Raw genomic sequence first — 57,671 nt, 5'->3', positions numbered from 1 at the left:
ACTCGGGTATGGAACAAGCAGGTATTAACTTTCAGGACATGTTGAGCAGTGTCGTACCAAAGAAAAAGAAAAAAAGGAAACTAACCGTTAAAGAAGCTAGAAAGGTCCTAACTCAAAATGCCGCCTTAAAGCTTATAGATATGGATGAAGTAACACAAGAGGCGGTTTCTAGAGCCGAGGAAACGGGCATCATTTTTATCGACGAAATAGATAAAATTACCGGGAAAGGGCAAAATTCAGGTGAAGTTTCTAGAGAAGGTGTTCAGAGAGACATTCTTCCTATCGTTGAAGGTTCGACTGTGATGACGAAATATGGCGCTGTTAAGACGGATTATATTTTATTTATTGCAGCGGGAGCTTTTCATCTATCTAAACCATCTGATCTGATTCCAGAACTTCAGGGACGGTTCCCAATACGTGTTGAATTATCGAGCTTGTCTGTTGATGATTTTGTCAATATTTTAGTTGAACCAAATAATGCATTATTAAAACAATATCAAGCATTATTAAAAACTGAAGGTATGAATATTAAATTTTCTGACGAAGCTATTTATAAGCTTGCTTCGATTGCTTATGAAGTGAATCAAGAGACGGAAAACATTGGTGCAAGACGGTTACATACTATTTTAGAAAAGTTGCTTGAGGATTTATCTTTTGAAGCACCTGAAATAACTTTAGAGGAAATAACCATTACACCAGAGTATGTCGAAGAAAAACTATCTAGTATTGTAAAAAACAGGGATTTAAGTCAATACATTTTATAATTCCATTTTTTAATATTCATTAAAGCCTTCAATTCTTATGTGTTTTATCGTTCAAAGCTATCCTTTTGAACGGTGTTAATCTTAGTTGATTTTTAGAATTGTCAATGTTTAATAATCAAATATCAGGAGGAAGTATTTATGTCATTATTAGAAAAAACAAGAAAGATCAATAGTATGCTTCAAGGAGCAAAAACACCAGTTAATTTTAATGAAATGGCCGAAACTTTAAGAGACATTATTGAAACAAATACATTTGTCGTCAGTCGCCGTGGTAAACTTTTAGGTCTATCTCTAAAACTCGAAATTGAAAATGATCGTGTAAAAAACATGTTTGAAAGCAAACAATTTCCGGAGGAGTATACACAAAGCTTATTTACGATAAGAGAAACTTCTTCAAACCTTGATGTAAATAGTCCATTTACTGCTTTTCCTACAGAAAATAAAGAATTATTCTCTAATGGTTTGACGACTATAGTCCCAATTGTTGGTGGTGGAGAACGCCTTGGTACATTAGTACTTTCACGAATTTCTAAAGAGTTCACAGATGAAGATTTAATTCTAGCTGAATATGGAGCAACAGTCGTTGGTATGGAAATTCTTCGAGAAAAAACCGAAGAAATTGAAGAAGAAGCTCGTGAAAAAGCGATTGTCCAAATGGCCATTAGCTCATTATCTTATAGTGAATTAGAGGCAATCGAGCATATTTTTGAAGAATTAGATGGCAAAGAAGGTTTACTTGTTGCAAGTAAAATAGCTGACCGAGTAGGTATTACTCGTTCGGTTATCGTTAATGCATTGAGAAAACTTGAAAGTGCGGGTGTCATTGAATCTCGATCTCTTGGAATGAAAGGAACATATATTAAAGTTTTAAATGACAAATTTTTATTTGAATTAAATCGTATAAAAGGTGAATAAGTCAAACTAAACTTTCTAAAGGGTCTATCCGTTAGTAACGGATAGACCCTTTTTTTGCTCTTTAAGAAAGTATAAAGGTGTCTGCGTCTTATAGACCCCGCAATCGGCAAGTTTTCTTTATTGTAAAAAAAGATAATTAGGAGGTCATATTTTCATTTAGCAATGTCACATGTTTGTAAAAAAAATGTCGTAATAGAGGGGAGGAATGTCTATTGACAATATAGAAATAAATATGATATACAAATAGTTCTATATACCTAAATCAATAGAATTTTATTATGAACAAAATGTAGAATTTGGTTGAAATACGTAGACAAAGCACGAATTATTGTTAAAATAATGTTATAGATTTGTAGTATTAGGAGGTTCGTAATGGATATTTTCTCAAATACATGGATACCAAAAATAGAAAAAGCGATGAACCGTTCCGTTGCGATCCAAAATGTAACGGCTCAGAATGTTTCGAATGTGGATACTCCAAATTATAAGGCGAAGCAAGTTGTTTTCCAAGATGAACTTGACCATGCTATGCAGGCAAAAAAAACGGAAACACGGCATCTCTCATTTTCAGGTGATCATGCAGAGTACCATATTATAAATAGTACGGCTGGTGCGATTCAAAGTAATGGAAATAATGTCGACATTGATGCCCAAATGACGACATTGGCTCAAAATCAAATTCATTACCAGGCCCTTGAAACCGCTATTAATCACAAGTTTAATCAATTTAAAACTGTATTAGGAGGAAACTAGAATGGGGATGTTTAATGGTTTAAATATCTCTGCTTCTGGATTAACAGCTCAAAGGCTACGTATGGATGTTATTTCTTCTAATATTGCCAACGCTGATACCACGAGGGATAAGCAAGTAAATGGAGAATGGCAGCCTTACCGGCGAAAAATTGTGGAAATGTCACCAGCTAATAGCTCGTTTCAATCGTTTTTAAATCAAGCAGTAGGGTCTTCTACGGGAAGTGGAGTTAAAGTTACAAAAGTAACGGAGGATCAAACACCTTTTAACATGACCTATGAACCGAATAATCCAGATGCTGATAATAATGGATATGTTAGAACGCCTAATGTAGATCCATTGAAAGAAATGGTGGATCTGATGAATTCACAAAGGTCTTATGAAGCGAATGTCACAGTCATGAATGCAAATAAAAGCATGCTAACGAAAGCACTTGAAATTGGAAAGTAGGTAATTAAACGGTGGATATATCAGCTATTAATATGAAGGGACTTCAGAACGTCATTACATCTTCAAAAACAGATTCATCTGTTAGCAAAACATCAACATCTTTTTCAAACGTATTTGACAAAGCCATCAGTGCTCTGAATGAATCTCAAAAAGAATCGGATCAAGCAGTCACAGATCTTATCTCTGGTAAGAATCAAGACTTACATAATGTCATGATCTCGCTCGCTAAATCAGATGTTCTTATGCAGACAGCTTCGCAATTTAGAAACAAAGCCATTGATGCTTATCAAGAAATTATGAGAATGCAAGTATGATCACCCTGCCAACTCGACTTGATAGCACGATATGGAGGTCGCAATGAAAGAAAAAGCATTAAACCTATTTAAGCTAATAAAAGAAAAGTGGCAGGGTACCACTAAAAAACAAAAGAGTTGGATGATTGGCTCTTTACTATTTGTTATTATTCTATCGATTGTTCTATCAATGTTAATGTCAGCAAAGCACTATACTCCGTTATATAGTAATTTATCTGCTGATGAAGCTGGGCAAATTAAAGAAACGTTAGATAGTAAAAAAATACCTTATAAGTTATCTAATGGAGGTTCAACCATTAGTGTTCCAAAAGAAGAAGTCGATCGTTTAAAAGTAGAATTAGCAGCGGAAGGTATACCCAAATCCGGAGAAATTGACTATTCGTTTTTTGGTAAAAATGCCAGTTTTGGTATGACAGATAAAGAATTCGACGTATTAGAACGTGCTGCCATGCAAACGGAACTTGCTCATTTAATTACTCAAACGAAAGGTGTTAAATCTGCTAAAGTGATGATCAACTTACCTGATAGCAACGTTTGGGTTGGTCAGGATGCTGATGCAACCAAGGCATCGGCTTCAATTGTTCTAAACTTAAATCCAGGTTATCAACTTTCTAATAGTCAAGTTCAAGGCCTATATCATCTAGTATCAAAAAGCGTACCTAACCTCCCTGAAGATAATATCGTCATTACTGATCAATACTTTAACTATTATGACAAAACGTCTGACGGAACATCTGGTGATGGATCAACATTGGCTCAATATGATCAACAACGACAAATAAAACAAGATATTGAAAGAGGAATCCAACAAAAAGTAAGTCAAATGCTTGGCATGATGATGGGTAATGATAAAGTCGTTGTCAATGTGAGCACAGCTCTTGACTTTACACAGCAAAAATCAACTGAAAATTTGGCTGAGCCTGTTGATAAACAGACGATGGAAGGTCTTCAGGTATCATCTGAAAAAATTACCGAAACGTATTCTGGGAATGGTGCTGGTGGACAGGTAGGAACGGGAAATCAAGACGTTGCCACGTACCAGGGAAACACGAATTCAAATGGTAATTATAAAAAAGTCGAGGAACGAATTAATAATGAATTTAATCGTATTCATCGAACGATTGTTAATAGCCCTTATACAATTAAAGACATTGGCATTCAGGTCATGGTTGAGCCGCCTAAGCCGAATCAACCAACATCTTTATCTGCACAGAGTGTTAATGATGTAAAAGAAATTTTAAACACAATTATTAAAACTTCATTAACAAACAGCCAAGGGGCTGAATTAGATCCAGCCACAATTAGTCAAAAGTCTGTAGTTTCTGTCGGTAAGTTTAATGGGAAAACGGCTAACACCAATCCAGCCCCAAAGCAATCGCATCTTTGGTTTTATATTGCTGGTGGTATTTTACTTGCAGTCATTATTTTGTTGATTATCTTATTGTTAAGGAAAAGAAATGAAGTTCAGGAGGATGATGGTAACGATCAACCTCTATCAAATTCAAAAGTAGCAAATCTTGAAGAAGCAATTGAATCGGAAACACCCGAAAAAAATAAATACCGACAATTGGAACAAATGGCAAATCAGAATCCAACTGAATTTGTTAAATTACTTAGAAGCTGGCTTTCTGAGGATTAAGGAGGGCTGACATATGAAGCATAAAGAGATAACAGGACGACAAAAGGCGGCTATTTTATTGATTACATTAGGTGCCGAGGTCTCAGCTCAAGTTTTCAAACACTTAACCGATCAGGAAATGGAAGATTTAACTCTCGAAATATCTCAAGTCAGAACGATTGATAAGGATACAAAGGCACAAGTGGTTGATGAGTTTTTTCAAACAGCCATGGCACAAGAATACATTTCACAAGGTGGAATTGGCTACGCTAAAAAAATATTAGAGAAAGCCATTGGGCCTGAAGCGGCAATAGATGTTATCAATCGGTTAACATCGACACTTCAAGTTAAACCTTTTGACTTTATGAGAAAGACAGATGCCCATCAAATTTTGAATTTTATTCAGCAGGAGCATCCACAGACAATTGCTTTAGTCCTATCTTATTTAAATCCAGATCAAGCAGCCCAAATTCTGTCAGCACTCCCTCAAGAACGTCAAGCAGATATAGCTAGAAGGATCGCAACAATGGATCGAACGTCACCTGAAGTGATCAGCCAAGTGGAACGTGTATTAGAAAAGAAACTTTCTTCGACGGCGGTCACTCAGGACTATACGCAAACAGGTGGGATTGCCGCTATTGTTGATGTCTTAAATGGAGTTGATCGTACAACTGAGAGAAACATTTTAGATCATCTTGGTTCGCAGGATCCCGATCTAGCCGATGAGATAAAAAATCGTATGTTTGTCTTTGAGGACATTATCGTCCTTGATGATCGTGCCATACAACGCATCATCAGAGAAACCGATAATGAAGATCTTGTCCTTGCATTGAAAACAGCCAGTGAAGAAGTGAGAAAGGTATTATTCTCGAATATGTCAGAGAGAATGGCAGAAACTTTCCGTGAAGAAATGGAATTTATGGGACCCGTAAGATTACGAGATGTGGAAGAAGCACAAACACGGATCGTTAATATCATTCGAAAACTTGAAGATGCCGGCGAAATTGTGATCGCACGCGGCGGGGGAGATGATATTATTGTCTAATGTCATTAAGTCGCCTTTTCATAGAGAAAAGAAAAAAATCATTAAGCTAGATACTATCAAACTCCAAGAAATTAACCAAACAGATGCTGAACTGACTCCTGAAATCATCATCCAACAAGCCCAGCAAAAGGCTGATGAAATTCTCACGCAAGCAAAAAGACTAAGTGAACAACAATTGGAAGAGAGAAAACAAGAGGAATTACAGTTCAAAGCATACTGTGAACAACAGGTTTTAGAAAAAAGTCAAGAAGGATATCAAGATGGTTTTGCAAAAGGTGAGTTAGAAGGATATGAGACTTATTCAGGCAAATTGAAAGAAGCAGGCAACATTATCGATAAAGCCAACCATACGTATCAAAAGATCCTATCGAAAGCTGAACCAGATATCATTCTTTTATCCATACAAATTGCAGAAAGAATTATTTCTACATCATTAGAAAGCGAGAAAGAAAACTGGACCCGTCTCGTTAAGAAAGCTGTAAATGAAGTGAAAGATCAGAATGAAATCCATATCACAGTTTCTCCAAAGTGGTTTGACTATTTAAATGACTGTTTTGATGAACTGCAGACGTACATGAAACAATCTCAACTTTTTATCCACTGTGACATGGATTTTAACGATAACGATTGTGTGATCGAAACACCACTTGGAAAAATTGATGCAAGTGTGGATACTCAATTATCCGTTATTAAATCCAAGTTGTTAGATCATTTAGAGGAAAGCCAATGAACTTAGCAGATTTAACACAACAGATTAAAACCATTGATACGTATCGACGCTTTGGAAAAATCACAAGAGTAGTTGGGTTACTGATTGAATCTAAGGGACCTGCTTCGTCCATCGGTGATGTATGTATCATAACAATTAAAAAAAACAATAAGAAAATTAAGGCTGAAGTGGTAGGTTTTCGAGACGAAAATATTTTGCTTATGCCTTATACAGATGTCACACAAATTGCACCAGGAAGTCTAGTCGAAACAACAGGAAAACCTCTGCAAATAAAAGTTAGTGAGAAATTAATTGGACATGTATGTGATAGTCTTGGTCATCCTTTAGATGGTTTTGAAATTCCGAATGGATTTGACCAAGTACAGACAAGTCAATCGCCGCCCGATCCACTAACTCGGCCAAGAATTACTGAAAAGCTTGAACTTGGAGTTAAATCAATTGATGCGCTTTTAACAGTCGGAAAAGGGCAACGGGTTGGTATATTTGCCGGTAGTGGTGTCGGAAAGAGTACGTTAATGGGTATGATTGCTCGAAATACATCAGCAGACTTGAATGTCATTGCGCTTATAGGAGAACGGGGTCGTGAGGTCCGGGAATTTCTAGAAAAGGACCTAGGAAAAGAAGGAATGGCAAGATCAATTGTCGTTGTGGCAACGAGTGACCAACCCGCACTTAAACGAATAAAAGGTGCGATGACGGCTACTGCGATAGCGGAATATTTTCGGTCGCAAGGTAAAAATGTCTTGATGATGATGGACTCTTTAACGAGGGTTGCTATGGCCCAACGTGAAATTGGACTTGCAGTCGGTGAACCTCCAACAACAAAAGGCTATCCACCATCTGTGTTTGCTCTTCTCCCACAGTTATTAGAACGTACAGGAACAGATCAAAATGGATCAATTACAGCTTTTTATACGGTACTTGTTGATGGAGATGATTTAGATGAACCGATCTCAGACACCGCAAGAGGAATTTTGGATGGTCATATTGTTCTGGATAGAGCTTTAGCTCAAAAAGGGCAATATCCTGCCGTAAATCTTTTGAAAAGTGTAAGCCGCGTAATGAGCGGTATTGTAGATCAAGATCATCGGATGGTGGCTAATCGATTTCGGTCGTTACTTGCTAAATATGTCGATTCAGAAGATCTCATTCAGATTGGGGCATATAAAGCTGGAACCTCGAAGGAAATTGATGATGCTGTGAAACATTATCCTTCTATCCTACAATTTTTAAAACAGGATGAGAAAAAATCCATTTCTCAACAAGAATCGATATCCCAATTGATACATCAATTTGGAGAGGGTGGTATAAATGGCGTTTGAGTTTTCTTTAGAACGGGTTTTGAATTTAGCAGAAAGTGAAAAAAGGCAATTAGAAATAGAATATCAAACTGTCTATCAATTATTTGAGCAATTAGCGCATCGTTTATTTCAATTAATAGAAAAAAAGAATACCATTCAATCTTCTTTGCAAGAAAAATTTAACGAATCTATTTCCATTCATCAGATCACGCGTGAATTAGATACGATTGATTCGTTTGATAGGAAGATACAAGAACAAATCAAACAGTATGAAGAAGTGAAGCAACGTTTAGAACAATTTCAAGATATTTTACAAGGAAAAAATATAGAAATTAAAAAATATGAACGTTTAAAGCAGTCGCAGCTTTCTCATCATAAAATGAACCAAAAAAAGAAAGAATTGCAAAAGATGGACGAAACGGGTGCACTAAAGTTTATAAGACAATAAACGGCTAAGGGGTTATGTGGAAATGGAGAAGACAAGCCCTGCATTAAAGATAATTAAAGTGCTACTTGTCATTATTATTCCTCTCATGTTTTTAGGCATATTAACATTGCTGATTATGAACTTTGTTGGATTAAACCCAATGGCAGAAATGAAAAGCTTGATCAATGGAAAAACGGAAAAAACAAACCAACCTGCTATTAAAGACAACACCGTTCCAAATGATGCAACGGCCATGAGAAGAGAAATCGCATCACAATCAAAAACAATTAATAAGTTGCGTGATGAAATCACTCAAAAATCAGATCAAATTGATGCCTTAAATAAGCAGATTCAAGAAGCAAGTTCAACTAAAAAAACGAATCAAACCGATCAATCACAAACAAGTCCATCAAAAGCGGATTTGGTTAATCAAACCTATCGCAATATGGATCCAGAAAAAGCAGCTGCGATCTTTGAAAAAATGAATATTGACGATGCTTCGGCTTATATAAACATGCTTGACAATAAAACAAAAGCACAAATTTTAAATAATATGGATCCAGCTAAAGCAGCGGATATAACGAAATTACTGAAACCATCGGATCAACAGGAAGGTAACACTGGCAATACAACAGATCCTTCTAGCGCGGGAACATCATCTAGTCCTTCAAATGAAACGCCTTAATCATGGTTTCATTTTTGTGATTATCATTCTTAAATTGAAAGGAGGTGAAACTATTGCAGTCGAAAACCATCGCACAGAAAATTACGGTTAAGTCAAACCTATTATCGAATAAAAAGAGATCCACAAAATTAAAGATGAGTCCTCAGGTAACTTTTCAGAGTTGGATGAAAATGAAAAAGGGATCAACTAATCAAAATGGTGAAACAGAGAATTTTAAAAAAGATCAGATGCTTAATGATGCGATCGGACCAAAATCTATTGATCATATCACCCTTAAAGAATTAAAAAAATCCTCTCTTATTGATGAAAATGCTCATAAAGACATTGGAAATTCAGATTTAGATAATCGTCATCGTTCTCCATCCGATCACTTAAAAAATGAGAAGATCGGACCTAAACAATCGATTTCTGATACGCAGAATACGAATGAAGTCTTTCAGAACAAATCTTCAGAGAGCGAAAAAAGACCTTATCTTTTTAAGAAAGATAAAGGCCCTTCTCACTCGGAGCAAGAAAAACATCTAACTCGCTCGATAAAAGAGGAAGTCGATATGATTCCACGTGACATTCCCGTTACGGAACAAGGACAACAACCTGTTAGGTTGGATGATAACCGTAAGCTTGTAGATCATTCTAAGTACGATCCACCCAATCACGTGAGAGTGACGAATCATATTAACCATGAATCGGTGAAAACTGTGAGAAAGTTTAAATCGCAAAACGAAACGATGATTGAGTCAAAGAAAGATTCTATAGATGAAAAGTTTACTCATCGACTCGAACATAGTGGAGAAGGTAATGCCGATCAAACTAGTTCTCATGTAAAAGAAATGGGAAAACCTACATTGCCTCTTAGAAAGACAGTGATGAGAGATGAGATCAACCAGGTTAGTCATCCTAATGAAGGACCTGATGGAAAACGTTATCAAGGTATGAATCAAGAAATAGTAGAGTATCACCCACCAAGTCCTTTATTAAAAGAGATTAAAAAAGATGTTGACGGTTTGATTCTTGAAAATCGACTTAATAAAACTAAAGAGATGGATGGATTTACTTTAAACCAAACTGAACATTCAAATCGAGAAATAACCAGGAATAATCTCAATTTAGTACGTGAAGATAAATTCAATAATTTCTCAAAGGAACATGTAATAGATAATAAACAACTCAACTGTTCTTCTATTTTGAAAGATAAGAGAATACCAGAAGAGAAATCGTTTGTGAACGGGATAGAAATAGATTCAAAATCAAAAATTATTTCTAATTTGTCAAAGTCAAGTCGTGTTAATGAAGACAGAGCATCCAAAAAAATTGATACACAATCTTCTCAAATTAACGTTCGAGAGCCGGATAAAAATGAAACAAATCTCAATCATGAAAATAAAAAGACTTATGAAAAATCAACTTATCTTCATTCAGAAGATATAAAAAATATCCTGTCGTTGCTTAGTGAGAATCGGACAACGAAGAAGACAAATGAAAAGGCTTCTTTACAAAATTCAGTCCAATCGATACCTTATCATGATGAAACAATGAAGCATCAATTAAATGTTAAGGACCTAATTACGGATAAACAATATCCCAATCTTAATCAAATCGTAGGTGAAAATAGATTTTTTAAAACACCCTCTATGGTTGAAAAAGAAACATTAATAGAACATCGTGAGCAAACCTTTTTCAAACAGAAGGATGTTAGGTTTACCGACTATCATTCGCAGACAATGGATAAGAAACAAGGTCAAAATACGGTTAAAAATGGGCACTATGATTATGCTAGAGATTTAAATCATAGATTAATGAAAAGTCAATCTTCGAGATTAGAACAAGAACAAGGCCTGAAAATAACACATAAAGAAGATCAATTAGATTACAAAAAGTCATTATTTCAGTTACTTCGTGGCCAGACGAGTAAGATTGAACAACTCTCAATCCATGAAAATAATCCATCTGCCACGACAAATTCAGTCTCAACTCAAATTGACAAACAAAATAAGGAAACACTTGGAGTTAACTTACTGAATGAAAAAGCAGTGGTTAAAGAAGGACAAAAATGTATTCAAGCTCATTCAGTTTCATCTATTCAAATGATTACGGGAAGCAAACAAGATAAACTCGAAGACGCAAGACAAACGTACTCGCCTGAAAAATCAAGTCAAAAGGATGTTAGGTTTACCGAATTTCATTCACAGACAATGGATAGGAAACAAGGTCAAAACACGGTTAAAAATGGGTATCATGACCATTCTAGCAATTTAAAACATGGATTTACGAGAAGTCAAACTTTGAGATTAGAACAAGAACAAGGCCAGAAATCGACACATAAAGAAGATCAATTAGATCATAAAAAGTCATTATTTCAGTCACTTCATGGCCAAACGAGTAAGATTGAACAACTCTCAATCCATGAAAATAATCCATCAGCCACAACAAATTCTGTGTCAACTCAAATAAATGACAAATTAGTGGCATGGCTAGAAAATTCTCACGTTGATTTGAAAACTATAAACTCGCAGGAACTAATCATTAAGCTTAATCCAAGCCATTTAGGAACGATCCACATAGTTTTAAATCAAGACGAAAATGGATTATCTGCAAATATATTCTCAGAGTCTGACGGAACTAAGAAATTATTGCAATCGGGTATTCATGAACTTAAGGATATATTGATGTCCAATGATATTGTCGTTCATGAACTCCATGTCCTAAAACATGAGCCAAACGAGTATAAGCCAACTAATCAAGAGAATTTTAATCAGAACTTTTCTGAAGAAAGAAATCGAGAACAACAAAAACGCCGTCATAAAAAAAGTCAGTCGTCTCAAGTAGAAATAGAAACATGGCAACCTGACTTTCACGATTTCTTAGTAAAGGAGGTATAAAAAATGGTTGTTGAAGCGGCTTCTAATGATTATTACCTACCTAAAAAATCTGAACACACAAGTACATCAAATGGCATCTTAGGTAAAGATGATTTTTTGAAAATCCTTATCACACAATTAAAAAATCAAGATCCGACCCAACCAATGGATGACAAAAGTTTTATCGCACAGATGGCTTCATTTACAACCCTTGAACAAACGCAAAATATGAATGGCATACTTGAAAAATTTGTTAACGGTCAATCACAAAATCAATTATCTAATTTGTCAACTATGATTGGTAAACAAATTGAATGGAATAGCCCATCAACAGATGATGAAGGAAATACAACAACCCAGTTGATATCTAGCACAATTAAGAGCGTTACCATGAAAAACGGATCGGTAGAATATTTAACAAATGATAATCAGACCTTAAGTCCTTCTCAAATCGTCACTGTATCGGAAGGGCATGATATAAATGTCTAAAATCAATAATTATCTATATCACCCATTCCCTATTGAACAAGGGATTAAACAAAATAATATAAAAAAAAGTGAAACGAAAAAAACATCTAATTTTGATCAAGTCTTAGCAAATGAGTTAGAACAACTTCCGGTGAAGCTCTCAAAACATGCTAAACAGAGGATGGATGAAAGAAATATTAATCTATCAAACGCACAATGGAATAAGATTCACTCAAAACTCATAGAAGCAAAAAATAAAGGGATTACGGATTCCCTTATTATTACGCAAGATGCTGCACTTGTTGTCAGCGCACCTAAAAATACGGTGATCACCGCAATGAATCGGAAAGAAGCGGAAGCTCATATTTTTACAAATATTAATGGAACAATTATTTTAAATGATGCTTAATGGCTGGACCTACATACACTGAGGAAGCCAAAGGTTGTTGACTGACAGATACAACCTAAACTAAGGGGGAAAATAAAATGTTACGATCTTTATATGCTGGTGTTAGTGGATTAAAAAACTATCAAACTCAACTTGATGTTATTGGTAATAACATTGCAAACGTTGGGACAACAGGCTTTAAAAAAGGAAGAGCGAACTTCAGTGATTTATTTAACCAAACGTTAACGAGTTCGACACCGTCTCAGTCAACCGCAAATACAAGCGGAGTTGGTGGAACAAATGCCTCACAGATTGGGCTTGGTTCACAAATTGGCTCTATTGATACCATAGCCTCTCAAGGAAATGCTCAGACAACGGGACGTACACTTGACTTAATGATTCAAGGTGAGGGATATTTTCAAGTAACAGATGGTAAAAACACGTATTATACTCGAGCAGGAAATTTTTATTTAGACCAAAATCGTGATCTAGTCACTTCAGAGGGACTTAAAGTTCTAAGTAATGGTCAAAATGGTACACCGGTTAATTTCAACCCAAATGATTATAGTTCCATAACGATCAGTTCTGATGGGACTATTTCAGGAATTAGAAAATCCGATCAACAACTAGAAAGATTAGATCAGATTGGAGTGGCTACTTTTGCCAATCCAGAAGGACTAGAGAAGGTAGGAGGATCTCTCTTTGCACGTTCAGCTAACTCAGGCGCAGCTGAATATACTGGTCAAGGCGACATCAAATCAGGTGCTCTTGAAATGTCTAACGTTGATTTAACAGATGAATTCACAGGTTTAATCACTTCTCAACGTGGCTACCAAGCAAATGCCCGTGTCATTACTACAGCTGACCAAATCCTGCAAGAGTTAACGAACTTAAAACGTAACTAATTGAGGTAAGGGGGAAGACTTAGGGCTTATAGTATGCCCTAAGTTGTCTTACGATGATCGAACTTACAAAATTAAATGGGCATTCTTTTTATCTCAATGTTTTTTTAATCGAACAATTTGAATCGTTACCGGATACGACGATAACCTTAACTACGGGTAAGAAATTAGTTGTCAAGGAATCGATGGATGAGGTTAATCAAAGAATCGTCTCTTTTATGAAAAATGTACCACTGGTTTCGTCAGCTGCCATTCATGAGGGGGTGTCCTCTTGTTCAAAAGCAAGGGAATGAATATTTTATTTACGATTATGGCTATCTTTATTTTTGTAGCTGTTGCGGGTTTCTTTGTCGTGAACATGATGCATCAAAATAAGACATCTGCACAAAAAAAAGACGTTAGTATAGATACCATTGTTAATGATTTGACGATTGATACGGATGAAATAACAACAAACATGAAAGATAGTCATTTTGCGAATGTACAATTCAAAATTCAGGTATCTAATAAGGATGCAAAAGAAGAACTTACAAAACGTGAATTTCAAGTCAAAAACGCCATTATATTAACGCTTTCAAGTTTAACACCAAATGACCTTCAAGGTTCTAAAGGTATTGATCGCCTTCAGCAGTTAATTAAAGATCAAATCAATGCATTCCTAAAGTCAGGACGAGTCGTTAATGTTTACACAACAAAGAAGCTCATCCAGTAGTCTAAGTTGGTTTGAAGTAGAAAAGAGGTGCCATAAACATAATGTCTGATGTTTTATCACAATCCGAAATAGACGCTCTTCTTTCAGCGATCTCTACAGGGGAAATGGATGCTGAAGAATTGAAAAAAGAAGAAAATGAAAAAAAAGTGCGTAAGTATGATTTTAAACGTGCTTTACGATTTTCAAAAGATCAGATTCGTAGTTTAAGTCGGATTCATGAGAACTTTGCTCGATTATTGACCTCTTATTTTTCTGCCCAACTTAGGACTTATGTGCAAATTACTGTAGCGTCAATAGATCAATTACCTTTTGAGGAATTTATTCGATCCGTACCAAAAACAACGGTCATCAATTTATTGGAAGTCCCACCTCTTGAAGGTCAACTGATTATCGAAGTCAACCCTAATATTGCGTATGCCATGTTGGACCGATTATTAGGTGGATTCGGCAACAGTATGAATAAGATTGATAGTTTAACGGAAATTGAGACAAATTTAATGAAGCAGCTCTTTAAGCAGGCTCTCTATACGTTTGAAGAGGCTTGGTCATCTGTAGAGCAGATAAAACTGAAAAAATTGGGTTTTGAAACAAACCCATTATTCCTGCAAATGATTTCGCCGAATGAAACCGTCATTGTCATTTCTCTTTCAACGACCATTGGTGAATCGAGTGGCATGATTAATATATGTTTACCACATGTGGCACTTGAACCTGTTATACAAAAATTGTCCATGCATTATTGGATGAATGAGAAAAAATTTGATAAAACACCAGATGAAGAGATAGCACTGAAGAAGAATATCGAATCGTCCTCTGTTTCTTTAAAAGTGATCTTTGGAGAATCGAAAATTAGTGTCGAAGAATGCTTAAATTTGGATGTTGGCGACGTAATTAAGCTAGATCAAATGGTGGGGATGCCGGTCAAGGTAAAAGTAGGAGAGATTGATACTTTCTTAGCCCAACCAGGGAAAAAAAATAAACATATGGCTGTCCAAATAATTAAGCCGATTGAAGGAGGGGATGAAACAAATGAGTGATGGCGGAAAACTAACGCAAGAAGAGATCGATGCGCTTCTTGGAAATAGCATAAATCATACAGAAGAGTCTTCAAACACAGCAGAAATTGGATTAAAAACATTTTCCCATAATCTAAGAGATTTTCTAAGTGAAATGGAGGAAGATGTTTTAGGAGAGATTGGAAATATTTCATTTGGCAGTGCTGCAACAGCCTTATCTACCCTTTTAAATCAGAAAGTAGATATTACGACTCCAACAGTCAGTTTAATAGAAAGAGATGAGTTAGAAAGTAAATTTCCTGTACCCTATGTTTCTATTCTAGTAAATTATACTGAAGGCTTTACAGGTTCAAATTTACTGATCATTAAAATGCATGATGCGAGTATCATTGCTAATTTAATGATGGGTGGAGACGGCCAAAATGTATCAGGTGAAATTAATGAAATGGAATTGAGTGCGGTACAAGAAGCGATGAATCAAATGATGGGGTCCTCTGCCACTTCCATGTCGACTGTTTTTGATCGTAAAGTGGATATATCTCCACCAATTACTAAGATAATGAACTTAAAGGAAAATGAAGGGATAGAAAATTTGCCTGAAGACGATATGATGCTTCAGATCTCATTTGATTTAAAAGTAGGTTCATTAATCGACTCAAACATTATGCAAATTATCCCTCTCGACTTTGCCAAAACACTCGTTGAGAAATTATTAAATCAATCAGAGCAAACGAGTGCTGCTATACCAGTTCCAACTATGGATAATCAAATAGCCGTAGATGATGAGGAGGAAGTAAATCATTATTCTAGTTTTGAAGATGAAGAATCCTCTTTAAATATCAACGAAGAAAGAAAAGAACATCATTGGTCTGAACCCTACCAACAACCTAAGAAAAAGCCCGCCTATCAAGATGTTCAAACCGCTGAATTTTCAACATTTGAAGAAGAAAGTAATCCCACGCATCCTCAAAATATTGATATGCTAATGGATATTCCACTTAATATAAGTGTTGAGTTAGGTAGCACAAAGAAGACAATTAAAGAAGTTCTTGAACTTGGTCCAGGATCAATCATTGAACTAGAAAAATTAGCTGGAGAACCCATAGACATTTTAGTTAATCAGAAGTATATTGCTAAAGGAGAAGTCGTTGTAGTCGATGAAAACTTTGGGGTCAGGATTACAGAAATATTAAATCAAAAAGATAGATTAAATAAAATATAGATAATCATTGGAGGAATAATAATGGGACAACGTATTTTAGTAGTTGATGATGCAGCATTTATGAGAATGATGGTTAAAGACATTTTGACAAAAAATGGTTATGAAATTGTTGGAGAGGCGTCTGATGGATTTGAAGCTGTAAGTAAGTATGAAGAGCTCAAACCCGATCTTGTGACATTGGACATTACAATGCCAGAAATGGACGGGATCAGTGCATTGAAAAAAATAAAAGAAATTGACCCTCAGGCTAAAATTATTATGTGCTCGGCTATGGGACAACAAGCCATGGTTATTGATGCAATCCAAGCAGGAGCAAAAGATTTTATCGTTAAACCTTTCCAAGCCGATCGGGTAATTGAAGCGATTAAAAAAGCTTTAAGTTAAGGAGTAAAGAGGTGGCAAAGGTGTTTCGAAAGTGGCTAATGTTAAGTCTTGTCATTGGGATTGTTTTTGTCGGACAAGGTGTCAAAGCATTGGCAGAAAGTTCTAACAACGATAATTCCGTCTACAACCAATATAATAACCAAAAAGGTAATCCGAAAAAATCAGAAAATAGGACCAACCAGTTACAAACAACCAGCTCAGGACTTGAGAAAAACCAAACAAACGTTTTTCTTATTTTCCTAAAATTGATTGGGGCTTTAGCCATCGTTTTGGCATTGATTTATGTTTTATATAAATTAATGCTTAAACGTTCAAAATCATATCAAGAGGCGGGTGCGATTCGAAACATAGGTGGCGTATCCGTTGGTAATCGTCGCTCAATTCAATTAATTCGTATAGGTGATGAAGTTCTGGTCGTTGGCGTGGGAGAAAATGTTCAATTATTAAAAGAGATCGACGATCGTGAATTAATTAAGACGTTAACTAAGAAAAATGACGAACCTGATGTGTTTCAAAGGAATATGAAGAAAATGATGGGATGGACGGTTGATAAAACTCAGAAAAAAAACCATCCAACACAAAGTCACTCATTTCAATCAATTTTCTCTGAGAAAATTAAATCACTGCAAATTAACCGAGAAAAGCACATTGAAAAAGTAGTTAAAGAAGAGGATAACAAGCATGAATAATCTTATTCCAGGATTAAATACGAGCATGATAACAAATAATCCTCATGATGTGGCAACAACCGTTCAGTTAATGGTGTTACTGACGGTCCTATCCCTTGCGCCAGCGATCCTTTTGTTAATGACATCATTTACTCGTATTATTATCGTTTTGTCATTTGTTAGAACATCCCTTTCGACACAGCAAATGCCACCTAATCAAGTGTTAATCGGTCTTGCCTTGTTTTTAACTTTCTTTATTATGGCACCTGTTTATCATCAGATTAACCATGATGCTCTCAACCCATATTTAAAAGGAACGATTTCTCAAAAACAAGCCGTCAAGAAAGCACAAGATCCATTGAAAGTGTTTATGGCTAAGGAAACAAGACAGAAGGATTTAGCTTTATTTATGAATTATGGTCATTACAAACAACCTAAAACAGTAACAGATATCCCAATGACAGCACTAGTGCCAGCATTCACGATTAGTGAACTAAAAACAGCCTTTGAAATGGGGTTTATGGTTTTTATCCCTTTCTTAGTGATCGATATGGTTGTGGCAAGTATATTAATGGCAATGGGGATGATGATGTTACCGCCAGTCATGATCTCTTTACCATTTAAAATATTACTCTTTATTATGGTTGATGGGTGGTATCTCATTGTCAAATCAATCCTTTCTAGTTATTGATTTGAATGAAAGGCGGTGTAAGTAATGAGCTCAGAAATGATATTATCGATTGCTGAAAAAGGTGTTTATACGGTTCTAATGGTATGTGGACCACTTTTAGCTATTTCGCTCATTGTTGGACTTATCGTAAGTGTTATCCAAGCAACAACACAAATACAAGAACAAACGCTTGCATTCGTTCCTAAAATCGTTGCTGTATTGCTTGGTTTAATTATTTTTGGACCTTGGATGCTTTCAAAAATGTTAACTTTTACGCAAAATATCTTTGCTAATCTTGATCAATTTATTAAATGAAAGGCCAAACCACTGTGTCCATATTAAATGAGTTTCCAGCATTTTTATTGATTTTAATGCGTTTGACGAGCGTCTTTGTTGTAATACCTATTTTTTCTTATCGAACCATTCCGGCTGCTGTTAAACTAGGATTAGCATTGATTCTTTCGTTCATTGTAACAACGGTACTTGTACACAAACAACCCATTCAGTTTAATGAATTATATGTTCTTCTGATTTCAAAAGAAGTTTTAGTTGGGCTAACGATTGGATTTGTGAGTGGTTTAATTGTTTATGCCATTCAATTCGCAGGGGCCTTTATCGACCTTCAAATGGGATTTGCTATCGCAAATACAATAAACCCTGAGAATGGTGCAACTTCCCCGATAACAGGACAATTTTTATATACTTTAGCCATTTTATTTTTTTTAGGAATTAATGCACACCATATGTTACTCAACGGTGTTTTGTACAGCTTCTCTCTTGTCCCAATTAATCAGTTGTCCATTCATTTGATGGATGGAACAACCGTTCATTTTGTTGTCACGGTATTTATGCAAATGGTGGCCATCAGTTTTCAAATGGCTCTACCTATTGTCGGAAGTTTATTCCTCGTCGATGTTGCTCTTGGATTAGTCGCGAGGACGGTTCCACAGATTAACATCTTTGTTGTCGGCTTGCCATTAAAAATCGTCGTTGGATTCATTTTGCTTATCTTTATTTTCCCAATATTATTTATCATGTTTCGCTCTATTTCTGATTCAATGACCCAAATCATGATTGAATATATGAAGTATTTGGGGGGGACTCCATAATGCGGAGACTAAATCTCCAATACTTTGCAGGTGAAAAAACTGAAAAGGCGACACCTAAAAAACGACAAGAAGGAAGAAAAAAAGGTCAAGTTGTAAAAAGTATCGATTTAAGCACTGCGTTGTCCATGCTCGCCTTTTTTTTATTATTTATGGTCATAAGTGCGAACATGGGGCAATCACTATTACAGTTTATGTCAGATATTTATGTTAACTGGTTAAATACACCACTAAACGAACACAATATCCAGACCTTCAATCTTCATATTTTCAAAGCTTTTGGTGTATTAATCGCTCCTATTCTTATTTTGGCGTTAATTATGGGGATCGGGAGTCAGTTAATGCAAGTAGGATTTGTTTTTTCAACAGAATCCCTCCAATTTAAAATGGAACGATTGGATCCAATCCAAGGTTTTAAACGCATTTATTCGTTAAGAGCCATCGTGGAATTGATAAAATCTATACTTAAACTACTGGTCATTGGATGTATTACATTTTCTGTTTTGTGGATTAATCGTACGAGTGTTCTGCAAACCATGGTCAAACCCATAAGTGAAAGCCTTCCTATCATCGGAAAAGTTGTTTTGCAAATGGGAATCGCTTCTTCTCTTGGACTCATCGCTTTAGGTTTTCTTGATTATTTATATCAAAAATTCGATTATGAAAAAAACATGCGAATGTCGAAACAAGATATTAAGGATGAGTATAAAAAGAGTGAAGGTGATCCATTAATCAAGTCTAAGGTTAAAGAGAGACAAAGACAGATGGCCATGCGTCGTATGATGCAAGAACTTCCAAAGGCCGATGTCGTGATTACCAATCCGACTCATTTTGCCGTTGCATTAATGTATGATAACAGCCAAATGGAAGCACCAAAAGTTGTTGCCAAAGGTGCCGATTATCTTGCTTTAAAAATACGTGAGATAGCGAAACAGAATGATATTGTTATCGTCGAAAAAAAGCCGTTAGCAAGAGCTATGTACAAAGAATTGGAAATTGGTGACTCAGTACCTGAAACGTTTTTTAAGGCGGTCGCAGAAATTTTAGCCTATGTCTATCAATTGAAAGGCAAAGTCTAGTTGGTCATGAAGGAGGACCCTATGAAATTACGAGATTTAATTGTGGTTTTTGGCGTTATTTTAATTGTCATGATGCTGATTATTCCACTCCCTTCTTTTATTTTAAGCTTTCTTATCATTATTAATATTACGATTGCACTCCTTGTATTGCTTGTTTCTATGAATATGAATGAGCCTTTACAATTTTCTGTTTTTCCTTCATTACTCTTGATTTTGACTTTGTTTCGATTAGGTCTAAATATTTCAACGACGCGTCTTATCCTTGGTGAAGGTGAAGCTGGGAAAGTTATTTCGACTTTTGGGCAATTTGTCGTTGGCGGTAATATTATTGTTGGTTTGGTCATTTTTCTTATTCTCATCATTATTCAATTTATTGTTATTACCAAAGGTGCTGAACGTGTATCGGAGGTTGCTGCTAGATTTACTTTAGATGCGATGCCTGGTAAACAAATGAGTATTGATGCTGATTTAAATGCAGGATTAATAAATGAATTACAAGCAAAAACCCGCCGTGAAAAAATTGAACGAGAAGCTGACTTTTATGGAGCTATGGACGGTGCAAGTAAATTTGTAAAAGGTGATGCCATCGCAAGTATCATTATCGTCGCCCTTAACCTTACAGTCGGTATTATTATTGGCATGGTTCAACAGGGATTAAGCTTATCAGAAGCTTCACAAACATTTTCCCTTTTAACAGTCGGGGATGGCATTGTAAGTCAAATTCCCGCACTGCTTATTTCTACAGCTACAGGAATTGTTGTAACAAGAGCCGCTTCAGATGATAGTAACATCGGTCAAGATATTCGGACTCAACTGTTAGCCTATCCTGTTATGTTGATGGTTGCGGGTTTTGTTATCTTAATTCTTGGTTTAACGCCAATTGGTTTTGTTTTGACTCTGCCTATTGCTGCTTTATTAATTATAGGGGGTTACTTGTTAAGGCAAAATGGAAGTAAACAAACTGAATTAGATGAAATGGCGGAAGAGCAAGCTTTAGAAGACACGTTTAAAAGTCAAGAAAGTGTCATTGATTTAATTCAAGTAGATCCCATTGAATTTGAATTTGGATACGCCCTTGTTCCTCTAGCAGATAGTAGTCAAGGTGGTGACCTTTTGGATCGGATTGTCATGATAAGAAGGCAACTTGCTATAGAAATGGGCGTTGTCCTTCCGATTGTCCGGATACGAGACAATATACAATTGGAGCCAAATCAATATCGAATTAAAATAAAAGGCAGTGAAGTGGCGAACGGAGAATTACTATACGATCATTATCTTGCCATGAGTCCAGGAATTGATGATCCAGCTATTCAAGGAATTCAAACAACTGAACCTGCTTTTGGCCTGCCCGCTTTGTGGATATCAGAACAAATGAAAGAAAAGGCGGAACTTTCGGGTTATACAGTTGTTGATCCACCATCTGTTGTTTCTACTCATTTAACAGAAGTATTAAAACAACATTTGCATGAATTGTTAGGCCGTCAAGAAGTAAAACAATTAATTGATCATTTAAGAGAAAAGAATGCGACTCTTGTAGATGAAGTCTCGCCTGAGTTATTAAGTTTAGGCGATATCCAAAAGATCCTTGTCAATTTACTAAAAGAAAAATTATCGATTCGAAATCTTCCTGTTATTTTTGAAGTGCTGGCTGATTATGGGGCATTAACAAAAGACCCGGATTTATTGACTGAATATGTAAGACAAGCCTTGTCAAGGCAGATTACGGATAAATACACAAATGAAGAGAAAACATTAAAAGTCATTACGGTAAGCCCAGATATGGAACACCGGATTGCAAGTGCGGTACAGACAACCGAACACGGGAATTATTTGGCTTTAGGGACAGAAGATTCAGGGCAATTTTTGAAAGAAGTTTCAAGTTACGTAGAACAATGGGTAGATGCCGACAATGAACCTGTCATTCTTTGTTCACCGGCGATTAGACGATATATCAGACAACTTATCGAAAGGTATTTTCCAAATGTGGCCGTTCTTTCTTATAATGAATTGGAATCTTATGTGGAAGTTCAAAGTATTGGGGTAGTGAATGCAGCATGAAGATAAAAAAAATAGTGGCACCAACCATGTCTCAGGCGATGGACAAGGTTAAGAAAGAGCTTGGATCTGATGCAGTGATCTTAAATACAAAAAAGGTAAAAAAAGCTCGGTTTTTTAATTTATTAAAAACGGAATATATTGAGGTACTCGCAGCAATGGATCCGGAACCTTTTCCTGAAAAAAGAGTCCGTCCAGACTTGTCGGGACAGGAAAAAGAGATACCAGATTTGAAGAGAACGATCATCCCTCAAAAAGTAGGACCCTTGAGTATGGAATTACCGCATCCAATCGAAAGAATAAAAACAAGTTTGATTGATCAAGGGTTAGAAATAGAGCATGTTGATGTTTGCACCCAAGAAATGATTAAAAACTGGTATCTCAGTGATGAATCAATGATGTATCATGATTTATTAAATGTTGTAAAAAAACATTTGGTTAAGCTTCTGACTCGTCATCAGTTCAATCAGCCAACGCCATCTTCACATATGATCACAGTGGTTGGACCAACAGGAGTTGGAAAAACAACGACACTTGCTAAACTAGCAGGTCATTCGGTTTTAGATGAAGATAAGTCTGTGGCTTTTATGACGACCGATACATTTCGAATTTCAGCCATTGATCAATTAAAAACCTATGCTAGGATTCTCAATATTCCTTTATTTGTTATTTATAATCGTCAAGATTTTAATAATGTAAAAAAACAATTGGAATCGTATGATCGTGTTTTTATTGATACTGCAGGTCGGAACTATCTTAATGAAACGTATGTGAAAGAATTAAAAGGTTTAATTCAATTTAATCAACATATGACTAATTATCTTGTCCTATCTGCTACGGCAAAATATGTTGATATGAAGCAAATTGTCCAGCGTTTTTCATCAGTTCCCATTCATGCTTTTATTTTCACAAAAATGGACGAGACGTTGACTTATGGAGCTATGATAAGTTTGCTTATTCACTATAAAAACGTTCCATCTGCCTATATAACGAATGGTCAAAATGTTCCAGATGATCTAATTCAAGCAAATCCAAGTCAACTAGTGGATGAATTTTTAGGAGGGATTGACCGTGATAGATCAAGCAGAGAGTCTTAGACGACGCATGGAAAATCATCATCCATCTGTTCCAAACTATCTTGCTATTTCAGGACATTCTCGAAATTCAGCACAATCGCAATTTTGCTTAAATTTATCACAAACTTTAGGTGAATTTGGCAAGAGAGTCTTGGTTATCTATCTAGGAAATGACGTACAGCCATGGACAGGCGTTCCACAATCTATAAGTATTGCAGAAACATTAAACAGAAAACAGCCAATTAAGAAAGCCTTGGTGCAGCATCGTCATGTTTCATATCTGAGGAGTGGCTCACTGTTGATTGATAAACTAGGGGGAAATCGTGACTATTTGAAAGAGTTACAAATGAGCTTCAATGAATTAAACGGTGAATTTGATATGATTCTATTCGATTTTGAAAATGTCAATGACTTCGAAAGGTTTGGATCTGTATTTGATATACTGCTGTTTTTGTCAAAGGGAACGAAACAAGCCGTTCTTTCGACATATACCATGCTTAAAAAATTCAGACTGATGTATCAAGACTTAGAGTTTGCTTGTGTCCTAATACAGGAAAAAACACTTGGCGAAGCGGTGAAAATTGGAGAGAGACTGATCAAGGTTTCAGATCATTATTTAAAAAATGCCTTTAAATGGATTAGCATCTTTCCATCTGATTCTGATAATACGGATACCGTAAGTCATCCTTTTTCTCTGCAAACGATATTTTCAAGAATCTGTGCACGAAAATATTTGCATTATATAAGTCAATTAGATGGCCAGAAAAACACCAAGTTTTTTGATCGTATCGAAAACAGCTTACAAACGGTAAGAATTGATCAATCATGAAAAAAATCACCGTTTTGGTTGTTGATGATTCCGCGTTTATGAGAAGAATGCTTCAAGATATGATAAATAGTGATCCAGATATCGAAGTGGTTGCTGTGGCAAGAAATGGAGAAGCAGCCCTGAAAAAAACATTAGAGCTGAAGCCTCATGTCATTACACTCGATGTTGAATTATATGAAGAAAACGGATTAGATGTTTTAACAAAAATAATGGCACAATGTCCTACTCCTACTTTAATGGTATCTTTTGCGACTCAAAAAGGTGCTGATGTGACGTTAGAAGCCGTCAGGAGGGGAGCCGTTGATTTTATCGCAAAACCTTCTGGTCAAATCTCACTTGATATTGAAGTTGTTAAGGAAGAATTAATTGAAAAAATTAAGCGATGTAGGGAAATGGACCTTCGAATAAATGGAAATCTTGCCGATAATAAACATGAAGAACGAAAAAGGCAAGCTGATGATGACACAAAGAGGCGTGATCCATTACGTAAAATCATTTGCATTGGTGCATCAACTGGTGGCCCAAAAGCTTTATACGAAGTGATCACGCGGTTTCCTAAAGACCTTCAGGCACCGGTACTCGTCGTCCAGCATATGCCTAGTAAATTTACTAAGTCATTAGCAGAACGATTAAATGAAACGTCATTATGTAACGTGAGTGAAGCAGTGCAAGGAGAAATCATTCAAAATGGACATGTGTATATTGCACCAGGAGGTTACCACATGACCATAAAAGAAGACGGGAAATACCTAAGAATTGACTTGATAGATACCCCGCCTTTGCACGGTGTAAAGCCAGCGTTTGATCTTCTACTTCAATCGTTGTGTCCCCTAAATCACGATCAATTTATCATAGCAATCTTGACAGGAATGGGGAAAGATGGGGCAGAAGGTACAAAACAGTTAAAAAAAAGAACAAGCTGTTATACGATTGCCGAAAGTAGAGAAACAGCTGTTGTTTTTGGGATGCCTAAGATGTTAATTGAAACGGTAGAGGTTGATGAAGTCTTGCCGATCTATCGTGTTGCATCTTCCATCATTAATCAAGTCTATTAATCTATAAGGGAATGATTTCATGGATACCAATCAATATCTCGTTTTATTCATTGACGAAGGAAGAGAACATTTACAAAACTTGAATGACAAAATGCTTGCTTTAGAGAATGATCCAAATGATTTAAGTGTTGTCAATGAGATATTTCGTTCTGCCCATACGATAAAAGGAATGTCCGCTTCCATGGGTTTTGAAGATATGGCCAATTTGACCCACAAAATGGAGAATGTTCTTGATGCTTTACGACACAAACAGATTGACGTGACACCTGATATGATAGATGCGCTTTTTGAATCAATTGATCATTTAGAAGCGATGTTGGACCAAATTATCCAGGGACAATCTGATAAAAGAGATGTTTCAGATATCGTAAGAAAACTGCAAGCATTGGAAAAAGGCGAAGCCATCTCCAATGATAGTGAACAATCTGCGTCTAAATCAAAAAATGGAGCCGTTGAATCGAAGTCAAAAAATAACGAGCATGGTGCTTTAAACGAGACCGAGTGGGAAATAGTCTCAAAGGCAAAAGACGTAGGGCTGTCTGCTTATTTTATAAAGGTCAACTTAACGGATGATTGTATGTTAAAAGCAGCTAGAGCAGTCATGGTTTTTCAAGCTATTGAAGGACAAGGAGATGTCATAAAAACAATACCTGACTCAGAAAAAATAGAAAAAGCAGAGTTTGATTTGACCTTTTCCTTCATTTTTATTACAGGTGAATCGCCTGATAAAATAAAGCACGATATTTTAACTGTTTCGGAAATTGATCAAGTTGAAATTGATGAAATTACTCAGATAAAAGCACAAGAAAATATAATAGAGAGCCATCATCAAACAGAGAAAAAAGAGACGAATAAACCTAAAAGTACGGCCCCGGTTCAAGTAAATAAGACCATACGAGTTAATCTTGATCGATTGGATCATTTATTAAATCTATTTGAAGAATTAATTATTGATCGTGGTCGGCTTGAACAAATTTCAAATGAAGTTGGGGATCACCATTTAAAATCACAAGTGGAAAAAATACACCGAGTCTCCAATCAACTTCAAGAAACAATCTTAAATTTAAGAATGGTACCTGTTGAAACCGTCTTTAATCGTTTCCCAAGGATGGTTCGAAATCTCTCAAAAGAGTTAAATAAAAAAATTGAGTTAGTCATTACAGGCGCTGATACAGAAGTTGATCGATCAATTGTTGATGAACTAGGAGATCCACTTGTTCATTTACTTCGTAATTCATTAGATCATGGAATTGAGCTTCCAGAAGTTCGAAAAGAAAACGGAAAAAGTGAAACTGGAACGGTTCAACTCCGAGCCTTTCACAGTGGTAATCATGTCATGATTGAAATAGAAGATGATGGGGCCGGAATTGATCGACAGAAAATCACGGCAAAAGCGATTGAAAATGGGTTGATCACCCTAGAAGCATCTTCTAAGTTATCGGATCAAGACGTGTTTCACTTAATGTTTGCTTCTGGATTTAGTACGGCAGAAAAAATTTCGGATATTTCTGGTCGAGGCGTCGGATTGGATGTCGTTCAAAGCAACATAAGAAAAATTGGAGGCACAGTTAGCGTTGAATCGACGTTAGGAAAAGGGTCCAGGTTTACAGTGAAATTACCTCTAACACTATCAATCATTAATGCCATGCTCATCAAATTAGGGGAAGAAACCTATGCCGTTCCTATTTCTAGTATTGTCGAAACGATGTTATTACGACAAATTGAGTTAAAAACAGTCAATAAAAAAGAGGTCCTTATTTATCGAGATGCAGTTGTTCCTTTCATAGATTTAAGAAACTTTTTACAAGTTCCACATTCAGACTCAGAAGCATCTAAACAAGCTGTGATTATTGTAAAACAGTCAAACAATTACCTTGCTTTTGCTGTTGATGAGCTATTAGGCCACCAAGATATTGTCATTAAATCACTTGGGAATTATTTAAAGAATGTTGAAGGAATATCAGGTGCTACCATTCTTGGAGATGGTCGTGTTGCTTTAATTTTAGATTGTGAAGCCATTGCATAAGCTTTTCGGTTACAGGGAGTTAATCACACATTACTGACAAATAAGGGGGAAAGAAAGATGAGCCAATTATATCAAAATAAAAAAGTCATTCTTTTTGAATTAAATGAAGAAACGTATGGAGTATCCATTGATCATGTTGTTTCCATTGAACGACCTCAGGCAATTACACGAGTTCCGCATGTTCAAGCCTACGTAAAAGGCATTATGACAATGCGCGGCTTAATGATACCTGTCATTGATATGCATAAGCGATTCAATATGGCAGAATCACTTGAAACGACAGAAGAGAGAATTATTATCGTTGAGATGGATGACATAATGGTTGGACTTTTTGTCGATTCTGCTCATCATGTCGTGGATTTAAGTCCATCTCAAATTGAAGATGCGCCAGATATAGTAGGAGGACTTGAGGCAGCGTATATTGATGGTATTGCAAGGTATGAAGAGGATAAATTGCTTGTTTTACTTAATTTAAAACAAGTCTTAACCACAAATGAAGTTAATGATTTAAAGAAAATTGAGGCATAATGATGAGTCCTAACAAGTCATCCTTCTCAGAGGATCTTCGTCTCGATATCTTAAAAGAAATAGGTAATATTGGCGCAGCACATGCCGCAACAGCTTTATCGACATTATTAAATAAACGTATAGATTTAAAAATTCCTTCTGCACAAGTGGTTCCTATTTCAGAAGTCAATGGACCGAATAGAGATAACAATGTTGCCGCTACTTACACTTACATCGATTGTGATATTCATGGCCATTTCTTTATGTTATTTAAGGAAGAACATGCCGAAATGCTTGTTTCTAACATGATTCCGAATACGACCATTTATGATGGCGGATTAGGGGAATCGGCTTTTTGTGAAATTGGTAATATTTTATGTGGTTCATATATATCCGCTTTATCCCAATTTCTAAACATAACCATTCATCAATCACCCCCTATATTATCAATAGATATAGCTGCAGCCATCTTGGGTGAAGGATTAATCGAATTATCGATGGAAACGGATTCCGTTATTGTGATTGAGACAGTCCTTGTTGACAAAACCAACCATCATCAAATGAATGGTGAGTTTGTTTTCCTTCCTACGCCTGACTCAATGGACCTCATATTTAAATTGGCTTTAGGGGGAGAGTAAATTATGATTCTTGTCGGACTGTCAGAAATTAAACTCGCAAATAAAGAACAATCCCTTAGAACCATTGGTCTTGGTTCATGTGTAGGGGCCATTATTTATGATATCGATAGAACGATCGCTGGGATGGCTCATATTATGCTGCCAGAATCGAAAATTGCTAAGCCAGGAAGCCATTTTTTGTTAGGAAAATTTGCAGACACGGCTATCCCTGAACTTGTTAGGTTAATCTGCTCTTATGACATTCCATTAACCCGCCTACGGTCAAAAATGGCGGGTGGAGCAGAGATGTTTAATAGTTCTCGACTGACTATGATGGGATCTATAGGTCAAAGAAATATTCAAGCCATCAAAGAACAGTTACATCGATTTGATATCCCTATTATTGCAGAAGATGTTGGTGGTCATAGCGGGAGAACGATTGAGTTTTATACTCATTCATCTATCCTATCGATTCGTACCGTAAATCGCGATGAGAAACAGATATAATTATACTTTGTAAATGAAGGGTTAAGAGGTGAGGAATATGGTGATATCCATAATGGATCAAGAAAAGCAATATTGGAAACGGTGGATAGATCATCGTGATCCAGAGGCTGCTGATAACCTCTTAAAAATTTACTTGCCATTGGTTCATTATCATGTTCAGCGAATTATATTAGGTTTACCGAATTCGGTAAGTAGAGATGAATTGGTGAGTCATGGTCTGTTTGGCCTCTATGATGCATTAGAAAAATTTGATACAACTCGTGATTTAAAATTTGATACATATGCTTCATTTCGTATACGAGGATCCATTATAGATGGGTTAAGAAAAGAAGACTGGATGCCTCGTTCATTAAGGGAAAAAAACAAAAAAATTGAAGCTACTACAGAAATGTTAGAACAGAAATATTTGCGATCTGTAACTTTAGAGGAAGTTGCACGTGCTTGTGATATGTCCACCGATGATGTGGCAAAAGTCGTTTCAGAAGATATGTTTGCCAATCTCATTTCATTAGATGAAGAATATGAAAATGATAAAGGTGAATATCCCGTCGTTTACGTTGAAGATAAGTCCGTTCCAACACCTGATCATGTTATTTTAAAAAATGAGAAATATAAAATGCTGAGCGAAGACATTAAAAGACTTAATGAAAAAGAGCAGCTGGTCATTACATTATTTTATTATGAGGAACTCACTCTGACCGAAATAGGTCATATTTTGGAATTGTCGACATCACGTATTTCACAAATTCATAGTAAAGCGATTTATAAGCTCCGTCACTATTTAACACCTTGATGTTTCGTGCTCACTTTACCTTAACCGTATAAATAATTAAAACGAATATCATACAAACCAGAATTAAGGAGAAGTAAACATCATGATATTATGGATTATCTTCAGCTTAATATTACATTTATTAGCTTTTTATCTTATTATTCATCTTGTACAGAGGTTGAAGCATTTAGAACAACAGCATCCTGAAGAGTTAAAAAGAGAAATTGAAGAAACGATGACGGCCTATTTGACAGATATGGAGCAAGAGAATGATCGATTTATCCAAGAACTAAATAAATCAAAGAAACACGAAGTAATACAATCAAATGAACCAACAAATCATGAAAAACAAGGCAAAGCCATTGATGGTAAAGACAATGTGATGAATAAGAGTAAGCAACAAGTGACCTATGATGCAGTGACAGATTGGATTCCACCAATTAAATCAACTAACGAAGAAAGACATGAGTCATCCTTATTAGCGAAGGCACTTCATTTAAAGCAAAAAGGGCAATCAATAACGGAAATTGCAAAAGCTTTGGGACGTGGTGAAGGGGAAATTGCCCTCTTATTAAAAATTAATGAAAAAAAGACGCTATAAACTTGTATTAGCCACATGTTTATGTTATATTAAACAACGGTGTCAATCACACACGCTCAATAATCTATGCATTGGTGCTGAAGATCAGTCATGTATTAGAAATGATTTGAGCGGCGGAATAAAACCATTAGGAGGAAAAAACATTATGGCAGTTATCTCAATGAAACAGCTTTTAGAATCTGGTGTTCATTTTGGTCACCAAACACGTCGTTGGAACCCAAAAATGAAACCTTACATTTTTACAGAAAGAAACGGTATCTACATTATTGACCTTCAAAAAACGGTTAAAAAGGTAGAAGAAGCTTATCAGTTTGTTAGAAACATTGCAGCTGACGGCGGAAAAGTTCTTTTTGTAGGAACTAAAAAACAAGCACAAGAATCTGTTAAAACTGAAGCAGAACGTTCTGGTATGTATTACATTAATCAACGTTGGTTAGGTGGTACATTAACGAACTTTGAAACGATTAGAAAACGTATTACAAGATTAAAACAAATTGAAAAAATGGCCGAAGATGGTACTTTTGATGTCCTTCCTAAAAAAGAAGTTGTTGGTCTTAAAAAAGAATTAGCACGTCTTGAAAAATTCTTAGGCGGAATCAAAGACATGGTAACTCTTCCTCAAGCGTTGTTTGTTATCGACCCACGCAAAGAAAGAATTGCGATTGCAGAAGCACGCAAATTAAATATACCGATTGTTGCTATCGTTGACACGAACTGTGATCCAGACGAAGTGGATGTTATCATTCCTGGTAATGACGATGCCATTCGTGCCGTAAAACTGTTAACTGGTAAAGTAGCTGACGCCGTTCTTGAAGCTAATCAAGGTGAAGAACTAGACGTTGCTAGTGCTCCTGAAAATGTTCAAGAAAAAGAACAAGTCCAAGAACCAGTAGAAGCTGAATAAAGACTAGATTTCAAGGGGTGATAAGGGGTGTGACCCTTATCACTTTTTTTGCAAAAAGAAGAGAATTAATGATGTAACGAAATAAATGATTGAAAACAACATAATTTTTGATTAAGAGACTGGTTAAAATATCAGTACACGTTCATTATTAATTTATATGTTTTCTGTATATCAATGTATGCATGTTAATCACATAAAGGAGGATGTCATATGGCGGCAATAAGTGCAAAACAAGTTAAAGAACTTCGTGAAATTACAGGTGCAGGGATGATGGACTGCAAAAAAGCTTTAACTGAAACTGATGGTGATATTGACAAAGCTGTTGATTTGTTAAGAGAAAAAGGAATGGCTAAAGCAGCGAAAAAAGCAGACCGTGTGGCTGCAGAAGGTTTAGCTCAAGTTAAAGTTGAAGGTAATAAAGCAGTCATTCTCGAAGTTAACTCTGAAACAGACTTTGTTGCAAAAAACGACCAATTTATTCAATTAATCAATACATTAGCTGAGCATTTATTGAAAAATAGTCCTTCAACTGTTGAAGAAGCTCTTTCTCAGAACTTAGAAGGCTCAGACCAAAAGGTAGAAGAATTCATTAATACTGCGATTGCAAAAATTGGTGAAAAAATTTCTTTACGTCGCTTTACTGTCATTGATAAAGCTGAAGATGAAAACTTTGGTGCGTACCTACATATGGGTGGCCGAATCGCTGTCTTAACGAAGATTAAAGGTGGAAATGATAGTGTTGCTAAAGATGTTGCAATGCACGTTGCTGCTGTAAACCCTCGTTATCTCTCTAAAGATCAAGTATCTCAAGAAGAAGCTGCTCACGAAAAAGAAGTTCTTAAACAACAAGCATTAAATGAAGGTAAACCTGAAAAAATCGTTGAAAAAATGGTTGAAGGTCGTATGAAGAAATTCTTCCAAGAAATATGCCTTGTTGATCAAAACTTTGTTAAAGATCCAGATGTTACTGTAAGCAAATACTTAGCAAATAATAATGCAACGGCTGAAGGCTTTGTTCGATATGAAGTAGGCGAAGGTTTAGAAAAACGTCAAGAAAACTTTGCTGAAGAAGTTCAAGCCCAAATGAAAAAATAAGCCAGATATAATAATGACATAAAGAATGTTCAATAACTTTTGCTACAGAGCGGCTTTGAACATCATCTCAAATAGGGGCGCGGATACGTGCCCCATTTTTAAAATAGAGAGTAGATAGGAAGGGGTATTCATACATGTCAAATGAAGCAAAATATAAACGGGTAATACTTAAATTAAGTGGTGAAGCATTAGCTGGTGATGTAGGTTTTGGTATTGACCCAAAAATTATTTTATCCATTTCTGAACAAATTAAAGAAATTGCGGATCTAAATGTTGAAGTTGCCGTTGTGGTTGGTGCAGGGAACATTTGGCGCGGCAAAACAGGTAGCGAAATGGGAATGGATCGTGCGACAGCTGACTATATGGGAATGCTTGCCACAGTTATGAATGCCCTTGCCCTCCAAGATAGCTTGGAAAGTCTGGGAGTTGGAACTCGTGTTCAATCTTCTATTGAAATGAGACAGGTTGCAGAACCTTACATTCGCAGGCGTGCAATTAGACATTTAGAAAAGAAACGTGTCGTTATCTTTGCGGCTGGAACGGGTAATCCTTATTTTTCAACTGACACTACAGCAGCACTCAGAGCCGCGGAAATTGAGGCTGAAGTGATATTAATGGCTAAAAACAATGTTGATGGTGTTTATTCTGCTGATCCAAAAGTGGATGAGGCCGCAGTTAAATATGATCGTATTTCATATTTAGATGTTCTAAACGAAGGGCTTGCTGTCATGGATTCTACAGCCTCTTCTCTATGTATGGATAATGATATACCGCTTGTTGTTTTTTCAATCACTGAAATTGGAAACATTAAACGAGTTGTGTTAGGTGAAGAAATTGGAACTGTCGTAAGGGGGAAATGAAAATGGCAAATGAAGTAATTAACGATACTAAAGATCGGATGGATAAAGCTTTAGCTGCTCTTAAACGTGAACTATCTACCATACGTGCTGGGAGAGCTAATCCTAGCATTTTAAACAAAATAACAGTTGAATACTACGGGGCACAAACCCCTCTAAATCAGTTGGCAAGTATTACAGCACCGGAAGCTAGACTTTTGCTCATTCAACCCTATGATAAAACAGCAATCGGGGAAATGGAAAAAGCCATTCTTAAATCTGATTTAGGCATTTCACCGACAAATGATGGTGATGTTATACGAATTGCCATTCCTGCATTGACCGAAGAACGACGCACGGAACTCGTTAAAATCATTAAAAAAACATCTGAAGAAAGCAAAGTAGCTATTCGGAATATTCGTCGGGATGCGAACGACAACTTGAAAAAATCAGTGAAAAATAATGAGTTAACTGAAGACGATCAACGTGATTTAACGGACCAAATACAAAAACTTACAGATAACTATATCTCAAAGATTGATGAAACTGTGAGTGAAAAAGAAAAAGAAATTATGGAAGTTTAAGTTAAAATGCCCTCTATGTAAAGGGGGCTTTTTAATATCTTGTTGGGGGATATACATAATAGCAATCTATTTTACATAGGTACGTTCTTTACTAAACGATGAAAATTCTATACACTAAGATATGGCACTATTACATAATATCGAGTCTATTGACAAATATAACGGTTAATTAACGAAAGGTATGTTTTAATATTAGACAGACTCTGGAGGAAGTTGTATGCTAGAAAGGTTTTCCTTAAAAAGGGGCAAAACAAAAACACATCGTCATGAAAATTTGACGACTCAGGACCTCAATGTTCCTACTCATGTTGCAATCATTATGGATGGAAATGGTAGATGGGCCAACAAAAGAGGATTACCACGAATAGCAGGACATCGTGAAGGAATGAAAACGGTCAAAAAAATTGTCCGTGAAGCAAGTAGAATGGGGATAAAAGTCCTTACTCTTTATGCTTTCTCGACGGAAAATTGGAAAAGACCTAAAGATGAAGTTGAATTTTTAATGAAGTTACCAGAACAATTTTTATCAAGTTATCTTGTTGAACTCATTGAAAAAAATGTTCAAGTACAAGTGATGGGGGATCTGGATAAAATACCTTCTCATACACTTCGTGCTGTTACTCAGGCTAAAGAAAAAACCGAGAAAAATACAGGCATGATTCTAAATTTTGCTCTTAATTATGGTAGTCGACATGAAATTACATGTGCTGTAAAATCTCTTATTCATGATATAGAGAAAGGAATTCTCGATAAAGAAACGATCAACGAAGACATGATTTCTAATTACTTGCTAAGTAAATCACTGCCAGATCCAGATTTGCTCATTCGCACAAGTGGTGAACTCCGAATAAGTAATTTTATGCTTTGGCAAATCGCTTATACAGAATTTTGGTTTACAGATAAATTGTGGCCCGACTTTTCAGTTAGCGACTTACATGAAGCCGTCAAGCATTTTAGTAGCCGCAAAAGACGATATGGCGGAGTAACGAGCTAGGGAGGTTACGATTTTGAAACAACGTATTATGACGGCCATCATTTTTGGTATCGTCTATCTTGGATGCTTATTCATTCATCCAGTACCTTTTTCTATTTTGGTCACTGCGTTTGCCGTGATCGCCTTTTATGAGTTATTAGCGATGAAGGGAGTAAAATCGACTGAATTTCATTCTATCGTTGGCTTTATTTTTGTCGCAAGCCTAGTATTAAAACCTTTATGGGACAATTATATTGTCAGTGTATCGGCTCTTAAGATGCTTGTTATTCTATTAATTTTCCTCTTTGCAAGTATTGTTTTTACGAAAAACAGAATAACATTTGATGATATTGCCTATCTTTTCTTATCCGCTTTTTACATAGGTTTTAGTTTCTCACTTCTTACAACAGCTCGTTTTCATGAGTTATGGCTAGTTTTGTTCATTCAAATTATTATGTGGGTAACGGATAGTGGGGCTTATTTTGTTGGACGAGCGATTGGCAAAAGAAAACTTGCCTCGCACATTAGCCCGAATAAAACAATTGAGGGCTCTATAGGGGCTGTTGTCGTTGCACTAATTGTTGCCATGATCCTTTATATGCTGGTACCATCTCAAACGATTCACTCATTCGGTGGTCTTCTGTTCATAACACTTATTGTATCCATATTTGGCCAATTGGGTGATCTGGCAGAATCCGCCATAAAAAGACATTACGATATTAAAGATTCCGGTAAAATTTTACCAGGTCACGGCGGTATATTCGATAGATTCGATAGTCTCCTTTTTGTCTTACCTATTTTATATGTTTTTCATTTTTTAGGTTAGTTGGTTTGACAAAAGTTTTTTAACACAAGCTTTATAGAGAGGAAGGATAGAATGAAACGACTTAGTATTTTAGGAGCAACTGGTTCAATAGGTACTCAAACATTTGATGTTATAGGAACCCATCCAGAAGAATTTTCTGTCGTTGCTCTTTCTTTTGGCGAAAATATTGAGAGGGCGCTCCCATATATTCGTCAATATCGTCCAAAGCTTGTTTCGGTAAAAAATGATCATATAAAAGAAAGACTAAGATCTCTGGTTCCTTCCTCTGTGGAAATTTTATCAGGAATTGAAGGTTTAGTTGAAGTCGCAACTCATCCTGATGCAGATATGCTTATCAATGCTGTATTAGGCAGTATTGGTCTTGAACCAACACTTGCTGCTATTGAGGCGGGTAAGACCATTGGTCTAGCCAATAAAGAAACATTAGTCACAGCAGGTCATTTGGTGATGGAAAGAGTAAAGGAAAAAGGAGTGACCCTTCTCCCCATTGATAGTGAGCATTCAGCCATATTTCAATCGATGCAGGGACAAGATAACAAGGCGATTTCCCGCCTCATTTTAACGGCATCAGGTGGAAGTTTCAGAGAGCGCAGTCGAGATGAATTGAAACATGTAACGGTAGAAGATGCACTTAAGCATCCAAATTGGTCGATGGGTGCAAAAATCACCGTTGATTCGGCAACACTAATGAACAAGGGATTAGAAGTAATTGAGGCACACTGGCTCTTTAATATCCCCTATGAGAAAATTGATACAATTATACATAAAGAAAGTATTGTTCATTCTCTAGTCGAATATCATGATAAGAGTGTGATCGCCGAGCTGGGATTGCCAAGTATGCACGTTCCGATCCAATATGCGTTAAGTTATCCTAAAAGACTTGAACTTCCACAAGAAAAAAGGTTAAACTTATGGGAATTAGGAGCTCTTCATTTTGAAAAGGTCGACACAAAACGATTTAAATGTTTAGATTTTGCTTATCAAGCGGGTAAATTAGGTGGAACTGCACCAGCGGTATTGAACGCAGCTAATGAACAAGCTGTTGAACATTTCTTGAATAAGCGTATTTCTTTTTTGCAAATAGAAGACTTAGTTGAAAGAGCTTTAAATGAACATCAAATGGTATCTAACCCATCATTAGAAGACATCAGAGAGATTGATATTAGAACGAGACAGCAGGTTAATGACTGGGTAAAATCACATGTGTAATGATGAATTAAGTGAATGACAAACAAAGGTGGTTAGATCGTGGAAACGTTTATTTCAGTCGTCATTATTTTTGGTGTCCTTATTGCTATCCATGAATTTGGACATTTGATCGTAGCCAAAAAATCAGGCATTTTATGTAGAGAGTATGCCATTGGTTTCGGACCAAAGCTATTCTCCATTAAAAAAGGAGAAACGGTATATACATTGCGTTTACTCCCTATTGGTGGCTTTGTACGTATGGCGGGTGAAGATCCAGAAATTATTGATATAAAACCTGGCCACCGTATTGGTCTCTTGTTTAACCATCAACAACACGTAAGTAAAATAATTATTAATCATCTTGATAAATATCCCGATGCAAAACTTGTCACCGTTGAAACAGCAGATTTGGAAAAAGACTTAGTCATTAAGGGATATGACTCAGAGGACGGGGAATTGATTGAGTACCCATTAGATCGAGAAGCTGAGTATGTTGTCGATGAACAAGCTTTTCAAATTGCTCCACTGGATCGACAGTTCTCATCAAAAACCAAAACGGCTCGATTTTTAACCATATTTGCGGGTCCATTTATGAACTTTTTATTGGCGTTTGTTATTTTTGTTGTTTATTTTTCCATACAAGGGGTCCCTTCGAATGCTCCTAAGCTCGGACAACTAGTTGAAAATAATCCCGCTATCCAAGCAGGCTTACACCAGGGCGATCGTGTCATTCAAATTGATGAACAACCGATTAACGCTTGGCAAGACATTATGACGTACGTTAATCATCATCCGAATAGCCTATTAACGTTCACTATAGAACGAAATAATCAACAACAGAAGATTGACGTTAAAACAAATGCTAGAAAAGGACCATCAGGTAAACAAGAAGGTTTCATAGGCGTTTACGCACCAACAAAACACTCTTTCGTAGCTTCTTTAAAAGGTGGAGTCTCGCAAACTTATTTCTGGATTAAACAAGAATTAGTTGGATTAAAAATGCTTGTAACAGGTGCCGTAGGGTTAGATCAATTATCGGGTCCTGTAGGTATTTATAATGTGACTGGCCAATTTGTATCTCAAGGTTTTCTCATTGTCTTAAATTGGGCAGCATTCCTAAGTATCAATTTAGGTATTATTAACTTGCTCCCACTTCCTGCACTTGACGGCGGACGACTTCTATTCATTATTGTCGAAGCGTTAAGAGGTAAGCCTATCGATCCACAAAGGGAATCCATTGTCCACTTTATTGGATTTGCCTTATTAATGCTACTTATGGTCGTTGTCACATGGAATGACATTCAAAAAGTGTTTTTACACTAAAAAGTGTTCGTACAGAAGGTTTATAGTTGAACCTTCTGTACGGTGTGTTTTGAACCATCCTGCCATGATAGTAAACGTGTCATTATTTAATAGATGATATACCAGGGTTCAAAATTAATTATAATTGGCTTGTAAACGATGACATCTTCATAGCGATTTTGCTATGTTATTCTAAATGATATATTGAGGTGCTCTTGATGAAACAAAGTAAACTATTTATCCCAACTTTAAAAGAAACACCTGCTGATGCTGAATCAGCTAGTCACCAATTTTTAGTTCGCGGAGGTTTTATTAGACAAATTGCTGCTGGTATTTATTCTTATTTGCCACTCGGAAATAAAGTCCTACAAAAAATAGAAACCATTATACGTGAAGAAATGAATCACACTGGAGCTCAGGAACTTTTAATGCCCGCTATTCAACCAGCAGAATTATGGCATGAGTCTGGACGATGGAATGTTTACGGACCAGAATTAATGAGATTGAAGGATCGGCACGGGCGAGACTTTGCACTTGGTGCGACTCACGAAGAATTGATTACAAGTTTAATACGTGATGAATTAAATTCTTATAAGAAATTACCCATGACCCTCTACCAAATTCAAACTAAATACCGAGATGAGAAAAGACCGCGTTTTGGTTTATTAAGAGGAAGAGAATTTATCATGAAAGATGCCTATTCCTTCCATGCTAGTCAAGAAGATTTGGATCAAACATACAAAGACATTTATGATGCATATATACGTATTTTCGACCGTTGTGGTTTAAAGTATCGCGCTGTTATTGCGGATTCTGGGGCTATAGGTGGTAAAGATACACATGAATTCCAAGCGCTAGCTGATATTGGAGAAGATACCATTGCTTATTCAGACGAATCATCCTATGCTGCGAATCTAGAAATGGCAGAGGTTATTTTTCAAGAAAATAAGCAGTCTGGAACACCTGATACAATGCAAGTGATGGATCACTTTGAGGGAGAACCTGAGCGGAAGCTCAAACTGGTTGGATTTAAATCAGACGATCAGAACATTCTCGTGCTTGCATGCGATGACGATGAAATTAATGAAGTTAAAGTAAAGAATTTTCTTAAGTTAAGAACAATTGAAACTTTAGAACATAATGAAGTTGAAAATTACGACATTCAACAACTTCCTGAGGATGTTACACTTCTAAGCGATCAAAGCGTAAAAAATGTCGTCAATGGATATCTTTACAATGCCTCAAATAAATCTACTTATGTTAATATAAATATAGAATGTGATTTCCCGGAGGTTCCTTGTGTTGATCTTCGTGTCATCAAAGAAGGGGATTTATCACCTGATAAAAAAGGGAAAATTAAGTTTGCTCGTGGGATTGAAATTGGACAAGTATTTAAACTTGGTGAAGTGTATTCAAAATCAATGGGTGCTTCATTTCTAGATGAGCAAGGAAAAAGTAAGCCAATCATTATGGGATGTTATGGGATTGGTGTTTCCAGAACCTTATCTGCTGTTGTAGAACAATATCATGATGATAGAGGATTATGTTGGCCAGTTGCTCTTGCACCATTTCATATTCATGTCATTCCTGTCAATGTGAAAAATAATGATCAATTATCGCTAGCCACTCTTTTACATGAACAACTAAGCGCCAAAGGTTGGGATGTTTTGATCGATGATCGTCAAGAAAGAGCAGGAGTTAAATTTGCAGATAGTGATCTCATTGGTTGCCCAATTCGTATTACAGTAGGAAAAAAAGCTTCTGAAGGTATTGTAGAAGTAAAGATTAGGCAAACGGGTGAGCAACTTGAGTTGCAAGTTGAGTCACTTGAACAATTTATTTACTCAACTCTAGAAAAGTAATATTGATACCTTTGTTGTTTTTAGAAGGATAAAGTGGAAATGACACCTTGCTGGCACCTTTCCAGAAGTCGATTCGTTAATCGTCTCATATTGAGGAATATCGGCAGTCCAGGTGATTATTTATCTCTTCTATTTGAACGGTGCCAGTGAAATAGGCGCCGTTCTTTTCATTCAGCTTGCTTTAAATTTTGAAAGAAAGGGGAGTTGAACATGAATGAAGGAAAAACGAATCACGATCGTTTTATGATTCTTCTCAAACAACTCGAAGCCCCTACTGAAGTGATCGAAAAATATTTTAATGGTGGTCAGATTCATAAGTTAACCGTTTTTCAAGAAACTCGTCAATGGGTGTTTACATTTGGACTAAAAAAGCCACTGCCTTTCCATGTTTATGACTGGTTAGATCGTGGATTGAAAAAACAATTTCATAATATAGCAAAAGTAACCTTTAAAATTAACACTGAATCAGTCGATGATGCATCTCTTTTTCAAGATTATTGGTTATACTTTCTTGATCAGGTTCCGCAGCTGTCCCAGGGAATTAAAGCCGTATTAAAGCAGCAAAAACCGCAGATTGACTCTGGTAAATTAATCTTAGAGGCGTCCAATGAGGCGGAATCATTATTGATAAAACGTAAATGTGAACAGCCATTATCTCTCTTTCTAGTAAACTGTGGATTTCATACATTACATCTTGAAGTCAATCTTAAACGGAACGATAGGGCATATGAGGCCTTTAAAAAGCAACGAGACGAAGAAGATAAACAGAAAGTGATTGAAGCCGTTATTGAACAGGCTAAGGCAAAAGAAAAGCAAGTTGATGATACACCAGCCGGTCCATTTCAAATAGGATATGATATTAAGGATGATCCAGTTCCGATCAACCAAATTCAAGATGAAGAACGACGCATAACCGTACAAGGTTACGTATTTGATGTGGAAACACGTGAACTTCGAAGCGGACGTACGCTGTTACTATTTAAAATCACCGATTATACGGATTCCATTCTCGTTAAAACCTTCTCCAGAGACAAAGATGATGCCAGCAAGTTCTTGGGCTTAAAAAAAGGAATATGGGTAAAGGTTCGAGGTGGTGTGCAAAACGACACGTTCGTAAGAGATTTGGTTATGTTAGGAAATGATATTGAAGAGATCAAACCCGCACGTAAGAAAGACACTGCTCCTGAAGGAGAACGAAGAATTGAATTGCATTCTCATACCGTTATGAGTCAAATGGATGCAGTTGTAACAGCCACAAGTTTAGTCAATCGAGCTAAGGAATGGGGACATAAAGCTATCGCCATAACAGATCATGCTGTCGTCCAGTCATTTCCAGAAGCCTATTCAGCAGGAAAGAAAAATGGTGTTAAAATTTTGTATGGAGTAGAAGCCAATCTTATCGACGATGGTGTACCTATTGCTTACAATGAACAAAAGCGCATCTTACAAGACGATACCTATGTCGTCTTTGACGTTGAAACAACCGGTCTATCTGCTGTTTATAACAAGATTATTGAACTTGCGGCAGTCAAAATGAAAGATGGAGAAATCATTGATCGATTTGAATCATTTGTCAATCCTCACGAACGATTATCGCAAACGATCATTGATTTAACGAGTATCACGGATGATATGCTCGCAAGTGCTCCAGAAATTGATGATGTATTAAAACGATTTCATGACTTCGCTGGTGATGCCATATTAGTGGCTCACAATGCAAGCTTTGATATGGGGTTTCTAAATAATGGTTACGAACAAATTGGCCTTGAAAAGGCAACGAATCCTGTCATCGATACTCTTGAACTCGGACGGTTTCTATATCCTGATTTAAAAAATCATCGACTAAACACTTTATGTAAGGTGTTTAATATTGATTTAACCCAGCATCACCGGGCGATTTATGATACAGAAGCGACAGGCTATTTATTATGTAAAATGCTTAAAGATGCAGATGAAAAGTCCATTGTGTATCATAATCAATTAAATGACAATATGGGAAAAGGAAGCTTTGAACGTGTGAGACCAACTCATGTTATTATTCTCGTTCAAAATCAGGAAGGACTTAAAAATCTCTACAAACTTGTTTCACTTTCTCATTTAAACTATTTTTATCGAGTTCCGCGTATCCCGCGTTCCCTACTTGAAAAGCATCGCAAGGGTCTCATAATAGGTTCGGCTTGTGACAAAGGTGAACTATTTGAAGCAATGATGCAAAAATCTATAAAAGAAGCTGAAGAAGTGGCTAAATTCTATGATTATATTGAAATTCAGCCACCGGAGAATTATGCCCATCTCATTGAAAAAGAATTGGTAACTGATGAATTAGCGCTTCGTGAAATTTTAACTAATCTTGTAAAAATAGGTGAAAAACTTAATAAACCCGTCGTGGCAACCGGAAATGTTCATTATTTAGATGAAAACGATCATCTTTATCGAAAAATCCTTATAGCATCTCAAGCGGGTAACCCATTAAATCGTCAAACTCAGCCAAGAGTCCATTACCGTACAACGGATGAAATGCTGGCGTGTTTGTCTTTTTTGGGGGAAGAAAAAGCAAAAGAAGTGGTTGTGGCCAACACGCATAAAATAGCGGATTCCATCGAGGAAGTCACTCCGGTCCAAGATAAACTCTTTACACCGAAAATTGACGGTGCTGAGGAAGAAGTTAAAGAGATGAGCTACCGGGAAGCCCATCGACGTTATGGTGAGGATTTACCAGAAATCGTCGTCAAACGATTAGAAAAGGAACTACAAAGCATCATTGGTCACGGTTTCGCCGTTATTTATCTCATTGCCCATAAATTGGTTAAAAAATCACTGATTGACGGTTACTTAGTCGGTTCAAGGGGTTCAGTTGGATCTTCACTTGTTGCAACAATGATGGACATTACAGAGGTTAATCCTCTGAGCCCTCATTATGTCTGTCCAACATGTCATCAATCAGAATTTTTCACTGATGGATCTGTTGCTTGTGGTTTTGACTTACCTGATAAAGAATGTCCTAATTGTCATACACCATATAAGAAAGATGGCCATGATATTCCGTTTGAAACGTTCCTCGGGTTTAAAGGAGATAAAGTCCCTGATATCGATTTAAACTTTTCTGGGGAGTATCAACCTGTTGCCCACAACTATACAAAAGTATTATTTGGGGAAGATAAAGTTTATCGTGCAGGAACCATTGGAACAATAGCAGATAAGACTGCTTACGGTTATGTCAAAGGGTATGAAGGGGATATCAATGCCCATTTCAAAGGCGCTGAAATTGATCGTTTAGCTAAAGGATGCACAGGTGTAAAACGTACAACGGGTCAACACCCTGGCGGAATCATTGTTGTTCCAGATTATATGGATATTTATGACTTTACGCCGATTCAATATCCAGCAGATGACAAAACATCCGAATGGAGAACCACACACTTTGATTTCCATTCCATACACGATAATTTATTAAAACTTGATATTCTTGGTCACGATGATCCAACAGCGATTCGGATGCTCCAAGATTTAAGCGGCATGGATCCCAAGACAATACCGACAGATGATAAAGAAGTAATGAAGTTATTTAGTTCAACGGAGTCTTTAGGTGTTACTCAAGACCAAATTCGTTGTAAAACGGGAACTCTAGGGATTCCTGAGTTTGGCACTCGTTTTGTTAGACAAATGCTTGAAGATACCAAACCAACCACATTTGCAGAACTAGTTCAGATCTCAGGTCTCTCACATGGTACAGACGTTTGGCTTGGAAACGCACAAGAACTAATTAATAATCGAACCTGCGTCCTTAAAGATGTTATTGGTTGTCGTGATGATATTATGGTATACCTTATGCATAAAGGATTAGAACCTTCTCTTGCTTTTAAAATTATGGAATCTGTAAGAAAAGGGAAAGGTTTACAAGATGAATGGATTGAAGAAATGAAAAAAAATAATGTCCCTGATTGGTATATTGATTCTTGCCTAAAAATTAAGTATATGTTCCCGAAAGCACATGCTACAGCTTACGTATTAATGGCCATTCGGATTGCTTACTTTAAAGTTCATCATCCTATTCTCTTTTATGCAACTTACTTTTCTGTACGCGCGGATGACTTTGACATCGACGTGATGAGGCGTGGTTCACATGCCATTCGAGGCAAAATTGAAGAAATAGAAAAGAAAGGTCTCGATGCTTCTCCAAAAGAAAAGAACTTATTAGTAGTTCTTGAACTAGCGCTTGAGATGTGTGAACGTGGATTTAATTTTGCTTCTGTCGATCTTTATCGTTCTAAGGCAAGTGAATTTATTGTTGATGGGGATACTCTCATCCCTCCATTTAATGCTCTTCCTGGTGTAGGTACAAATGCAGCCATTAACGTTGTCAAAGCTCGAGAAGAAGGCGAGTTTCTATCAAAAGAAGATTTACAAAAACGGGCTAAACTTTCTAAAACAGTTGTTGAATATTTAGATCAACATGGTTGTTTGGAAGGAATGCCAGATGAGAATCAATTGTCTTTATTTTAGAGGAAGTTCAAAAAAGTCACCAAATGATAAGCTGCGAATCTCGGACGCCCGCCAAGAGGATCTTCAACTAAAGCCGCTCACGTCCTGTGAGCAACGTTGAAGCCACCACATCCTGTGGAAGGCCGGTCCTCATGTAGTAATAACCTACATTCCGGTCCTCAAAACGGCGCCGCCTTGACCTTCTTGCTTCTAATTTGTCACCTTTTTGAACACGTATTTTTTGCCGATTCATTTGCAATCATATCTTTAAAGTAGTAATCTCGTAGATGGGTTTCCCTTTTGTAATGTCTTTGCGAATGGAAGACATTTCCTTGCTATTCGCCGTATTTAGTAAAAGTTGCCTTTAAACAAAAGGTATGTTATAGTGACTTTGGAGATACTAATGAATAGGTCGTTTTTAGAAGAGTGAGGAGATCCTCACTCTTTCGTTTTCGAAAGGAGGTACGAAAGTATGGCAGGAAAAATATCAGAACAAACAAAGGAACTCATTCTTCCGATATTGGATCAACTTGATATAGAACTTGTTGACCTCGAATATGTTAAAGAAGGTAAGAACTGGTTCCTTCGTGTTTTTATTGATTCGCCAAAAGGCGTTGATTTAGATATGTGTACAGCTGTCAGTGAACGTCTAAGTGAAGCGCTTGACGAAGATGATCCGATAAAAGAAGCTTACTTTCTTGAGGTATCATCAGCAGGGGCAGAAAGGCCACTGAAAACAAATGAAGATTTAAAAAAAGCAGTTCAAAAGCAGGTACATATTACAACATATGAACCCATAGAAGGTAATAAACAATTTGAAGGAAAACTGATTCATGCAGATGAACATGCCGTAACGCTTGCAATTAAAAATAAAACGAGGGTTGAAGAAATCACTTTACCCGTTGAAAAGATTGCAAGTGCAAGACTTGCGATCATTTTTTAATGCTAAAGTAGTTTGCATTGTTAAAAAGGGGAGAAAATAAGACAATGAGTAGCGACCTATTAGATGCTATGACTGCGCTAGAAAAAGATAAAGGAATTAGTAAGGAAGTTCTTATTGATGCATTAGAAGCAGCGCTAATTTCTGCGTACAAACGAAATTTTAATCAAGCGCAAAATGTTCGTGTTGATATAAATGAAGGACTTGGTCAAATTAAAGTTTTTGCAAGAAAAGAAATTGTAGAAACGGTAGAAGATCAAAGACTCCAAATTTCACTTGAACAAGCAAAAGCGATTAATCCACATTATGAACTTGAAGACACTGTTGAGATTGAAGTAACACCAAAGAATTTTGGCCGTATTGCCGCACAAACAGCAAAACAAGTTGTCACTCAGCGTGTCCGAGAAGCTGAACGTGGTGTCATTTTCTCTGAATATATTGATAGAGAAGACGATATTATGACAGGAATCGTTCAAAGACTGGATCACCGTTACATTTATGTTGATTTAGGGAGAGTCGAAGCTTTACTTCCTTTAACAGAACAAATGCCAAATGAGTCCTACCACCCACATGATCGGATTAAAGTGTATCTTACAAAAGTTGAAAATACGACAAAAGGGCCTTCGATCATGGTATCAAGAACTCATCCTGGACTCTTAAAACGGTTATTTGAACTTGAGGTACCTGAAATTTTTGACGGAACCGTTGAGATTAAATCAATCGCACGTGAAGCGGGCGATCGCTCGAAAATAGCAGTACATGCTGAGGATGCGGCTGTTGATCCAGTCGGTTCATGCGTTGGTCAAAAAGGTGCACGTGTTCAAACCATTGTAAATGAACTAAAAGGCGAGAAAATTGATATTGTGCGCTGGTCTGAAGATCCAGTAACTTACGTTGCAAACAGTTTAAGTCCTTCAAAAGTTCTTAAAGTCATTGTGGATGAAGAAAACAAGGCAACAACCGTTGTCGTACCCGACTACCAATTATCACTTGCAATTGGAAAAAGAGGGCAAAACGCAAGACTTGCAGCTAAGTTAACAGGATGGAAAATAGATATTAAAAGCGAATCAGATGCTCTTGAACAAGGGTTGCTTTCTGAAAGTGATAACCATGAAGAATCACTTCTTGAATCCGAGGAGCTCCCTAGTGATTTTGATGAGAGTGAAGAACAAAAATCAAACACTGAAGACGAATAAGTGGGGTGAAAGACGTGAAAAAACGTAAAGTGCCCATGCGTAAATGTATTGTCACACAGGAATCTGCTGAAAAAAAAGCCTTATTTCGTGTCGTTCGGTCACCTGAAGGTGAAGTATCATTAGATTTAACGGGTAGAAAAAATGGTCGGGGAGCTTACATTTCTATGAAGAGAGAAGTTGTTGATAAAGCAGAATCAAAAAAACTCTTATCAAAACATCTCGAAGCTGAAGTGCCTCAAGAAGTATTTCAAGCGATGCGGTCATATTTAGAGGAGAACCATATTGACTAGGCAATGGCAATCATTGTTGGGCCTCGCCTGCAGAGCTCGAATGACCATTTCAGGAGAAGAACAAGTGATCCAATCGATAAGAGCTAAGAAGGCATTTGCCGTCATTATGGCAAACGATGCTTCTGATCGAACGAAAAAAACGATATCAAATAAATGCAATTACTACGATGTACCACTTCTCACAGTAGATAATCGAGAAGTGCTAGGTAGGGCGATTGGCCAACCTGAACGTGTCCTTGTTGCGGTGACAGACCAAGGATTTGGTCAGCGAATGATCGCGTTGTTAGATCAATCTACACGGGGGTGAACATATGAGTAAGATGCGTGTCTATGAATATGCAAAACAACATCAGTTAACGAGTAAAAAAGTGATTATGGAATTGAAACAGTTGGGAGTAGAAGTTTCGAGCCATATGTCGGTTATCGAAGATGATATCATTGGAAAATTAAATCATAGTGTGAATCCTTCTACTAAAAAAGAGACTAAAGAAAATCAAACTGAAGGACAAACAAAAAATAAAACAAACAAAGAGGTACGTGTGGAAGCTATAAAAACGCAAAATAAATCAAATCAAAACCAAAATCGTGGCAAAAATGACAATCGAAAAAGAATGAATAATAAGAGTAATAGTAATAATCATCCCAATAATAAAAGGTATAACAAGAAAAGAAATAATAAGCGTACGTCACCGTCTGTAAAACAAGAAATTAAATTACCTGAAAAAATCACCTTTTTAGGTTCTTTATCGGTTGCCCAATTTGCAGAAAAACTTGGTAGAGAATCGACTGAAATCATTAAGAAATTAATGATGCTTGGTATTATGGCTACTAAAAACCAAGAATTAGATAAAGATACGATTGAACTCTTAGCAACGGACTATGGCGTTGCTGTAGAGGAAGAAGTCGTGGAGGATGAAGCTCAATTTGAAGATCGTGAATTTGAAATAGATGATGATACGGCGATAATCAGGCCACCTGTTGTGACCATAATGGGTCATGTTGATCATGGTAAAACAACATTACTGGACTCCATTAGACACACAAAGGTTACTGAGGGGGAAGCTGGCGGCATTACACAACATATTGGCGCCTATCAAATTAGTCATCAAGGCAAGAAAATTACATTTCTAGACACGCCAGGACATGCTGCTTTTACAACAATGAGAGCTAGAGGGGCAGAAATTACGGATATTACGATCCTTGTTGTTGCAGCAGATGACGGTGTTATGCCACAAACAGTCGAAGCCATTCATCATGCGAAAGCAGCGAATGTTCCTATTATTGTTGCTGTAAACAAAATTGATAAAGAAGGCGCGAATCCAGATCGCGTTATGCAAGAATTAACAGAGCACGAACTCATACCAGAAGACTGGGGTGGGGATACTATCTTTGTTAAATTATCCGCACTCAGTGGAGAAGGTATTGATGAACTTCTAGAAATGATCTTGCTCGTTGCCGAAGTGGAAGAATATAAAGCAAATCCTGATACACTTGCACGAGGTACCGTTGTTGAAGCTGAACTTGATAAAGGTAGAGGACCGGTTGCGACCTTACTCGTACAAAATGGTACCTTACATGTGGGAGACCCAATTGTTGTTGGCGGGGCCTTCGGTCGAGTAAGAGCAATGGTCAATGATCTTGGCAGACGAGTGAAAAATGCAAAACCATCAACTCCAGTAGAAATCACTGGTTTAAATCTTGTTCCTAACGCTGGGGACCAATTTATGGTCTTTGAAGATGAGAAAAAAGCAAGACAAATTGGGGAAACTAGAGCTGAACGTCTTGTATTAGCCCATAGAAAAGAAACATCGAAAGTTAGTCTAGACGATCTCTTCCAGAAAATCCAAGAAGGTGACATAAAAGAAATTAATGTCATCGTCAAAGCGGATGTACAAGGATCTGTAGAAGCTCTTGCTGGATCTCTTCGGAAGATAGAAGTAGAAGGATGTAAAATAAACATTATCCATACAGGTGTTGGAGGTATAACGGAATCTGATATTATTCTTGCATCAGCTTCAAACGCCATAATTATTGGATTTAATGTTCGTCCAGACAACCATGCTAAAAGTACTGCAGAAGCAGAACAAGTTGATATCCGTTTATATCGTGTTATTTATGACGCTATTGACGAAATGGAATCGGCGATGAAAGGGATGCTTGATCCTGAGTTTAAAGAAAAAGTCATTGGTCAAGTGGAAGTTAGAACAACGTTTAAAGTATCTAAAGTAGGGATGATTGCTGGTTGTTATGTCACTGAAGGTAAAATTTCGCGATCAGCAGGAATCAGGCTTATTCGAGACGGTGTTGTGATTTACGAAGGAAATGTAGATACATTGAAACGTTTCAAAGATGATGTTAAGGAAGTTTCTGCAGGATACGAATGCGGTATTACATTAGAGAACTTCAATGATATTAAAGAAGGCGATACTATGGAAGCCTTTGTTATGGAAGAAGTTAAGCAAAAATGATCATTGGCGCTGCAATTTGTGAATGTATTCTATATGATCCACAGTCACTAAAAGACAAACGTGCCATTATTAAGAGTATATTGTCAAAAGCAAAGCAGCGCTATAATCTTTCAGCTAGCGAAATAGATTATCAAAACATCTGGCAAAGATCAAAGTTTGCTTTTGTATCTGTTGGAACATCGAGGGTGCATATTGAGCGTGAATTACATCATGCTCTTGCTCTCATCGATCAGAGAACGGATATTGAACGAACAGTGACAAGTTTTGAATGGCTTTAAAGTGAGGTGCAACATGGCAAATTTACGTTCTCACCGTATTGGTGAACAGATGAAGAAAGAATTAAGTGATATTATTCAAAATAAAATCAAGGATCCTAGAGTCGGCTTTGTTACCGTCACAGGTGTCGAAGTTACTGGTGATCTTCAGCAATCAACAGTCTATATTAGTGTTCTAGGAAGTAATGAAGACAAAGAGAACACGATTACAGGATTGTCAAAAGCCAAAGGGTTTATCCGCTCAGAAGTAGGGAAGAGAATACGGTTGCGCAAGACACCAGATATCATGTTCAAATTTGACGAGTCTATAGAATATGGCAACCACATTAATCAACTCCTTCATGAGCTCAATCATAATGATGAAATGAAATAATGACGAAAGAGTTGATTTAGTCTCCTTTTTCATTCATAATTGTGCTAAAAATGTAAGAGACGGGGATAGACAATGTTTACGTCTATCCTTTTCTCTTGTGCTTTGTGACATGTAACCTATGTTCTATTTTTTTGATCCTTTAGACGTATCTTGATTCTGTTAAGCTTTAAAGAAGGTGAGTAAATGTCGTCATATACTGGGATTTTACCGCTCTACAAACCTAAGGGAATGACTTCTCATGATTGTATATATCGATTAAGAAAATTATTACGCTATAAAAAAATAGGTCATACCGGAACATTGGATCCTGAAGTTGACGGTGTTCTCCCCATTTGTTTAGGTAGAGCTACAAAAGTATCGGAATACTTACTCAATTATCCAAAATCATATCGTGGTAAAATAAAACTCGGACGAGCAACGGATACCGAGGATGCGACCGGACATGTGATCGAGGAGAAAAAAGTTCAAGGAGTATTAAATCGTCAGGACATTGAAAGGGTTTTTAATTCTTTCAAAGGTGTAATTCAACAAGTCCCGCCCATGTATTCCGCTGTTAAAGTGAATGGAAAGAAGTTATATGAGTATGCTCGTGCAGGTATGACAGTAACCAGGCCTGTCAGAGAAGTGACCATATATGAATTAAGGATTCACGGGAATCAGTCAGTGTTTGAATCAGAGATACCTTTTGATGTTAAATGCAGCAAAGGAACATATGTACGAACATTAGCTGTTGATATCGGAAGAAAATGTGGATATCCAGCGCATCTCGAAACATTAACTCGTACATCGGCTGGCCCTTTTCAGGTCAATGATTGTTTTACCTTTGAAGAAATTGAACAAGCTGTACAAGAAAATAGATTTTCAGAATGTCTTTCGACTATTTCTTATGCCCTTCAATATATGCCAAGTTTGGTCGTTGACAAAAATTTAGAAGAGAAAATATTAAATGGTGCTGTCCTACCATTAAAAACACAAGAAGGCATGAGTCCATTTGCCGTCTTTAATCAAGAGGGGGATTGCTTGGCGATTTATCAAAAGCATCCCGACAAAGAGGGATTAATGAAGCCTGTAAAAGTTCTCCTAATAAAGGAAGATGATAGAAGGTGAGAAGGATGGAAATTATTCACTTAACGAGTCCAGAAGATATCCGGCTAGATAAGGCTAAAGAGAAAGTCATAGCTCTTGGGTATTTCGATGGTGTTCATAAAGGACATCAAAAAGTCATTAAAACAGCTGTTGACATTGCAAATGAAAAAGGGATGCAATCCGCCATTATGACCTTTCACCCACATCCTTCTGTTGTGCTAAACCCCAAGTCTAAGCGAAAAAATTACATAACACCTCCAGACGTTAAAGCAGAGTTGTTTGCAGAATTGGGAATTGATGTAACTTACTTTGTCCATTTTGATCTTAATTTTAGTCGACTGTCACCTCAAGAATTTGTTGATTATTATTTAATCAAACTTCATGCTAAACATATTGTCGCTGGGGATGATTTTACTTTTGGCCAAAAAGCAGCAGGTAATATGGTGAATATTAATGATTATTCAAGAAGTATGTTTAATCATACGATTGTGCCATTTGTCAATGTTAATGGAGAGAAAGTAAGTTCAACGATCATCCGCTCTCTCATAGAAGAGGGAGATTTTTCAAATGTTTCCGTCATGTTAGGACGTCAATATGAAATTAGAGGTACTGTTGTACATGGGGACAAACGCGGCAGGTTATTAGGATTTCCTACAGCTAATGTTTCATGCAGTGAAGAATTTATCATTCCAAAGAATGGGGTTTATTTAGTGACCTTTCATTCACAAGGAAGATCTCTCAATGGAATTTGCAGTGTTGGTGTTAGACCCACGTTCTATGATGAGGAGGTTCCTGTAACAGTAGAGGTTTATATCTTAGATTTCCAAGGTGATCTGTATGATCAGGAGGTTAAAGTGACTTGGATTAAGCGACTTCGAGATGAGGAAAAATTCGATTCTGCAGAAGCACTCATTCAAAGAATGGAACAAGATAAAAAGGAAGCAGCGGCTTTTTTTATGGCTAACAGTCAAATGTAAAGCAGTATTTGGATTTATTTTTTATCGAAAATGTATAACTATGACTTGAATTGTCGATATAAAAAGTGTAAACTAAATTTTGTACGACTTTCGTACTTTAACCATATCGTGGCATATCGATTCACCAACGATTTGCTAGGGTAATTGGGGATAACTTATAAGGAGGTGAAAAGGATGGCTTTAACAAAAGAGCGTAAAAATGAACTCATTAATGAGTATAAAACACACGATAAGGATACTGGTTCACCAGAAGTCCAAGTTGCTGTCCTAACTGAACAGATCAATACGTTGAATGATCACTTGCGTACTCACAAGAAAGATCATCACTCACGTCGTGGTCTTCTTAAAATGGTTGGTAAACGTCGTAATCTATTAACTTACTTGCGTAACAAAGATGTAACACGTTATCGCGAACTTATCAATAGTCTTGGTTTACGTCGATAAGATGAACAAAAAGCGGGATAATTCCCGCTTTTTTGTACTTTTAAATAATGGTTCAAATTAACGATAAATACATAAATCAGATTTGACGATTTGTTTAAGACTAATTTTTAATGTGTTGATAGAAAATAAGAGGGTATGGATCTTCTGTCTATCAAAAATTATAAAGGTGTATATACAGAAATTTATATAAAAACGGCTTACTTGTGCTTAGGTGATATAGTATGAATAGAAAGGAGCCACAAAAATCATGGAACAATTAAAACATACGTATACCATGGATTGGGCTGGAAGGCCACTTACTGTAGAAATTGGACAACTTGCCAAACAAGCCAATGGTGCTGTCCTTGTTCGTTATGGAGAAACAGCTGTATTGTCAACAACCACGGCTTCCAAAGAACCAAAAGATCTGCCATTCTTCCCTTTAACTGTGAACTATGAGGAAAGATTATATGCAGTGGGTAAAATACCTGGGGGCTTTATTAAAAGAGAAGGACGTCCAAGTGAAAAAGCGATTCTTGCTAGTCGCCTTATTGATCGTCCAATTCGCCCCTTATTTGCTGATGGATTTCGTAATGAAGTTCAAATTGTAAGTATGGTCATGAGTGTCGATCAAGATTGTCCATCTGAAATGGCAGCTATGATAGGCTCATCTTTATCACTTTGTGTTTCTGATGTGCCTTTTGATGGTCCAATAGCAGGTGTCATTGTAGGACGTGTGGATGGCGAGTTTGTTATAAATCCAACGGTCGAACAAGCAGAAAAGAGTGATATTCACTTAACAGTCGCAGGAACGAAACATGCCATTAACATGGTTGAAGCAGGAGCAAAAGAAGTTCCTGAAACCGTTATGTTGGATGCCATTTTGTTCGGTCATGAAGCCATAAAAGAATTAGTTGCTTTCCAAGAAAAAATCGCAAAAGAAATAGGCAAAGAAAAAATGGAAGTGACGTTATTTAAAGCTGATGAACAACTTGAAAAACAAATCAGAGAAATACTTGGAACGAGATTAACTGAAGCCATTCGCACAGAGGAAAAACATGCACGTGATGAAGCGATTAACCAAGTTAAACAATCTGTAATTGAAACCTTAACGGAAAATGCCGAAGAAGATGTCGACATTGCGATGGTTGAAGATGTGTTATATAAAATAACAAAAGAAGAAGTTCGACGTATGATTGTACGTGAAAATATCCGCCCAGATGGCCGGAAAAGCAATGAAATCAGACCATTGTCATCGCAAGTAGGTATTCTCCCAAGAACACACGGTTCAGGATTGTTTACACGTGGTCAGACTCAAGCCTTAAGTATTTGTACACTAGGTGCTCTTGGAGATGTCCAAATTCTTGATGGGCTGGATATGGAAGAATCAAAACGCTTTATGCATCATTATAACTTCCCGCCATTTAGTGTTGGTGAAGCCCGTCCTATGCGTTCACCTGGTCGTCGTGAAATTGGACACGGGGCACTTGGTGAACGTGCACTTGAACCAGTTATACCGTCTGAGGAAGACTTTCCATATACGATTCGTTTAGTATCAGAGGTACTTGAATCGAATGGATCGACTTCTCAAGCAAGTATTTGCGGCAGTACACTTGCCATGATGGATGCAGGTGTTCCTATTAAAGCACCGGTCGCAGGTATTGCCATGGGTCTTGTCAAATACGAAGACGATGTTGTGGTATTAACGGACATTCAAGGTATGGAAGATGCTCTTGGTGACATGGACTTTAAAGTAGCCGGAACAGAAAAAGGGGTCACGGCCCTTCAAATGGATATTAAGATTTCTGGCATTAATCGTGAAGTATTAGAAACAGCGTTAACACAAGCAAAAGACGGTCGTATGAAGATTCTTGAATCCATGCTTCAGGCACTTCCAAAACCACGTAAAGAACTATCAGATTATGCACCAAAAATTTTAACGATGCATATTAAATCTGATAAGATTCGAGACGTGATTGGCCAAGGTGGAAAGGTCATTAATAAAATTATTGAACAGACAGGCGTTAAAATTGATATCGAACAAGATGGTACGGTATTTATTGCTTCAACAAATCAAGACATGAATGAGAAGGCAAAAAGTATCATCGAAGACATTGTACGTGAAGTAAATGTTGGAGATATTTTCTTAGGAAAAGTCAAACGTATTGAAAAGTTTGGCGCTTTCGTTGAGTTGTTTAATCAAAGAGATGGTCTTGTTCATATTTCAGAACTTGATAATAAACGTGTCGCAAAGGTTGAAGATGTTCTCAATCTAGGCGATGAAGTACTTGTTAAGGTGATTGACATCGATAAACAAGGTCGAATCAAACTTTCTAGGAAGCAAGCCCTTCCGGATGAAAATAAAAAACCCGAAGCATAAGAGGAAAGAGGTGGTTGGTTTGACCGCTTCTTTTTTCCTTAATTTCTTTCCACTAACAAAGAATAAAAATATAAGTTTTGGATAAACTTGGAGACATTGTGTCATCCAAGTTTTTTGGTGTTTAAAAGATAAAATAAATTTAAAATACGTGTAGTTCTTCATTTTTAGAACTCCCGATTGTTCTAAAACAAGCTTATAGGCATAAGGTTGTACAAGGGAGGGAGGACGAATGAAGAAAAAATGGTACATTTCGATTTTTTGTCTTTTTACGATCGTCATTTTTGGATCTATGCTAGTATTTTTCTTTCCTAAACTTAATGAAACGTCGATTAAAACGAATGAAACAAATGCAAAACAAACGGCTTTGTATCAACAAATCACGAGTTATCGTAGCAAAATAAGTGAAAAGCCGCAGGACGCACGAATCGATCCAGTTTGGAAAGCGATACCCGGTTATAATGGTTTAACCGTTGATATTCGGAAAAGCTACCAAAAGATGAAAAAAAACAATAAATTTGACCCGAAAAAATTGGTGTATAAAGAGGTTCCACCAAAGAAGCATCTTCAAGATTTATCACCAGCTCCGATTTACCGAGGAAACCAAAAAAAACCGATGGTCGCTTTCTTAATAAACGTATCGTGGGGGAATGAATACATACCTCAAATGCTCAAAGTATTGCATCACCATCACATACATGCTACTTTTTTTCTAGATGGGAAATGGGTGGAAGATAATTCTGAATTAGCCTTAATGATCAGAGAGGGTGGACATCAAATAGGCAGTCACGCTTACGGACATCCAGATTTAAATAAAATGACAAAATCAGACGTATCAACAAGTCTGAAGAAAGCAAACCGAGTGATTGAAGCAACACTAGATGTAAAACCGAGGTTGATGGCCCCACCAAGTGGAAGTTTTAATCAACAAACAGTCAATGTTTCACATCAACTTGGCATGAGAACAATTCTTTGGACAGCAGATACGGTTGATTGGAAACATCCTGATACAACATCTATGGTGATGCGTGTTATCAGTCGAACAGAAAATGGGTCGATGATTCTGATGCATCCGACAAAAGAATCGAGTCGTGGGCTCAGTAAGATGATAAAAGGGATTGAGAATAAAGGCTACCGTTTCGGAACCGTATCAGACATGTTAAGTGAAGAACGTGTGGTACCGAAACTTGAAAAATAAATCTAAGTGTTTATTTTTTTATATGAAAAAGGAACTTCTCTCTTTAGTTAAAAATGATTTTTAAAAACGATAGACCCCCACTGATGGAAGTCTCAGTTTATCTATTTGTCCTCGCTATTTGTGAATGTTATGATGGTACGAGATATTGAATATTTGGATACAGGAGGAACATCACGTGATAACAAAGCATGTTTGCTCAAACGGTGTGCGAATCATATTAGAAAACCTACCGACAGTCAGATCGGTTACGATTGGTTTTTGGGTATCAACGGGTTCTCGTTATGAAAACGAAAAAAACAATGGTATTTCCCATTTTATTGAACATATGTTATTCAAAGGTACTATGAATCGGAATGCTCGAGAAATCGCTGAGAGCTTCGATCGTATTGGCGGGCAGGTCAATGCGTTTACGTCCAAAGAATATACGTGTTATTATGCAAGGGTTCTGGATGAACACGCTGAATATGCTGTTAATGTTTTGTCTGATATGCTTTTTCATTCAAAACTCGATGAGGAAGATATAAATAAAGAAAAGCAAGTTATTGGTGAAGAAATAAAGATGTATGATGATACACCCGATGATCTTGTTCATGATTTATTAAGTGAAGCTAGCTTTGGGAAACATCCATTAGGATTTCCGATTCTAGGAACAGAGCAAACGATTCAATCTTTCACTCAACAAGATTTAAGAAATCACATGACAGCATTCTATACACCTGATAACATCGTTGTATCCATAGCTGGGAATGTTGATGAAAAGATCATCCCAATTGTGGAACGTATTTTTGAAACGACGCCTAAGAGAAACCATCACCAAGAATTTCAAAAACCGACCTTTATGCCAGAACATTTACTCCGTAAAAAAGAAACAGAACAAGCCCACGTTTGCCTTGGATACGAAGGACTCGCCAATAATCATGAGACTCTATTTCCTCTTATTGTGATGAATAATATCCTTGGAGGAAGTATGAGTAGTCGATTATTTCAAGAAATTCGTGAAGATCGAGGACTTGCATACTCAACGTTTTCATTCCATACCTCTTATAAAGATAGTGGGATACTTACGTTGTATGGCGGGACAGGTCGGGATCAATTGGATGAACTATGTGATGCTCTACTAAAAACAGTTGAGAAAATAGCTGATCAAGGCGTTACCCAAAAAGAATTAGAGAATAGTAAAGAACAATTAAAAGGAAATATGATGCTTAGTTTAGAAAGTACGAGTAGCCGAATGAATCGTAACGCGAAAAATGAATTAACATTAGGCCGACAAAGAGAGATAGATGAGATGATTGAGACAATTAATCGTGTGACTCTAAACGATGTCTCTTCGATTGCAAAGACCATTTTCAATCAACCGTTTTCCTATTCTATTGTAAGTCCTACGGAAGATATACCGAAAGCCTTTCAACCTTTTAATTCAATTTCTAAGTAAAAATAAAATCCTAATAAGCTTAAAGATTTTATTCAAAATGACAATGAAATCATCTTTTAAAAA

The 57,671-nt window shown here is 36.7% G+C and carries 59 protein-coding genes (1 of these 59 running past the window's edge); 58 read left to right on the top strand and 1 reads right to left on the bottom strand.

What is annotated here, in order from left to right; translation table 11 throughout:
- The 45 genes from hslU to GMB86_RS09530 all read left to right on the top strand — a co-directional run.
- On the top strand, positions 1-764 hold the 3' portion of the coding sequence (gene hslU / locus GMB86_RS09750; RefSeq protein WP_155219125.1) for an ATP-dependent protease ATPase subunit HslU. Its footprint begins 628 nt before the window's first position; the window shows 764 of its 1,392 coding nt (coding positions 629-1,392); its start codon lies off the left edge, out of view; its stop codon occupies positions 762-764.
- A 138-nt stretch (positions 765-902) separates the two neighbouring features.
- A complete protein-coding gene (gene codY / locus GMB86_RS09745; RefSeq protein WP_155219124.1) occupies positions 903-1,679 on the top strand; it encodes a GTP-sensing pleiotropic transcriptional regulator CodY in 777 nt (258 codons plus the stop codon).
- 372 nt (positions 1,680-2,051) lie between these two features.
- The gene (gene flgB, locus GMB86_RS09740) at positions 2,052-2,432 is read left to right on the top strand and encodes a flagellar basal body rod protein FlgB (protein WP_155219122.1); all 381 of its coding nucleotides are present in this window, start codon (positions 2,052-2,054) and stop codon (positions 2,430-2,432) included.
- 1 nt (position 2,433) lies between these two features.
- Positions 2,434-2,880: a flagellar basal body rod protein FlgC gene (gene flgC / locus GMB86_RS09735; protein WP_155219120.1), complete on the top strand. Its 447-nt coding sequence runs from the start codon at positions 2,434-2,436 to the stop codon at positions 2,878-2,880.
- A gap of 11 nt (positions 2,881-2,891) precedes the next feature.
- Entirely contained in the window at positions 2,892-3,194 is a 303-nt protein-coding gene (gene fliE / locus GMB86_RS09730) for a flagellar hook-basal body complex protein FliE (RefSeq protein WP_329602857.1), read from the top strand.
- 43 nt (positions 3,195-3,237) lie between these two features.
- A complete protein-coding gene (fliF, locus tag GMB86_RS09725) occupies positions 3,238-4,833 on the top strand; it encodes a flagellar basal-body MS-ring/collar protein FliF (RefSeq protein ID WP_155219118.1) in 1,596 nt (531 codons plus the stop codon).
- Positions 4,834-4,846: 13 nt separating this feature from the next.
- Positions 4,847-5,857 (top strand): flagellar motor switch protein FliG, encoded by a 1,011-nt coding sequence (gene fliG / locus GMB86_RS09720; protein ID WP_155219116.1) that lies wholly within the window; start codon positions 4,847-4,849, stop codon positions 5,855-5,857.
- Positions 5,850-6,587: a flagellar assembly protein FliH gene (fliH, locus tag GMB86_RS09715; RefSeq protein ID WP_196220183.1), complete on the top strand. Its 738-nt coding sequence runs from the start codon at positions 5,850-5,852 to the stop codon at positions 6,585-6,587. Before fliG ends, fliH begins: the two co-directional genes overlap by 8 nt.
- Positions 6,584-7,909, top strand: coding sequence for a flagellar protein export ATPase FliI (gene fliI / locus GMB86_RS09710; RefSeq protein ID WP_155219112.1), 1,326 nt, complete (start codon positions 6,584-6,586; stop codon positions 7,907-7,909). The genes fliH and fliI overlap by 4 nt, the downstream gene beginning before the upstream one ends.
- The gene (gene fliJ, locus GMB86_RS09705) at positions 7,899-8,336 is read left to right on the top strand and encodes a flagellar export protein FliJ (RefSeq protein WP_155219110.1); all 438 of its coding nucleotides are present in this window, start codon (positions 7,899-7,901) and stop codon (positions 8,334-8,336) included. Before fliI ends, fliJ begins: the two co-directional genes overlap by 11 nt.
- A gap of 22 nt (positions 8,337-8,358) precedes the next feature.
- Positions 8,359-9,000, top strand: coding sequence for a MotE family protein (locus GMB86_RS09700; RefSeq protein WP_155219108.1), 642 nt, complete (start codon positions 8,359-8,361; stop codon positions 8,998-9,000).
- 53 nt (positions 9,001-9,053) lie between these two features.
- Positions 9,054-11,879 (top strand): flagellar hook-length control protein FliK, encoded by a 2,826-nt coding sequence (locus tag GMB86_RS09695; protein WP_155219106.1) that lies wholly within the window; start codon positions 9,054-9,056, stop codon positions 11,877-11,879.
- 3 nt (positions 11,880-11,882) lie between these two features.
- On the top strand, positions 11,883-12,347 hold the full coding sequence (flgD, locus tag GMB86_RS09690; RefSeq protein ID WP_155219104.1) for a flagellar hook assembly protein FlgD: 465 nt from the start codon (positions 11,883-11,885) through the stop codon (positions 12,345-12,347).
- Complete coding sequence (locus GMB86_RS09685; RefSeq protein WP_155219102.1) at positions 12,340-12,735, top strand: TIGR02530 family flagellar biosynthesis protein; 396 nt, start codon at positions 12,340-12,342, stop codon at positions 12,733-12,735. Before flgD ends, GMB86_RS09685 begins: the two co-directional genes overlap by 8 nt.
- A gap of 77 nt (positions 12,736-12,812) precedes the next feature.
- Positions 12,813-13,619 (top strand): flagellar hook-basal body complex protein, encoded by an 807-nt coding sequence (locus GMB86_RS09680; RefSeq protein WP_155219099.1) that lies wholly within the window; start codon positions 12,813-12,815, stop codon positions 13,617-13,619.
- Positions 13,620-13,672: 53 nt separating this feature from the next.
- A complete protein-coding gene (locus GMB86_RS09675) occupies positions 13,673-13,909 on the top strand; it encodes a flagellar FlbD family protein (protein WP_155219097.1) in 237 nt (78 codons plus the stop codon).
- Positions 13,888-14,328 (top strand): flagellar basal body-associated FliL family protein, encoded by a 441-nt coding sequence (locus GMB86_RS09670; protein ID WP_155219095.1) that lies wholly within the window; start codon positions 13,888-13,890, stop codon positions 14,326-14,328. The genes GMB86_RS09675 and GMB86_RS09670 overlap by 22 nt, the downstream gene beginning before the upstream one ends.
- Before the next feature lie 41 nt (positions 14,329-14,369).
- The gene (fliM, locus tag GMB86_RS09665; RefSeq protein ID WP_155219093.1) at positions 14,370-15,365 is read left to right on the top strand and encodes a flagellar motor switch protein FliM; all 996 of its coding nucleotides are present in this window, start codon (positions 14,370-14,372) and stop codon (positions 15,363-15,365) included.
- On the top strand, positions 15,358-16,566 hold the full coding sequence (fliY, locus tag GMB86_RS09660) for a flagellar motor switch phosphatase FliY (protein ID WP_155219091.1): 1,209 nt from the start codon (positions 15,358-15,360) through the stop codon (positions 16,564-16,566). Before fliM ends, fliY begins: the two co-directional genes overlap by 8 nt.
- A 21-nt stretch (positions 16,567-16,587) precedes the next feature.
- Positions 16,588-16,950: a response regulator gene (locus GMB86_RS09655; protein WP_155219089.1), complete on the top strand. Its 363-nt coding sequence runs from the start codon at positions 16,588-16,590 to the stop codon at positions 16,948-16,950.
- 11 nt (positions 16,951-16,961) lie between these two features.
- Positions 16,962-17,639, top strand: a complete 678-nt coding sequence (locus GMB86_RS16095) for a flagellar biosynthetic protein FliO (RefSeq protein ID WP_155219087.1) — start codon at positions 16,962-16,964, stop codon at positions 17,637-17,639.
- Positions 17,632-18,309, top strand: a complete 678-nt coding sequence (gene fliP, locus GMB86_RS09645) for a flagellar type III secretion system pore protein FliP (RefSeq protein ID WP_155219085.1) — start codon at positions 17,632-17,634, stop codon at positions 18,307-18,309. Before GMB86_RS16095 ends, fliP begins: the two co-directional genes overlap by 8 nt.
- A gap of 24 nt (positions 18,310-18,333) precedes the next feature.
- Positions 18,334-18,603: a flagellar biosynthesis protein FliQ gene (gene fliQ, locus GMB86_RS09640; RefSeq protein ID WP_155219082.1), complete on the top strand. Its 270-nt coding sequence runs from the start codon at positions 18,334-18,336 to the stop codon at positions 18,601-18,603.
- The gene (fliR, locus tag GMB86_RS09635; protein WP_155219080.1) at positions 18,600-19,397 is read left to right on the top strand and encodes a flagellar biosynthetic protein FliR; all 798 of its coding nucleotides are present in this window, start codon (positions 18,600-18,602) and stop codon (positions 19,395-19,397) included. Before fliQ ends, fliR begins: the two co-directional genes overlap by 4 nt.
- Entirely contained in the window at positions 19,394-20,473 is a 1,080-nt protein-coding gene (gene flhB / locus GMB86_RS09630) for a flagellar biosynthesis protein FlhB (protein ID WP_329602862.1), read from the top strand. The genes fliR and flhB overlap by 4 nt, the downstream gene beginning before the upstream one ends.
- Positions 20,474-20,494: 21 nt before the next feature.
- A complete protein-coding gene (gene flhA, locus GMB86_RS09625) occupies positions 20,495-22,531 on the top strand; it encodes a flagellar biosynthesis protein FlhA (protein WP_155219076.1) in 2,037 nt (678 codons plus the stop codon).
- Positions 22,528-23,625: a flagellar biosynthesis protein FlhF gene (locus GMB86_RS09620; RefSeq protein WP_155219074.1), complete on the top strand. Its 1,098-nt coding sequence runs from the start codon at positions 22,528-22,530 to the stop codon at positions 23,623-23,625. Before flhA ends, GMB86_RS09620 begins: the two co-directional genes overlap by 4 nt.
- The gene (locus GMB86_RS09615; protein ID WP_155219072.1) at positions 23,600-24,433 is read left to right on the top strand and encodes a P-loop NTPase family protein; all 834 of its coding nucleotides are present in this window, start codon (positions 23,600-23,602) and stop codon (positions 24,431-24,433) included. The genes GMB86_RS09620 and GMB86_RS09615 overlap by 26 nt, the downstream gene beginning before the upstream one ends.
- A complete protein-coding gene (locus GMB86_RS09610; RefSeq protein WP_155219070.1) occupies positions 24,430-25,488 on the top strand; it encodes a protein-glutamate methylesterase/protein-glutamine glutaminase in 1,059 nt (352 codons plus the stop codon). Before GMB86_RS09615 ends, GMB86_RS09610 begins: the two co-directional genes overlap by 4 nt.
- A 19-nt stretch (positions 25,489-25,507) precedes the next feature.
- Positions 25,508-27,514 carry a chemotaxis protein CheA gene (locus tag GMB86_RS09605; protein ID WP_155219067.1) on the top strand — a complete coding sequence of 669 codons (2,007 nt, stop codon included), beginning with the start codon at positions 25,508-25,510 and terminating at the stop codon, positions 27,512-27,514.
- 57 nt (positions 27,515-27,571) lie between these two features.
- Complete coding sequence (locus GMB86_RS09600; protein ID WP_155219065.1) at positions 27,572-28,042, top strand: chemotaxis protein CheW; 471 nt, start codon at positions 27,572-27,574, stop codon at positions 28,040-28,042.
- Positions 28,042-28,659 (top strand): chemotaxis protein CheC, encoded by a 618-nt coding sequence (locus GMB86_RS09595; protein ID WP_230459073.1) that lies wholly within the window; start codon positions 28,042-28,044, stop codon positions 28,657-28,659. Before GMB86_RS09600 ends, GMB86_RS09595 begins: the two co-directional genes overlap by 1 nt.
- A 3-nt stretch (positions 28,660-28,662) precedes the next feature.
- Entirely contained in the window at positions 28,663-29,145 is a 483-nt protein-coding gene (locus GMB86_RS09590) for a chemotaxis protein CheD (RefSeq protein ID WP_155219061.1), read from the top strand.
- A 37-nt stretch (positions 29,146-29,182) separates the two neighbouring features.
- Positions 29,183-29,938, top strand: coding sequence for a FliA/WhiG family RNA polymerase sigma factor (locus GMB86_RS09585; RefSeq protein ID WP_155219059.1), 756 nt, complete (start codon positions 29,183-29,185; stop codon positions 29,936-29,938).
- A gap of 82 nt (positions 29,939-30,020) precedes the next feature.
- Positions 30,021-30,518 carry a DUF6115 domain-containing protein gene (locus GMB86_RS09580; protein WP_155219057.1) on the top strand — a complete coding sequence of 166 codons (498 nt, stop codon included), beginning with the start codon at positions 30,021-30,023 and terminating at the stop codon, positions 30,516-30,518.
- Between the two features lie 145 nt (positions 30,519-30,663).
- Positions 30,664-31,422, top strand: coding sequence for a 30S ribosomal protein S2 (gene rpsB, locus GMB86_RS09575; protein WP_155219055.1), 759 nt, complete (start codon positions 30,664-30,666; stop codon positions 31,420-31,422).
- A 210-nt stretch (positions 31,423-31,632) separates the two neighbouring features.
- Positions 31,633-32,517 carry a translation elongation factor Ts gene (tsf, locus tag GMB86_RS09570; protein WP_155219053.1) on the top strand — a complete coding sequence of 295 codons (885 nt, stop codon included), beginning with the start codon at positions 31,633-31,635 and terminating at the stop codon, positions 32,515-32,517.
- 134 nt (positions 32,518-32,651) lie between these two features.
- Positions 32,652-33,377, top strand: a complete 726-nt coding sequence (gene pyrH / locus GMB86_RS09565; protein ID WP_155219051.1) for a UMP kinase — start codon at positions 32,652-32,654, stop codon at positions 33,375-33,377.
- A gap of 2 nt (positions 33,378-33,379) precedes the next feature.
- Positions 33,380-33,937 carry a ribosome recycling factor gene (frr, locus tag GMB86_RS09560; protein ID WP_155219049.1) on the top strand — a complete coding sequence of 186 codons (558 nt, stop codon included), beginning with the start codon at positions 33,380-33,382 and terminating at the stop codon, positions 33,935-33,937.
- 217 nt (positions 33,938-34,154) lie between these two features.
- On the top strand, positions 34,155-34,931 hold the full coding sequence (locus tag GMB86_RS09555) for an isoprenyl transferase (RefSeq protein ID WP_155219047.1): 777 nt from the start codon (positions 34,155-34,157) through the stop codon (positions 34,929-34,931).
- 13 nt (positions 34,932-34,944) lie between these two features.
- Complete coding sequence (locus GMB86_RS09550; protein ID WP_155219046.1) at positions 34,945-35,736, top strand: phosphatidate cytidylyltransferase; 792 nt, start codon at positions 34,945-34,947, stop codon at positions 35,734-35,736.
- Positions 35,737-35,787: 51 nt separating this feature from the next.
- Complete coding sequence (locus GMB86_RS09545; RefSeq protein WP_155219044.1) at positions 35,788-36,945, top strand: 1-deoxy-D-xylulose-5-phosphate reductoisomerase; 1,158 nt, start codon at positions 35,788-35,790, stop codon at positions 36,943-36,945.
- Between the two features lie 39 nt (positions 36,946-36,984).
- Positions 36,985-38,247 carry an RIP metalloprotease RseP gene (gene rseP, locus GMB86_RS09540; protein ID WP_329602856.1) on the top strand — a complete coding sequence of 421 codons (1,263 nt, stop codon included), beginning with the start codon at positions 36,985-36,987 and terminating at the stop codon, positions 38,245-38,247.
- Between the two features lie 197 nt (positions 38,248-38,444).
- Positions 38,445-40,088 (top strand): proline--tRNA ligase, encoded by a 1,644-nt coding sequence (locus GMB86_RS09535; RefSeq protein ID WP_155219042.1) that lies wholly within the window; start codon positions 38,445-38,447, stop codon positions 40,086-40,088.
- A 210-nt stretch (positions 40,089-40,298) separates the two neighbouring features.
- On the top strand, positions 40,299-44,591 hold the full coding sequence (locus GMB86_RS09530; protein WP_155219040.1) for a PolC-type DNA polymerase III: 4,293 nt from the start codon (positions 40,299-40,301) through the stop codon (positions 44,589-44,591).
- 67 nt (positions 44,592-44,658) lie between these two features.
- Here GMB86_RS09530 and GMB86_RS09525 read toward each other — a convergent pair whose 3' ends face one another.
- Positions 44,659-44,823, bottom strand: a complete 165-nt coding sequence (locus tag GMB86_RS09525) for a hypothetical protein (RefSeq protein ID WP_155219038.1) — start codon at positions 44,821-44,823, stop codon at positions 44,659-44,661.
- A gap of 219 nt (positions 44,824-45,042) precedes the next feature.
- Here GMB86_RS09525 and rimP point away from each other — a divergent pair, with 219 nt between their 5' ends.
- The 13 genes from rimP to GMB86_RS09460 all read left to right on the top strand — a co-directional run bounded on the left by rimP (position 45,043) and on the right by GMB86_RS09460 (position 57,608).
- A complete protein-coding gene (rimP, locus tag GMB86_RS09520; RefSeq protein ID WP_155219037.1) occupies positions 45,043-45,513 on the top strand; it encodes a ribosome maturation factor RimP in 471 nt (156 codons plus the stop codon).
- 44 nt (positions 45,514-45,557) lie between these two features.
- Positions 45,558-46,706 carry a transcription termination factor NusA gene (gene nusA, locus GMB86_RS09515; protein ID WP_155219035.1) on the top strand — a complete coding sequence of 383 codons (1,149 nt, stop codon included), beginning with the start codon at positions 45,558-45,560 and terminating at the stop codon, positions 46,704-46,706.
- Between the two features lie 14 nt (positions 46,707-46,720).
- Complete coding sequence (rnpM, locus tag GMB86_RS09510) at positions 46,721-46,996, top strand: RNase P modulator RnpM (RefSeq protein ID WP_329602855.1); 276 nt, start codon at positions 46,721-46,723, stop codon at positions 46,994-46,996.
- Complete coding sequence (locus tag GMB86_RS09505) at positions 46,989-47,303, top strand: YlxQ family RNA-binding protein (protein ID WP_155219033.1); 315 nt, start codon at positions 46,989-46,991, stop codon at positions 47,301-47,303. Before rnpM ends, GMB86_RS09505 begins: the two co-directional genes overlap by 8 nt.
- Before the next feature lie 4 nt (positions 47,304-47,307).
- Positions 47,308-49,464: a translation initiation factor IF-2 gene (infB, locus tag GMB86_RS09500; protein WP_155219031.1), complete on the top strand. Its 2,157-nt coding sequence runs from the start codon at positions 47,308-47,310 to the stop codon at positions 49,462-49,464.
- Positions 49,464-49,742: a DUF503 domain-containing protein gene (locus GMB86_RS09495; RefSeq protein ID WP_329602860.1), complete on the top strand. Its 279-nt coding sequence runs from the start codon at positions 49,464-49,466 to the stop codon at positions 49,740-49,742. The genes infB and GMB86_RS09495 overlap by 1 nt, the downstream gene beginning before the upstream one ends.
- 13 nt (positions 49,743-49,755) lie before the next feature.
- Positions 49,756-50,112, top strand: a complete 357-nt coding sequence (gene rbfA, locus GMB86_RS09490) for a 30S ribosome-binding factor RbfA (RefSeq protein WP_155219018.1) — start codon at positions 49,756-49,758, stop codon at positions 50,110-50,112.
- Positions 50,113-50,295: 183 nt separating this feature from the next.
- Positions 50,296-51,219 (top strand): tRNA pseudouridine(55) synthase TruB, encoded by a 924-nt coding sequence (truB, locus tag GMB86_RS09485; RefSeq protein ID WP_155219016.1) that lies wholly within the window; start codon positions 50,296-50,298, stop codon positions 51,217-51,219.
- Positions 51,220-51,224: 5 nt separating this feature from the next.
- Entirely contained in the window at positions 51,225-52,175 is a 951-nt protein-coding gene (locus GMB86_RS09480; RefSeq protein ID WP_155219013.1) for a bifunctional riboflavin kinase/FAD synthetase, read from the top strand.
- A gap of 174 nt (positions 52,176-52,349) precedes the next feature.
- A complete protein-coding gene (rpsO, locus tag GMB86_RS09475; RefSeq protein WP_141189313.1) occupies positions 52,350-52,619 on the top strand; it encodes a 30S ribosomal protein S15 in 270 nt (89 codons plus the stop codon).
- Positions 52,620-52,866: 247 nt separating this feature from the next.
- A complete protein-coding gene (locus tag GMB86_RS09470) occupies positions 52,867-54,978 on the top strand; it encodes a polyribonucleotide nucleotidyltransferase (RefSeq protein ID WP_155219011.1) in 2,112 nt (703 codons plus the stop codon).
- Positions 54,979-55,207: 229 nt separating this feature from the next.
- Positions 55,208-56,173, top strand: a complete 966-nt coding sequence (locus GMB86_RS09465) for a polysaccharide deacetylase family protein (protein ID WP_155219009.1) — start codon at positions 55,208-55,210, stop codon at positions 56,171-56,173.
- A 175-nt stretch (positions 56,174-56,348) separates the two neighbouring features.
- Positions 56,349-57,608, top strand: a complete 1,260-nt coding sequence (locus GMB86_RS09460) for a M16 family metallopeptidase (RefSeq protein WP_329602852.1) — start codon at positions 56,349-56,351, stop codon at positions 57,606-57,608.
- Positions 57,609-57,671 lie beyond the last annotated feature (63 nt).

This window comes from Terrilactibacillus tamarindi, assembly GCF_009718825.1.
Taxonomy (GTDB): domain Bacteria; phylum Bacillota; class Bacilli; order Bacillales; family Sporolactobacillaceae; genus Terrilactibacillus; species Terrilactibacillus tamarindi.
The sequence above is the reverse complement of the archived record's forward strand: the minus strand, read 5'-3'. Positions and strand labels throughout refer to the sequence as shown.

Bases quoted from the DNA above. Each gene is read 5' to 3' on its own strand.
- codY (WP_155219124.1), top strand. From the start codon at position 903: ATGTCATTATTAGAAAAAACAAGAAAGATCAATAGTATGCTTCAAGGA.
- flgB (WP_155219122.1), top strand. From the start codon at position 2,052: ATGGATATTTTCTCAAATACATGGATACCAAAAATAGAAAAAGCGATG.
- flgC (WP_155219120.1), top strand. From the start codon at position 2,434: ATGGGGATGTTTAATGGTTTAAATATCTCTGCTTCTGGATTAACAGCT.
- fliF (WP_155219118.1), top strand. From the start codon at position 3,238: ATGAAAGAAAAAGCATTAAACCTATTTAAGCTAATAAAAGAAAAGTGG.
- fliG (WP_155219116.1), top strand. From the start codon at position 4,847: ATGAAGCATAAAGAGATAACAGGACGACAAAAGGCGGCTATTTTATTG.
- fliI (WP_155219112.1), top strand. From the start codon at position 6,584: ATGAACTTAGCAGATTTAACACAACAGATTAAAACCATTGATACGTAT.
- fliJ (WP_155219110.1), top strand. From the start codon at position 7,899: ATGGCGTTTGAGTTTTCTTTAGAACGGGTTTTGAATTTAGCAGAAAGT.
- GMB86_RS09700 (WP_155219108.1), top strand. From the start codon at position 8,359: ATGGAGAAGACAAGCCCTGCATTAAAGATAATTAAAGTGCTACTTGTC.
- flgD (WP_155219104.1), top strand. From the start codon at position 11,883: ATGGTTGTTGAAGCGGCTTCTAATGATTATTACCTACCTAAAAAATCT.
- GMB86_RS09685 (WP_155219102.1), top strand. From the start codon at position 12,340: ATGTCTAAAATCAATAATTATCTATATCACCCATTCCCTATTGAACAA.
- GMB86_RS09680 (WP_155219099.1), top strand. From the start codon at position 12,813: ATGTTACGATCTTTATATGCTGGTGTTAGTGGATTAAAAAACTATCAA.
- GMB86_RS09675 (WP_155219097.1), top strand. From the start codon at position 13,673: ATGATCGAACTTACAAAATTAAATGGGCATTCTTTTTATCTCAATGTT.
- fliM (WP_155219093.1), top strand. From the start codon at position 14,370: ATGTCTGATGTTTTATCACAATCCGAAATAGACGCTCTTCTTTCAGCG.
- fliY (WP_155219091.1), top strand. From the start codon at position 15,358: ATGAGTGATGGCGGAAAACTAACGCAAGAAGAGATCGATGCGCTTCTT.
- GMB86_RS09655 (WP_155219089.1), top strand. From the start codon at position 16,588: ATGGGACAACGTATTTTAGTAGTTGATGATGCAGCATTTATGAGAATG.
- fliP (WP_155219085.1), top strand. From the start codon at position 17,632: ATGAATAATCTTATTCCAGGATTAAATACGAGCATGATAACAAATAAT.
- fliQ (WP_155219082.1), top strand. From the start codon at position 18,334: ATGAGCTCAGAAATGATATTATCGATTGCTGAAAAAGGTGTTTATACG.
- fliR (WP_155219080.1), top strand. From the start codon at position 18,600: ATGAAAGGCCAAACCACTGTGTCCATATTAAATGAGTTTCCAGCATTT.
- flhA (WP_155219076.1), top strand. From the start codon at position 20,495: ATGAAATTACGAGATTTAATTGTGGTTTTTGGCGTTATTTTAATTGTC.
- GMB86_RS09620 (WP_155219074.1), top strand. From the start codon at position 22,528: ATGAAGATAAAAAAAATAGTGGCACCAACCATGTCTCAGGCGATGGAC.
- GMB86_RS09610 (WP_155219070.1), top strand. From the start codon at position 24,430: ATGAAAAAAATCACCGTTTTGGTTGTTGATGATTCCGCGTTTATGAGA.
- GMB86_RS09605 (WP_155219067.1), top strand. From the start codon at position 25,508: ATGGATACCAATCAATATCTCGTTTTATTCATTGACGAAGGAAGAGAA.
- GMB86_RS09600 (WP_155219065.1), top strand. From the start codon at position 27,572: ATGAGCCAATTATATCAAAATAAAAAAGTCATTCTTTTTGAATTAAAT.
- GMB86_RS09595 (WP_230459073.1), top strand. From the start codon at position 28,042: ATGATGAGTCCTAACAAGTCATCCTTCTCAGAGGATCTTCGTCTCGAT.
- GMB86_RS09590 (WP_155219061.1), top strand. From the start codon at position 28,663: ATGATTCTTGTCGGACTGTCAGAAATTAAACTCGCAAATAAAGAACAA.
- GMB86_RS09585 (WP_155219059.1), top strand. From the start codon at position 29,183: ATGGTGATATCCATAATGGATCAAGAAAAGCAATATTGGAAACGGTGG.
- GMB86_RS09580 (WP_155219057.1), top strand. From the start codon at position 30,021: ATGATATTATGGATTATCTTCAGCTTAATATTACATTTATTAGCTTTT.
- rpsB (WP_155219055.1), top strand. From the start codon at position 30,664: ATGGCAGTTATCTCAATGAAACAGCTTTTAGAATCTGGTGTTCATTTT.
- tsf (WP_155219053.1), top strand. From the start codon at position 31,633: ATGGCGGCAATAAGTGCAAAACAAGTTAAAGAACTTCGTGAAATTACA.
- pyrH (WP_155219051.1), top strand. From the start codon at position 32,652: ATGTCAAATGAAGCAAAATATAAACGGGTAATACTTAAATTAAGTGGT.
- frr (WP_155219049.1), top strand. From the start codon at position 33,380: ATGGCAAATGAAGTAATTAACGATACTAAAGATCGGATGGATAAAGCT.
- GMB86_RS09555 (WP_155219047.1), top strand. From the start codon at position 34,155: ATGCTAGAAAGGTTTTCCTTAAAAAGGGGCAAAACAAAAACACATCGT.
- GMB86_RS09545 (WP_155219044.1), top strand. From the start codon at position 35,788: ATGAAACGACTTAGTATTTTAGGAGCAACTGGTTCAATAGGTACTCAA.
- GMB86_RS09535 (WP_155219042.1), top strand. From the start codon at position 38,445: ATGAAACAAAGTAAACTATTTATCCCAACTTTAAAAGAAACACCTGCT.
- GMB86_RS09530 (WP_155219040.1), top strand. From the start codon at position 40,299: ATGAATGAAGGAAAAACGAATCACGATCGTTTTATGATTCTTCTCAAA.
- GMB86_RS09525 (WP_155219038.1), bottom strand. From the start codon at position 44,823: ATGAATCGGCAAAAAATACGTGTTCAAAAAGGTGACAAATTAGAAGCA.
- rimP (WP_155219037.1), top strand. From the start codon at position 45,043: ATGGCAGGAAAAATATCAGAACAAACAAAGGAACTCATTCTTCCGATA.
- nusA (WP_155219035.1), top strand. From the start codon at position 45,558: ATGAGTAGCGACCTATTAGATGCTATGACTGCGCTAGAAAAAGATAAA.
- infB (WP_155219031.1), top strand. From the start codon at position 47,308: ATGAGTAAGATGCGTGTCTATGAATATGCAAAACAACATCAGTTAACG.
- rbfA (WP_155219018.1), top strand. From the start codon at position 49,756: ATGGCAAATTTACGTTCTCACCGTATTGGTGAACAGATGAAGAAAGAA.
- truB (WP_155219016.1), top strand. From the start codon at position 50,296: ATGTCGTCATATACTGGGATTTTACCGCTCTACAAACCTAAGGGAATG.
- GMB86_RS09480 (WP_155219013.1), top strand. From the start codon at position 51,225: ATGGAAATTATTCACTTAACGAGTCCAGAAGATATCCGGCTAGATAAG.
- rpsO (WP_141189313.1), top strand. From the start codon at position 52,350: ATGGCTTTAACAAAAGAGCGTAAAAATGAACTCATTAATGAGTATAAA.
- GMB86_RS09470 (WP_155219011.1), top strand. From the start codon at position 52,867: ATGGAACAATTAAAACATACGTATACCATGGATTGGGCTGGAAGGCCA.
- GMB86_RS09465 (WP_155219009.1), top strand. From the start codon at position 55,208: ATGAAGAAAAAATGGTACATTTCGATTTTTTGTCTTTTTACGATCGTC.